This is a genomic window from Rhizobium sp. A37_96 (assembly GCF_053521765.1).
In genome coordinates, this window is record NZ_JBNWDS010000019.1 from 57,672 (window position 1) to 106,745 (window position 49,074).

General features: G+C 59.6%; 32 protein-coding genes and 1 pseudogene (1 of these 33 cut by a window edge). 18 read left to right on the forward strand and 15 right to left on the reverse strand.

Annotated elements, in window-relative coordinates:
• From ACQZ6J_RS30020 to ACQZ6J_RS30040, 5 genes are all read right to left on the reverse strand, one after another.
• Positions 1-2,325, reverse strand: the 5' portion of a protein-coding gene (locus ACQZ6J_RS30020) for a SpoIIE family protein phosphatase (protein WP_163991992.1). It extends 36 nt beyond the left edge of the window; the window shows 2,325 of its 2,361 coding nt (coding positions 1-2,325); its start codon is at positions 2,323-2,325; its stop codon lies beyond the left edge, outside the window.
• Positions 2,322-3,497 carry a class I SAM-dependent methyltransferase gene (locus tag ACQZ6J_RS30025; RefSeq protein WP_163991994.1) on the reverse strand — a complete coding sequence of 392 codons (1,176 nt, stop codon included), beginning with the start codon at positions 3,495-3,497 and terminating at the stop codon, positions 2,322-2,324. Before ACQZ6J_RS30025 ends, ACQZ6J_RS30020 begins: the two co-directional genes overlap by 4 nt.
• The gene (locus tag ACQZ6J_RS30030; RefSeq protein WP_449086730.1) at positions 3,494-4,000 is read right to left on the reverse strand and encodes a ubiquinone biosynthesis methyltransferase UbiE; all 507 of its coding nucleotides are present in this window, start codon (positions 3,998-4,000) and stop codon (positions 3,494-3,496) included. The genes ACQZ6J_RS30025 and ACQZ6J_RS30030 overlap by 4 nt, the downstream gene beginning before the upstream one ends.
• Before the next feature lie 45 nt (positions 4,001-4,045).
• Positions 4,046-5,737 carry a putative bifunctional diguanylate cyclase/phosphodiesterase gene (locus tag ACQZ6J_RS30035; RefSeq protein WP_449086708.1) on the reverse strand — a complete coding sequence of 564 codons (1,692 nt, stop codon included), beginning with the start codon at positions 5,735-5,737 and terminating at the stop codon, positions 4,046-4,048.
• Positions 5,738-6,228: 491 nt separating this feature from the next.
• A complete protein-coding gene (locus tag ACQZ6J_RS30040) occupies positions 6,229-7,425 on the reverse strand; it encodes a glycosyltransferase (RefSeq protein ID WP_449086709.1) in 1,197 nt (398 codons plus the stop codon).
• A gap of 408 nt (positions 7,426-7,833) precedes the next feature.
• On the opposite strand from ACQZ6J_RS30040, the gene ACQZ6J_RS30045 reads away from it, so the two are divergent.
• From ACQZ6J_RS30045 to ACQZ6J_RS30070, 6 genes are all read left to right on the forward strand, one after another.
• Positions 7,834-9,075, forward strand: a complete 1,242-nt coding sequence (locus tag ACQZ6J_RS30045; protein WP_449086710.1) for a polysaccharide biosynthesis/export family protein — start codon at positions 7,834-7,836, stop codon at positions 9,073-9,075.
• A gap of 30 nt (positions 9,076-9,105) precedes the next feature.
• A complete protein-coding gene (locus ACQZ6J_RS30050) occupies positions 9,106-12,363 on the forward strand; it encodes a nucleotide-binding protein (protein ID WP_449086711.1) in 3,258 nt (1,085 codons plus the stop codon).
• A 4-nt stretch (positions 12,364-12,367) separates the two neighbouring features.
• A complete protein-coding gene (locus tag ACQZ6J_RS30055) occupies positions 12,368-13,675 on the forward strand; it encodes a glycosyltransferase family 4 protein (RefSeq protein WP_449086712.1) in 1,308 nt (435 codons plus the stop codon).
• A gap of 133 nt (positions 13,676-13,808) precedes the next feature.
• Positions 13,809-14,501: a sugar transferase gene (locus tag ACQZ6J_RS30060; RefSeq protein ID WP_163992005.1), complete on the forward strand. Its 693-nt coding sequence runs from the start codon at positions 13,809-13,811 to the stop codon at positions 14,499-14,501.
• Between the two features lie 502 nt (positions 14,502-15,003).
• Positions 15,004-16,452, forward strand: coding sequence for an oligosaccharide flippase family protein (locus tag ACQZ6J_RS30065; RefSeq protein WP_449086713.1), 1,449 nt, complete (start codon positions 15,004-15,006; stop codon positions 16,450-16,452).
• A 37-nt stretch (positions 16,453-16,489) separates the two neighbouring features.
• Positions 16,490-17,326, forward strand: a complete 837-nt coding sequence (locus tag ACQZ6J_RS30070) for a methyltransferase, TIGR04325 family (RefSeq protein WP_449086714.1) — start codon at positions 16,490-16,492, stop codon at positions 17,324-17,326.
• Here the strand turns inward: ACQZ6J_RS30070 and ACQZ6J_RS30075 are convergent.
• Positions 17,323-19,038, reverse strand: a complete 1,716-nt coding sequence (locus ACQZ6J_RS30075; RefSeq protein WP_449086715.1) for a GMC oxidoreductase — start codon at positions 19,036-19,038, stop codon at positions 17,323-17,325. The two genes, ACQZ6J_RS30070 and ACQZ6J_RS30075, sit on opposite strands and share 4 nt — an antisense overlap.
• Before the next feature lie 212 nt (positions 19,039-19,250).
• Here ACQZ6J_RS30075 and ACQZ6J_RS30080 point away from each other — a divergent pair, with 212 nt between their 5' ends.
• Complete coding sequence (locus ACQZ6J_RS30080) at positions 19,251-20,435, forward strand: DegT/DnrJ/EryC1/StrS family aminotransferase (protein WP_163992013.1); 1,185 nt, start codon at positions 19,251-19,253, stop codon at positions 20,433-20,435.
• A gap of 1 nt (position 20,436) precedes the next feature.
• Entirely contained in the window at positions 20,437-21,174 is a 738-nt protein-coding gene (locus ACQZ6J_RS30085; RefSeq protein ID WP_449086716.1) for a 4'-phosphopantetheinyl transferase family protein, read from the forward strand.
• Here ACQZ6J_RS30085 and ACQZ6J_RS30090 read toward each other — a convergent pair.
• The 5 genes from ACQZ6J_RS30090 to ACQZ6J_RS30110 form a co-directional block, all read right to left on the reverse strand.
• The gene (locus tag ACQZ6J_RS30090; RefSeq protein ID WP_449086717.1) at positions 21,144-22,742 is read right to left on the reverse strand and encodes a glucosamine inositolphosphorylceramide transferase family protein; all 1,599 of its coding nucleotides are present in this window, start codon (positions 22,740-22,742) and stop codon (positions 21,144-21,146) included. The two genes, ACQZ6J_RS30085 and ACQZ6J_RS30090, sit on opposite strands and share 31 nt — an antisense overlap.
• A 43-nt stretch (positions 22,743-22,785) precedes the next feature.
• Entirely contained in the window at positions 22,786-25,269 is a 2,484-nt protein-coding gene (locus tag ACQZ6J_RS30095) for a condensation domain-containing protein (protein ID WP_449086718.1), read from the reverse strand.
• Positions 25,266-33,350, reverse strand: a complete 8,085-nt coding sequence (locus ACQZ6J_RS30100) for an amino acid adenylation domain-containing protein (protein WP_449086719.1) — start codon at positions 33,348-33,350, stop codon at positions 25,266-25,268. The genes ACQZ6J_RS30095 and ACQZ6J_RS30100 overlap by 4 nt, the downstream gene beginning before the upstream one ends.
• A complete protein-coding gene (locus ACQZ6J_RS30105; RefSeq protein ID WP_449086720.1) occupies positions 33,347-35,260 on the reverse strand; it encodes a non-ribosomal peptide synthetase in 1,914 nt (637 codons plus the stop codon). The genes ACQZ6J_RS30100 and ACQZ6J_RS30105 overlap by 4 nt, the downstream gene beginning before the upstream one ends.
• A 297-nt stretch (positions 35,261-35,557) precedes the next feature.
• Positions 35,558-36,505, reverse strand: a complete 948-nt coding sequence (locus tag ACQZ6J_RS30110) for a glycoside hydrolase family 16 protein (protein ID WP_449086721.1) — start codon at positions 36,503-36,505, stop codon at positions 35,558-35,560.
• Positions 36,506-36,550: 45 nt separating this feature from the next.
• On the opposite strand from ACQZ6J_RS30110, the gene ACQZ6J_RS30115 reads away from it, so the two are divergent.
• The 4 genes from ACQZ6J_RS30115 to ACQZ6J_RS30130 all read left to right on the forward strand — a co-directional run bounded on the left by ACQZ6J_RS30115 (position 36,551) and on the right by ACQZ6J_RS30130 (position 41,142).
• A complete protein-coding gene (locus ACQZ6J_RS30115; protein WP_449086722.1) occupies positions 36,551-37,972 on the forward strand; it encodes a hypothetical protein in 1,422 nt (473 codons plus the stop codon).
• Positions 37,969-39,189, forward strand: coding sequence for a polysaccharide pyruvyl transferase family protein (locus tag ACQZ6J_RS30120; protein ID WP_163992023.1), 1,221 nt, complete (start codon positions 37,969-37,971; stop codon positions 39,187-39,189). The genes ACQZ6J_RS30115 and ACQZ6J_RS30120 overlap by 4 nt, the downstream gene beginning before the upstream one ends.
• A gap of 255 nt (positions 39,190-39,444) precedes the next feature.
• Positions 39,445-40,116 carry a Crp/Fnr family transcriptional regulator gene (locus ACQZ6J_RS30125; protein WP_163992025.1) on the forward strand — a complete coding sequence of 224 codons (672 nt, stop codon included), beginning with the start codon at positions 39,445-39,447 and terminating at the stop codon, positions 40,114-40,116.
• Between the two features lie 513 nt (positions 40,117-40,629).
• Complete coding sequence (locus ACQZ6J_RS30130) at positions 40,630-41,142, forward strand: LuxR C-terminal-related transcriptional regulator (RefSeq protein WP_449086723.1); 513 nt, start codon at positions 40,630-40,632, stop codon at positions 41,140-41,142.
• A 456-nt stretch (positions 41,143-41,598) separates the two neighbouring features.
• Here ACQZ6J_RS30130 and ACQZ6J_RS30135 read toward each other — a convergent pair whose 3' ends face one another.
• Genes ACQZ6J_RS30135 through ACQZ6J_RS30145 form a run of 3 tightly spaced genes read right to left on the reverse strand, consistent with a single transcriptional unit; the run spans position 41,599 to position 42,906 of the window.
• Complete coding sequence (locus ACQZ6J_RS30135) at positions 41,599-42,024, reverse strand: DUF6941 family protein (RefSeq protein WP_163992028.1); 426 nt, start codon at positions 42,022-42,024, stop codon at positions 41,599-41,601.
• Positions 42,025-42,029: 5 nt separating this feature from the next.
• Positions 42,030-42,533 carry a helix-turn-helix domain-containing protein gene (locus ACQZ6J_RS30140; RefSeq protein WP_449086724.1) on the reverse strand — a complete coding sequence of 168 codons (504 nt, stop codon included), beginning with the start codon at positions 42,531-42,533 and terminating at the stop codon, positions 42,030-42,032.
• A complete protein-coding gene (locus tag ACQZ6J_RS30145) occupies positions 42,421-42,906 on the reverse strand; it encodes a hypothetical protein (protein ID WP_163992032.1) in 486 nt (161 codons plus the stop codon). Before ACQZ6J_RS30145 ends, ACQZ6J_RS30140 begins: the two co-directional genes overlap by 113 nt.
• A gap of 325 nt (positions 42,907-43,231) precedes the next feature.
• Between ACQZ6J_RS30145 and ACQZ6J_RS30150 the strand changes: the two genes are divergently transcribed.
• The 6 genes from ACQZ6J_RS30150 to ACQZ6J_RS30175 all read left to right on the forward strand — a co-directional run bounded on the left by ACQZ6J_RS30150 (position 43,232) and on the right by ACQZ6J_RS30175 (position 48,431).
• Positions 43,232-44,308 carry a hypothetical protein gene (locus tag ACQZ6J_RS30150; RefSeq protein WP_449086725.1) on the forward strand — a complete coding sequence of 359 codons (1,077 nt, stop codon included), beginning with the start codon at positions 43,232-43,234 and terminating at the stop codon, positions 44,306-44,308.
• Positions 44,309-44,332: 24 nt separating this feature from the next.
• Complete coding sequence (gene csgH / locus ACQZ6J_RS30155) at positions 44,333-44,761, forward strand: curli-like amyloid fiber formation chaperone CsgH (protein WP_449086726.1); 429 nt, start codon at positions 44,333-44,335, stop codon at positions 44,759-44,761.
• Positions 44,758-45,270: a hypothetical protein gene (locus ACQZ6J_RS30160; protein ID WP_163992038.1), complete on the forward strand. Its 513-nt coding sequence runs from the start codon at positions 44,758-44,760 to the stop codon at positions 45,268-45,270. The genes csgH and ACQZ6J_RS30160 overlap by 4 nt, the downstream gene beginning before the upstream one ends.
• Positions 45,271-45,307: 37 nt before the next feature.
• Positions 45,308-45,625, forward strand: coding sequence for a curli assembly protein CsgF (locus ACQZ6J_RS30165; protein ID WP_246726031.1), 318 nt, complete (start codon positions 45,308-45,310; stop codon positions 45,623-45,625).
• A gap of 163 nt (positions 45,626-45,788) precedes the next feature.
• Positions 45,789-46,661 (forward strand): CsgG/HfaB family protein, encoded by an 873-nt coding sequence (locus ACQZ6J_RS30170; protein WP_449086727.1) that lies wholly within the window; start codon positions 45,789-45,791, stop codon positions 46,659-46,661.
• 1,134 nt (positions 46,662-47,795) lie between these two features.
• Positions 47,796-48,431, forward strand: coding sequence for an invasion associated locus B family protein (locus ACQZ6J_RS30175; RefSeq protein ID WP_449086728.1), 636 nt, complete (start codon positions 47,796-47,798; stop codon positions 48,429-48,431).
• Positions 48,432-48,975: 544 nt separating this feature from the next.
• Here ACQZ6J_RS30175 and ACQZ6J_RS30180 read toward each other — a convergent pair.
• Positions 48,976-49,065 (reverse strand): annotated as a pseudogene (locus tag ACQZ6J_RS30180) (3-oxoacyl-ACP reductase); the annotation flags it as partial.
• Positions 49,066-49,074: the final 9 nt, after the last annotated feature.

Consider the following 49,074-nt stretch of genomic DNA (forward strand, 5'->3'; position numbering starts at 1 on the left):
ATGGATCTTCTGTGTACCGATATAGGCCATCAGGTCATCGAGGATGCCCTTGACCACTTCTTCCGCGGTTCCGCCGTGCAGCCGGCGCGCGTCTTCCAGAAGCCTTTCGAAGCCGAACAGCTCCCCCTTCGAATTCTCCGCCTCGGTCACGCCGTCCGTATGCAGGACGACCATGTCGCCCTTTTCGAAGGAGACTTCCCGCGTATCGATGAAGGGAGCTATATCGGGTTCCAGACCGACCGGCAGACCGAGATCTCCCGTGTCAATCCGCTCTACCTGGCCATCCTGGCGGATGATGATCATGTCTTCGTGCTGGCCGGATATCGTCAATCGCTTGCCGTCATAATCGAGAAACGACAGGGTCAGATGCTTGTCCGTCCTCGTCCGTTCGATGTTCTTGAAGATCGTGCGATTGAGATCGGTCAGGAATTTTGCAGGGTCCATTTCACCGGCTTCCTGCAACGCGCGCGCGATCGATTGCACCATCAGCATCAGCACGCCGCTTTCCAGCCCGTGTCCGGTCACGTCGCCGATGCCGATCTTCAGATTGTTTCCGTTCTGCAGCACATCGTAATAGTCGCCGCCCACTTCGTCGGCCGGCCGCATGTAGGCGGCGATTTCCAGATGCTTGATCGCCGTAAGCTCCTTGGCGCGCGGCAGGACCATGAGCTGGATTTGCCGAGCGACGTTGAGCTCGGCGCCCAGCCGCAGGTTTTCGCTCTTCAACTGGCCGTTGAGGGCGGAAATCTCCTCCTTGGCGTCTTCGATTTCCTTTGTCCGGTCCGAAACGAGTTTTTCGAGGTTCTCGGTGTGGAAGCTGATGTCTTCGGCCATCCTGTTGAAGGCGACGCCGGCTTCCCCGACCTCGTCCTTCGTCGGGATATCGACCCTGACGGAGTAGTCCTTCGCCTGTATGCGCTTGGCGGCGCTCGCCAGCGCGCTGATGCCGCTCGTCACGCGCTTGGAAGCAGCAAAGACCGCGGCCGTGACGATCATCAGCGAAACCAGAACCGCCATGATCTGATAGAGCAGGATGCGGTTGGTGGCGCGCGAAATCTCCTCCTTGGCGGCAATGAGCGACGCGTAGATCTCGCGTTCGGGCACCACTATTCCAAGCGACATGACTTCGCGCCGCACCGGGCCATCCACCCACAGATTGGTCGGGCGCAGTTGCTTGACGACCGCAAGATAGGGAACGTCTTCCCCCTGTTCGCTCAGCGATATGTGCTGGATCACGCCGTCCGCGTCGAGCGGCAGCGTCGTGATGGCCTTTTGCACGCTGTTGCGTAGCGATCGGTCAAGGCCGGTGACACCCTTGGCGGCAGCGTCGTTCGAGGCGCGCAGGCCAATGATGTTTTCGCCGACGGGATTGATCGCGACGACGTTTCCATTCGACATCGCCAGGAAACCGAAGCCGCTTTGGGCGACTTTCACGTTCTCGACGATCTCGGCGAGCTGGGTAAGGGTAATATCGGTTCCGGCCGCACCTGCGACGCCATGCCGGTCGGGCGTCCAGAGCGGGTGGAAGAAGCTGACGATCAGCTTCCCGGTGATCGCGTCGGTATAGGGGGCGGTCTGGGTGATGTAATCCGCAACCGGCCGGGACGAAGGGGTCGCGGCCCATTGCTGCCAGGACTCGTAGAGGCCGGGGAAGAAGAAGGTCCAGAAGTCGGAGCTGTTGTGGCCGGGGTAGAGCCGGTCGAATGTCTGGGCCTGCGTTGTGTAGGGCGCGGTCCGGAAGATCGGGCGCTCTCTCGGGCCGATATAGTACATCTGCAGCTTCGACGCGCCGTTGTGGAGCAACGAGGGAGCCACCAGATCCAGCACGGCACTCCATTCTATGTCGGCCTGCACCTGCGGCAGCGGACGGTGGTCCTTGTCCAGCAGATAGCCCCAGACGCTGACGACCGAGGGCGTTCCGGGTGGATTTTGCGCCCACTGGCCGGCCGGGTCGTAGGTTACCGTTACGGCGCCCGGCGAGGCCTTGGCCATGGCTTCCCCGACGTTTCCGTTCCGGGTGGGATTGTCGATCTGCCCCTGCAGCACGCCGGCGAGCGCCTTCACATCGGAATGGACCTGATCGATAAGGAGGCCAACCTGCGCGGCGGTGGAATCCGCATAGGAGCGGATATAGTCCTGGCTTGCCTTTTCCAGGCCCTGGCCGACCTCGGTCGTGGCGTTGCGCGACAGGCGCTGCACGTTCCACAGGGCAAGACCACCGCTGACCAGCAGGTCGAAAAGAACGGCGCCTCCGACAACGAGCAGAAATTTGGCGCGAAAGGAGCGCAGTCCGAGCCTTTTCCTGGCAATCGCTGTTTCCGTCATAGCGGTTTCTGCCCCGATGAGGCCCAGATCGGCCAGCCGGCATAGCCTCTCGGGTGGAGCGCCGCGAAAATATGATCGGCAAAGCCCTGCTTGAAGCGCTCTATGAATTCAGGCGGATCGCCTCTTCTGACCGCCATTTCATCGGCATAGACATTCTGCCATGCGGTGATGATATCGGCGAAATCCTGGGGATCGCCATCGAGATTGGTGACCATGAAGCTTTCCATTCTCACATCCGTGAAGCCGGCGTCGAGCAGCATGCGGCGACCCTTCGGCCCCATCTCGACATCCATATCGAAATGCGCGAACAATTTGGCTACCTCGGTGTAGGTCCATTGGATGCTGTCGGCCCTGGGCTCCCCGAGACAATGGGAGTTCTTCTCGTTGGTGATGTAGACCCTGCCGCCTGGCTTGCATATGCGATAGAGTTCCCGCAGCAGGACGTCCGGGCGGTCGAAGATCTGCAAAGAATGCCTGCAGGTCACGAAATCGAACTGATCGCTCTCGAACAGCATTTGAGAGGCGTCGCCATAGGTATATTCGATGTCCCGGACGTCGAAGTCGTCCGCGACCTTGCGGGCATAGTCCAGGCTCGGGATCGAGTGATCGAGCGCGACGATCCGCGCAGGCTTGAAATCCTTCCGCAACAGCATCGCAAAATCGCCGATGCCGCAGCAGATATCGGCGAGGTGCATTCCCTCGCGAAGTCCGTGGCGCGGCAATATCTCACGCTCGTGCCGCCACGTCATTTTCGTCTGCGTCCTGAGGATCGGTATGAAGCTCTGGTTCTCCACGAAGGTCTGGCCCGGATAAAAGGCGGAATCGTAGATATCGACGGTGATGTTGGGCGAGAGATCGCTCAAATGGCGAAACAGCCGGGATGCCCATGCAACGACGCTCGAAGCGACGACCGTCAGCTTGAGATCCGGCCGCGAGCGGGTAGCGTCGAGAAGGACATGGGTCAGAGCGCGGAACGCCGTGTTGTTCATGTGGGTGACGCGCTTCAGATTGATGTAGCAGATGCCGTTCACCGTTTCGATGCCGCTGCGCAGCAGCGCCAGGTCATCGGCAAGCTCTGAAACGGAATGTGGCCGGATCACCCCGGACAGGGAAAATTCCTGGTTGTTGACATCGAATTGCGCCGTGAAACGGTCGGACGAAGGGTCGCTCAATTGAGTAGCCTTTCGAGTGCAAGATCCACCACAAGAGTCAGCATTCCCGCCTCCTGTTCGTCCAGGGTTATGTCGGCGTCATAGTTGAGCGCCAGGCCGAGAAGGATCGCGTGCTCGGCACGAACGTCGTCGTTGGTGATGACATCCAGATAGTCCGCAAGTGCCCGGCCGCTTTTTATGTGATGAAGGATTGTCTCGTAGAAGACGCGCTGGTCTGCCGAGCAAGGGAAGATCAGTTCGATCCGCTCGGTCGGCCCTCTTCGATAGAAGCGGCACGTCAGCGCGCCGTTGCACTCTCTCGCATGGAACGACATCTCGAAGAGCTCGTTCAGGGCGGCCGAAAGCAGATTGGCATGGCGGATGGGATCGGGGCGGTCGTGGCTGACCATGCGGGCCACATACGCAGCGCATTGATCGCAATGCAGCCAATCCGCGACGAAGATCGCCATTTCCATCTTCAGCTCAAGCAATGGCTCCGAGGCCGCGTCCGCTTGCATTCCCATGGTATCCACTTGAGAAACTCCTGGATGAAACGCGTTTCAAGAAAGTCAGGGGCCGGCGCGAAATTCGTCAAAAGGTGCAGTCGATTGGATACGTGTGCCCTGCTTTATGAACTCCTCAAGTCTGTCGGCGCGAAGCGGCGCACTGATGCAAAAGCCCTGCAACCGGTCGCAGCCCTCTTGCTGGAGCCATGCCGCCTGCTGCGGTGTCTCGACACCCTCGGCGGTTACGCGCATATCCAGACCGTGGGCCAGGCTGATCACCGAGCGAACTATCGTTTGGCTCTTCGTATCCTGCAAGAGATCCTTGATAAAATAGCGGTCGATTTTGATGGTATCGAAGGGGAAGTTCTTGAGGTAGCTGAGGGAGGAATACTCGGTGCCGAAGTCGTCGAGCGAAATCTGTATGCCGAGCACGTTGAGGGTGTTCAGCGTATCCAGATTGTTGATGGTGCGCTCCAGCAGCACCCCTTCCGTGATTTCCAGTTCCAGACGCTCCGCCGGAAAGCCGACGACGTCGAGCGTTTGCGAGATACGATCGGTAAGACCCGGCGTCAGGAATTCGGCCGGCGAAAGATTGACGGCGAGCGTATAATGCGCCGGCCACGCAAGGGCTTCGCGGCAGGCTTCCTCGAGCATCCATTGGCCGATTTCACGCATGAGGCCATCGGCCTCCGCCATGGGAATGAAGGCTGCCGGCGGAATGATCCCCAGGGTGGGATGCCGCCAGCGCAGCAGCGCCTCGAAGCCCACCACGCTGGAGGGCGGCTTCACCAGAGGCTGATATTCGATGAAGAATTCATCGCGCTGGAGCGCCACGCGCAGGCTGCGCCGCAGCAATTCCCGCTGTTCGACCACGATGAGCATGCCGGGGTCGAAGGTTCGCGCCCGGCGTCGTCCCTCTTTCTTCGCTGCGTAAAGGGCGACGTCGGCAGCTTTCATCAACTGCTCTCCTTCGTTGCCGTCGCGCGGAGCAATCGCAATTCCCACGCTGACGCCGACGAAGAGGGAAATTCCATTGACCGTGAAAGGCTTCTTGAATTCGGCGATCAGCTCGTCTGCCAGTCTTTCGGGCTCGAAGGCTCTTTGCGATCCCACCTGGATGATGGCGAACTCGTCGCCGGCAAGCCGGTAGACCGTCCCGGCCCGGCCCAGCGTTTCCTTGATCCGGGCGGCGGCCAGCTGCAATACGACATCGCCAGCGCCGTGGCCGAGGGTATCGTTGACGGGCTTGAAGTCATCGAGATCGAGCTGCATGAGCGCAGGCCCCAGTTTCCCGTTGGCCGGGAGCAGTTGCGCCAGCGCTGCGCTGAACTGGCGGCGGTTGGGCAATCCGGTCAGGACGTCATGCGTCGCCTGATGGATGAGCCTTTCTCTTTCGCTGTCTTCTGACGACAGGCTCTCATCGGCTTTTCTCCTGCTCTCGACGATCAGGAGCCCTTTCTGAATGCGGGATAGCAGCAGGTCGCGATTTCCGGGCTTGCGCGCGGCGAGCGCGATCGTCCGGGGTTCACCGCTATCGATCACCTGCCGGACGAGCGCGGCAAGCGCCGGCTCCGCAAGCATGGGATAGGCCTCCCACAGTGCCACGTCTTTCCGAGACGCAATACCGATATGATCGTTAAATGCTTCGGAGGAATCGATCAGCTTGAGATCGAGGTTCCAAAGTGAGATCGCCGCCTCAAAGCCGTTGTCAGGTTCGGGAATTTTCTGCGACCGATCCACTCGGTTTTCGGGCATAAGGCCTGGTCCTCCCAACCCGGCTGCGCAATATCTGGCCGTGTTCAGTTTGAACTGGCCAGTTCGCATCGGACCCTGCGGATCGAAAGTCGCAGGTCTGATCGAGCGTGCAGGCGCAGGACATAACTTACCAGAACGTGGCAACCGCTATAAGCGAATATATTACTGGATCATGATTTAGCAATGATTGTCGGGACATATGCTGACTAAAAGACGCGTTCCGGTTACGACTTGTTTCGTTTCAGGCAAAGAGAAGTGGTGGGCGGCGGCCGGGTGAAAGCTGCGGTTGCCGATCGGTCATGCTTGGACGGGTGAAACGCGGGATATTTTGCGTCGACACAGGGAGAGATGCGGGCCGCCGATGCGAAGAGCGTTCCAGGTTGCTCCGCGGGAAAGTGATCGTTCCTCACGTTTCATGGCTCCAAGACGTCGCCCCGCTTTTTCCCGCGTGGCCATCGCCAGTGTGCTTTGGGTTCAGATGTCGGTCCGGCCTATTGGAGCGTGGTGCTGTGCGGCTTTGTGGCAAGCACGGGCAATTGCGTTTCGAGCCCGCGTTGCATGGCCGCGATGGGACGATGGGTGCGAGACCGGTCGGTCCTGCGGATCAGCAGCTCCTCGTTGATGATGGTCTGCATGCCCGCCGTGAACTTATGAAGACTGAATTGCTCCGCGTGTGCCTGCAGTTCGTCGGGATGGAAGCGATGTTCCGTGGCCTCGAAATCGAGCACGGCCTCGATGAGCGAGTCTACCGACTGCTTGCCGAAGAGGACCCCGCTCAGGTCCGGAATGACCGTCTCCAGTGCGCCGCCGCTGCCATAGGCGATGACCGGCCTGCCGCTTGCCATGGCTTCCACCGGAACGATGCCGAAATCTTCCTCGCCGGGAAATATCAGGGCGCGACAACGGGCCAGCTTCTCCTTGAGCACCGGAAACGGAACCCTGCCCAGGAAGGTGACGGTGGGGCCGGCTGCGCGCTTCAGCTCCTCCATTTGCTTGCCTTCGCCGATGACCAGCAATTTGCGATTCATCCGCGTAAAGGCCGCCACCGCCAAATCGACCCGCTTGTAGGGAACCAATTGGCCGGCGCAGAGGTAGAAGTCCTCGATCGACGTCGCCGGCGTGAAATCGTCGACATTGACCGGCGGATATAGGACGGTTGCGGAACGCCGGTAATATTTGCTTATCCGATCGCAAACATGATGCGAATTGGCCACGAAACGATCGACGCGCAGGCTCGTATTGACGTCCCAGGAGCGCAGCAGCGGCGCCAGCATCGGCATCATCAGCCGCGATGCCAGGCCCGCGTGGGAGCGGTAGACGTGGTAGTGATCCCAAAGATAGCGCATGGGCGAGTGACAGTAGCAGACATGCGTCGCCCGCGGCGACGGAATGATGCCTTTGGCCGGACCGGACTCACTGGAAATGATCAGATCGTAATCGCTGAGATCGAAGCTCTCCAGCGCAAACGGCATGAGCGGCAGAAGCGATTGATAGGATCTGACGGCACCGGGAATGCGCTGCAGAAAGGATGTGTAGATCTTGTGCTTGCGGATTTTTTCCGAGACGCGGTTTTCATCGTAGACAAGAGTGAAGATGTCGGCGTCCGGATACATGTCGCAGAGGGCCTCGACCACTTTTTCGCCGCCCCGCATCGACACCAGCCAGTAATGCACGATCGCTACCCGCATTGCTCTTCCCTCCATGGGTTCAAACAACATTGGGCAGGTGGCAACTTTTGCGACAGGGCCCACATCGGTTCACCACGGCATCCAAATGGTCGAAGGGAGTAACCAAAAGATTTAGCTGCCGATCGCGGCCTGCACACAAGGATATGCCCGCACGACCAAGAGATCGCAGGATCGCCTACCCCCCTCTCACAAATGATAATCCCTGTTGCTGCGGCAGGGGATTTACACGCTATGCGTTCAGCTGCTGATCTCGTCTGATGGCGTCTTCGCCAGTTTGATCGCGCAAGCGACACAGAAGCGAGAGTTTGGTTCATGTTGGGAGTTTCCGCTTTGCCTCACCATCCTGCCTCGAGGCCGTCTCGGCTTCTCGTGCCTTGCGTCCTGGCATTGCTGCTTGCCGGAACGGGTTTGTCCGGCAACGTCCATGCGGCAACGGGCGGCGTGTATCATGTCGTGCCTCAGACCCGGATCAAGGTCGCCATCGTCGAATGGATTGCCGCGACAGGCGAATACAAGGAATGGACCGCCCTGAACGGCGAATATGTCGTGTCGCAATCGGGCTCCATCTCGATCCCGATGATCGGGGAGATGCAGGTCGGCGACAAGACGGTCGACGATATCAGCGCCGATATCGGCGAAAAGCTGAAGCAGATTACCGGCCTGGCCGTGGCGCCGACGGCGTCGGTCGAAGTCGTCAAGTATCCGATGATCTATGTGTCCGGCGCGGTCGAGAAGCCGAGCGAGCTGGAATTCAAGCCCGGCCTGACCGTGAAGCAGGCGATCGCCATGGCCGGCGGGCGGGAGCGCCGCGCCAATCAGACGGGCGACTCTTCGGAGGCCCAGCAGATCAGCTACGCCGGCGAAGTCAGCCGCATGGAGCTGCAGCTGAAACAGCTCGGCGCCCGCAAGGCGCGTCTGATGGCCGAACTCAATGATCAGACGGCGATCGTCTTCCCGCCGGAGATCAAGGCCGCTCCCGAAGGATCGGCGGTGGCTTTGATCATGACGAGCGAGGTCGATCTGTTCAATGCGAGAGCAGCGGCATTGCGTCAGCAGCTTGACGCCGCCGGCGATCTTGAAACGCTGCTGCGCAACGAAATCAACATCCTCGATGAGAAGATGTCGTCGCAGGACGAGCAGGTGAAGATCGCGCAGGACGAATTGAGCGACATTTCCAAGCTGGTCGACACCAAGATCTTGACGACGTCGCGCAAGACCTCGCTGGAAAGGATCGTCGCCGAGATGCAGGCCGGCAAGCTGGACCTTGTCGTTGCATCGATGCAGGCAAAACAGAAGTTGAGCGAGACCGAGCGCGACGCTCTCAATCTCCAGGGGCAGCGCAAGACGGAGGCGGGGCAACAACTGCAGACCACCGAGGCGGAAATCGAAGATACGAAGCTGAAGCGAAACACGACGCTGCAACTGCTGCAGATTTCCGGAGCGTCACTTTCGCGGAGCCAAACCACGAAGGCGCTCGACCTTCAGCCGCTTGAATACTGGATTACCCGAAGCGGCAGCGAGGCCGACGCCATCAAGGCATCGGACGCGACCGAGCTGCAGCCGGGAGATGTTCTCGATGTGCGCTACGACATTTCCGGAAGTCTGGACGGTGCGACGCTCTCGTCAGCCGATGCCGGTCAATCCCAATAACGATAAGCGAGCAAGAGTGGGGCGACGAACATGGCAATTCACGAAATCGGCAATGGTTTGCGGGGCACTCCATCGGATAGCAAAGGCGCGGGGGACAGCGAATATATCTCGTTTCGCGATGTCTGGCGCTTCCTGCAGCGTCACTGGTTGATCTTCACCCTGTTCACCGGCGCAGGCATCGGCATCGGCGGCCTGTATATGGCGACAACGCAGCCGGTCTATCTGGCGACCACACGGCTCGTCATGGATCCCGACCAGGGGCGCATCGTCTCGCAGGATGCATTCACCGGCACGGTCATCATTGAAGCCGCCGAAATTGCAAGCCAGGTCGAAATCGTCAAATCCGAGGCGATAGCGCGCGCCGTCGTCGAGAAGCTCAACCTCACCGAAGATCCTGAAATCGTCGGGGGCGTGTCGTGGCAGGCCGCGTTGCACGACAAGCTGCGCGCGATCATCAGCCACTTCAAGCATGAAGAGAGCGATGGCGCCAAGGCCGAGGTCAGCGAGGACGACCTGATGCGCCGCACCATGGCCTCCTTCCTCTCCCGGGTTTCGGTCAACCGCGTCGGCCAATCCTATATCCTCGAGATCGGCTATAGTTCGGTCGATCCGTACAAGGCGGCGCAGGCAGCCAACGCGATTGCGGAAGCCTATATCAGCACAGGTCTCTCCGAGCGCGCCTCCGCAGCGCAGAGCGGCGCCAATTGGCTGGAAACGCGGCTGATCGAAGTCGGCCGGCAGGCTCGCGAGGCAGCCATGAACGTCGAAGCGTTCCGTGCCAAGAACGGCATCATGGAAATCAGCACGTCCTCGTCTCTCGATCAGCAGCAATTGTCGGAGATCAGCAGTCAGGCAGTTGCTGCAAAGGCGCAAACCGCGGCAGAGACAGCCAAGCTTGCCACCCTCAACCAGTTGATGGCAGGTGGCAAGGTCGAAGGCGATGTCGACGAGACGATGAACAACCCGCGCATCCAGAAGCTGCAGGAGGATCTCGGAGCCGCTACCATCAAGCTCAACAATCTTGCCGGCAGATATGATGCCGATAATCCCGCCATCGTCGCCGCGCAGCAGGAAATCGATCGGCTGAAGGGTGACATGCGCAAGGAATTCGACCGCATCCAGGCCGTCTACAAGTCAAATCTCGAGGTCGCGCAGACCCGCGAAAAACTTCTCGGGGATGAACTGTCCTCGTTGAAGGAAGCAGGAGCGGACAAGAATCTGGCACGGGTGGAGCTATCGGAGATGGAAAGCCGGGCAACCACCTATCGCCGGATGTATGAAAGCATACTGCAGCAGCTGATAGGGGCGCTGCAGAAGGAATCGTTCCCGCTCGGCAACGTCCGCGTCGTCACGGCCGCAGCGGTGCCGCTGGCAAAGACATGGCCGAAATCCTCGTTCGTAGTGCCGTTCACCGCCATGCTCGGCCTTGCCGCCGGGGTGATGGCCGCCCTTTTGAGGGATGGCCTGGATCGCCGCGTCAGTTCCAGCGAAAAGCTGCGGCGGGAACTGGGGATCACCTCGCTGGGTCATGTCCCCGTCTATTCCAGCCCGTCGTTCCTGCCTGGGAACATGGTGGTGGCAAATTCCACCTGGCGACGAACCATGCTGCCATTGAGATCCGTTCTCGACACGCCTTACTCGCAGTTTTCCGAGGCGTTGCGCGGCGTCAAGCATTCGATCGACTCCGCGTTCCCGCCGAACGCCCCCATGGTGGTCGGCATCACCTCGGTCGGCACCGGCGAGGGCAAGACGACGATCGCGACCAATCTCGCCCAGCTCTACCAGCACGAGGGCGCCTCGGTCGTGCTGGTCGATGCCGACTTTCTCAATGCAAGGCTGAGCTGCGTGGTGACGGAGTCCGGCACGGAATTCGGCATGGAGGCGCTGAGCATCAACGACGTGCCGCGCCGCTACGCCGTCGCTCATGAAGCCGGCCAGCTGGTCGCGAAGGCCGATCACGAGCCTTCGGCCGAGATCGGGCAGGCCCATGGTGGTGTTCCGGTCGTCACCGTCGACGAGACGGAAAAATCCGTTGCCGCTTTCCAGCGCTATGGGCATCTCCCTGCGCTGAAGGCCGAGATCGACCTGCTGAGGCGGCAATACAAGGTCGTCATCGTCGACATGTCGGCGTTCGAAGACTCGGCCGATACGCGTGTTATCTGTACCTATCTCGAAGGCATCGTCGTCGTCGTCGGGCAAACGAACAAGATGACCGTCGAGCGATTGTCGGACGCGCTTGCCAGCTTCGGCACGACGACCATCAACATCCTCGGCATCATTGCCAATCGCAGCCACGAGAAGCGCCAGCGCCAGCACGCCCGCTTTTTGCGACGCAGATCGGAAAATCGCCAGATACGGGCATCCGCAAGGCGCCTCACGGGCCATGCCGCGGGGCGTCGCCTGAAGGTCGTCGTCGGTGTCGCAAGCACCGGCCGGCGCGATATCCTGTCGTCCATGCTACCGCATATCGCCAGCCAGACCCGCAAGCCGGACGAGGTTATCGTCTGCCTTTCGTCGCCGGACGATATCGATCCAAGCTGCCTGCGAAATCTCGACTTTCCTGTCCGGGTGCTCATTTCCGAGCGTGGACTTTGCCGCCAGCGCAATCGGATCCTCGATAGCGTTCAGGATGCCGACGTCGTTCTTTTCCTCGATGACGACTTCCTGATGACGCCGACCTATGTCGAAGAGGCGGAGCGGCTGTTTCAGCTTCAGCCCGATGTCGCCATGTGCACCGGCACGATATTGGCCGATGGCATCACCGGGCCGGGTATCTCCGTTCGCGACGGCTTACGTTTGGTCAATGTCAAGCGAGGCCGCAGATCGGAGCATGCCATGCAGATTCGGCCGATCTACAATGCCTATGGCTGCAACATGGCGATCCGTATGGCAATCGTCAGGGCCGCCGCCTTGCGCTTCGACGAGAACCTGCCGTTCTACGGATGGCTCGAGGACGTCGATTTCAGCCGGCTGGTCGCCCATTACGGTCAGGTCGTCAGCGCCAGGCAGCTCGAGGGCGTTCACCTCGGGACCAAAGGCGGCCGATCGGGTGGTCTCCGCCTCGGCTACTCGCAGATTGCAAACCCGCTCTATCTCATGCGCAAACGGACCATGAGCGTGCCGCAGGCCACGATGCAGATCGTCCGCAATCTCGCGGCCAATCTCGTCAAGGTCTGGCGGCCGGAGCCATGGGTCGACCGCAAGGGGCGGCTCAAAGGCAACGTCATCGCGTTCCGCGATCTGCTGAAGGGCAGGCTGGCGCCGCAAAATATCGAAGCGTTGGAATAGTCCAGTGGCGCGCTCATCAGGTCTTGATCGTGTCGTCGTCATCAACGATCGTTCCGCGAGAATAGGCGGCGCATCGAATCTGGCCATCCTTTCGGCCGGCCTGCTGCAGGATGCGGGGATCGCCGTAACCTATTTTGCCGGCGATACCGCCGGCTCCGATCGGCCAGCGTCCGAAACCATCAATCTGGCAGCACAACCATTGATGCAGCAGAGCCGTCTGAATGCATTTGCCAACGGTCTCTACAATCGCCAAGCCTACACTTGCCTGAGCGATCTTATTTCGGAAGCCGATACGGAGGGCACCGTCTATCACGTCCATGGCTGGTCGAAGATCCTGTCCCCTTCGATCTTCCGCGCCCTATGGCCGGTGCGCGAACGGGTCGTCCTGCACGCCCACGACTATTTTCTCTCCTGTCCCAACGGGGGATTTGCCAATTATCGCAGGAACCAGGTCTGCCCCCTTACGCCAATGTCGATCGGTTGCCTGACGACGAATTGCGACAAACGCGGCTATCACGAGAAGCTTTGGCGTTCGGCGCGCCACCTGCTGCGGGAGCACTACTATCCCATCCGGCAGGTTGCGGCCAACATTGTGGTCGTACACCATCGCATGCTCGATTATTTCGCGCGAGGGCAGATCCAGCCGGCCAATATCGAAATCATCCGCAATCCGGTCGAACCTTTTCTCAGCCGTCCTTCCGATCCGTGGAAAAACCGCGATTTCTTCTTTGTCGGCCGGCTTGAACCAGAAAAGGGATTTGAAGATGCCGCGATGGCGGCGCGGCTTGCCGGCGTGAAGCTTTCCGTCATCGGCGACGGCGCCGGCCGGGCGCGCCTGGAGCGGGATTTTCCGGATGTCGCCATCCACGGATGGAAATCCAAGGAAGAGATGCGAAGCATACTTTGCCACGCGCGCGCCCTCGTCGTTTCATCGCGCGTGCCCGAACCGTTCGGGCTGGCGGCCCTCGAGGCCGTGACAAGCGGCATACCCGTGATTTTACCGGATACGGCGCTCCTGAGCGACGAGCTCGTGACTCTTGGATGCGGGCTGACGTTTCAAAGCGGCAAGGTGGAAACGCTGGCGAGCGGAATGCGCCGGCTTGCCGGCGACGATATGCTGCTGCGTATGATGAGCGTGAACTGTATCCGCCGGTCGGGTGACCTCGCACACACGCCGGCATCATGGCTGGACGCGTTGCTGGCGTTCTACGATGACGTTCTGGAACGCGCAAATGCGGGTAGCCTGGCCGCGAAGACAACGACAATCGGCGACTTTTCGGTCGTGGGTCGGCTGATCGATGAGAGGAGCTGACGCTTGTGGTTAGACGCCTGTTCGACCCCCTACGCCAATGGGACTAGCCCGATGCCCGCAGGGTCAATTGTCAAGGATGGGGGCAGCTGGCAGCCTCTTGGGAGAAGCATAAGAGTGGTGAGGGGTCTGAGATATGTTATCGACTTTTGACGACGTTGCCCACCGCGAGCGAACTCGCCGCGAAGTAAAAAGGGCGGAACGGTTCGGCCGCTCGAAACGCGTTGTCGACCTGCTTCTTTCCGGTGCAGGATTGTTGTTCATGGCGCCGGCGCTGCTTGTCATCGCGATCGCGTTGCTTCTGGTCGATGGCCGCCCCATCATCTACCGCCATACCCGCATCGGCCGTGACGGACGGCCGTTCGAATGCCTCAAGTTCCGCACGATGCGCAAGGATGCGGATCGGTATCTGGCGGAGCTGCTTGCCCGCGACGAGAAGCGAAAGCTGGAGTGGCTATCGACGCAGAAACTGACGAATGATCCACGCGTGCATTGGCTCGGAAAATATCTGCGCATGAGCAGTGCCGACGAGCTGCCGCAGCTGCTGAACGTCCAGCGCGGCGAGATGAGCCTTGTCGGGCCTCGTCCCGTCGTCGCCTCCGAACTCGAGCGCTACGGATCCAACCTCTATTGCTATCTGGGGCTACGGCCGGGCATCACGGGCCTCTGGCAGGTCAATCGTCGGGCCGACACCACCTATGAAGAGCGCATTCAATTCGACCTGGATTACTTCCACAGCCGTTCGATGCGTGCCGATCTTGCCATTCTCGTCAAAACCGTCGGTGTCGTGCTGCTCGCGCGCAATGAAAAAGAACGTCTTACCAAATGAAGAACGCGGCTACAGCGACCCATACGACAAGGCAAAAGATTACCAGCATCCATCGAAGGAGGTATTTCTGGGTCGACCTGCCCGTTTGTCCTGAGGCGATACGGTCATGGTTGTCGTCTTTCATAAGCGGCTCTGCGTGGTGTTTCATGACGATGGCCGGCAAGCTCCTCTTCTGTTGCCGAGAATTTCGATCGGACCCCGGTGTCCAAGGGAGAAGTCTTTGTGAAATGATATCGTATATTTCCAGCTTTTCCCGCTTACAGGCAGCGCTTCATTGCACGGAATCATGTCCTGAATGGGAACACTATACATTTTATCTGGTGCAAAGCTTGAAGCCATTGTCCAAGTTCACAGCATATTTCGCCTGGACTACCCGACCAGGCATCGTGAATTCTGGTTCTCGCCCACCTCAGCCTGTCGTGATGGTGCGCTGATGGACAGCCTCCCGCTTCATCCCAAAAGGACCGGTTGGGCCGCGCTGAGACATTGGCTTCGCTCCCGCATGCCATCGGTCGTCGGCGACGGAGCGTCGACGCTGGTTTCGAAAATCGTCTCGCAGGCCGTTCAGCTTCTGATATTCCTCGTTGCGGCCCGTGTGCTGGAATCGGCCGAATTCGGTCTTTATGCCTTCAGCTCCGCCATCGTGGTCATGCTGGTCGTGATTGCGGAAGGCGGGTGGGGCGAGTTCGTCATGAAGGCCGAATGCGGCGAGCGCGAGCTCGACCAGATCGGCACGATTTCGATCATTGCCGGCATGCTCGTGACCGTCGCGGGCCTGCTTGCAGCCGCCGTCGCCTGGCTCCATTTCGGCCGGTCGCACGAGGCGCTGCTTCTGGTTCTCTTCAGCTGCTGGTTCCTGCCATCGTCTCTTTATGCCGTCTATGACGGGCTATTGGTTGCCCGTGGCCTTCTGCGCAAGCAGGCCGCCATCCGCATAGCGAGCGAGGTGGCGGGACTTTGCGCGACCCTGCTGGGACTGTGGCTCGGGTGGAATGTGTTTTCGCTTGTGGCCGGCAGGCTCGTATCGCAGCTAGTCTGTCTGGGCGCTTCTGCAATCCTGCTCGGCTGGTTTCCCAATCCGTACCTGACCTGGCCCTTTGCACGCGAGGTTCTCGAATTCTCGCGTCATATCCTGTCGAACCGGCTGATCCTCTTTCTGCGTTCCTATTCGGGAACCTTGGCGATCGGCAGTTTTCTCGGTCTTACGGAGGCGGGGTATTATCGCGTCGCGGAACGCATCGTGGCGGCATTTTCCGAACTCATCGGCGAGCCGGCGCGCATGCTTGCCTGGACGCTGTTTCGCCGGTCGGCCATGGTGATCGGCGCCGACGGAAGGTCGGTTCGCGACGCCGGTTCATCCGCGACCGTCTTCATGACCGTCCTGATGGCGATTTCCGCGCCGATCTATCTCGGTCTGTCCCTGATATCGTCCGACCTGATCGGCATCGTGCTCGGTGAAAAATGGGCGCCTGCCGCGGCCCTTGTGGCTATCCTGTCCATGAAGCAGGTCCTTTTGACCCCGGGTTACGTCACCGAGGCGCTTCTGTCCCTGTCGGGCAATATCAGGCGCATGCCGCGAACCCTGTTGCTCAATGCGTTGGTTTCGGTGTCGCTCGTCCTGGTTACCGCGCCCTTCGGCGTCGCAGCTGCGGCCTGGGGCCAATGTGTCGCATCGCTGATCTCTTTCCTGACCTCGATGCATTTGCAGCAAAACTACGGTGGCCTCGGGTGGGGCCAGGTCATACGCAAGAGCGGCTATGTTGCGGTCGCCATCGCCTTGATGGCCATAGCCGTCTACGGGCTCGGCCATTTCGCCGAAACATTCAGCATGCAGCGCGTGCCGACGGTCCTGCTTCAGGTCGTCACAGGGGGAGCGATCTACATCTGCACGCTTCTCGCGCTGGAGAAGATGATTGGAGATACGGCCGCGGTCCTGTCGGTCAGGCACTGATGGCGGCCGCCGGCGTGCATGGATAAGGAGATGGAAGATGACAGCCTCGTTGTGGTCCGGTGCGCCATGGTCCAGTCATGCGCGTTCAGCTCTAAAGGGCGCGGTGCAAGCCGCCGCGCAGGGCTTCTCGCCTCTGCGTCTGGCCGGAGGACGGCTGAACTATCTTTCCCCGTTTCCGCGACGATTTACCGGTGCCTATGCCTCCTATGACGCCGCGATGGCGGCTGCCCGCAGGCGGACAATGGCCGGCTACGACCATGCGGAGATCGCAAGCGTCGCCTTCACCAAGATGTGCGAGGTGGCGCCGTGGGATTATTCCGTGCTTTTCTGGATGCGCAGCCTGCTGCCCGAGGTCGATGGCCTCGTCGATGCCGGTGGGCATATGGGAACGAAATATCGTGCCTTTCGTCCATTGTTGCAGTTGGACGATTCGTTTCGCTGGACCGTGTATGATCTATCGGCCATCGTCCGCGCCGGGCAAAGCCTTGCGGAAAAGGAAGGCTTGACGGGGCTGAGCTTCGTCGAACGGATCGAGGATGCCGGCGCGATGCCGCTCTTCCTTGGATCGGGGCTGATGCAATATCTCGATATGCCCCTGTCCGGTCTTCTGGCGCGCATGCCGCACCTGCCGCGACATCTGATCCTCAACAAGGTCGCTCTCCGCAAGGATGGCGCAATCGTCACGCTTGAACGTATCGGCAAGTCATATGTCCCATACCAGATGCGTAACGAGGCTGAGTTCATCGGCGATATTGCAAGGCTCGGCTACACGCAGGTCGATCGCTGGTCCATCCCGTCCCTGTCGCACGTCATCGACACTCACCCCGAACTGGGCCGCAGCGAGAGCGCCGGCTTCTATTTCCGGCTCGGCTAGCCTCGGTGAAGCAACAGGTCCGGTTCGCTCGCCTGTAGCGTGTGCGGGCGTGCGGTCGCGTGCCGCTGCTTGAGGTGGTCGGCGAGCCGGATCGACAAGGCAAGCAGCATCAATGTCGGATTGGCATGACCCGGCGTCGGAAATACGGAACTGCCGGCAACGAACAGCCCATCGATGCCATGAACCATGGCATCGGTATCGACGACGCTCGTTCGCGGATCTGTGCCCATGCGCGTGGTGCAGGACGGGTGAGCCATATCCATGAACGTGGCGCCGGCATTGTCGTCAGCGGCGATCCAATCCGGAAGTTGTGGTTTCGGCAGGCCGATGCGCGCGAACTCGTCGGCGATGGTCAGCGCAAGCCGTTTGACGCTGTCTGTTTCGCGCCTGCCGATCTTCCAGTTGATGCGCGGCAATGGCTGGCCGAACCTGTCGCGTCGATCCGTGAGCGTGACGCGGCTTTCGGAATCGAGTTGCTGTTCCGCCATCACGTCGAAACGCAGTTCGATCGAGCGGTGGGGAAGTCCTCGCTTACGGATGATGCGGTCATAAAGTCCTGACGTAACCATGTCCGTCGATTTCGCGACGGCCAGAAGGTCTTCCTTCACCGTCTTGCTCGCTCCCTTCGTCAAGCGCTTGAGCGCCGCCCAGGGGTCGTCCTGGGCATGGATCTGGACGGGATAGGCGGCGCAGTTCGTGAGGCTTTCCCATGCCTGGATCTCCGGGCTCAGGGACAGTCCTCGAAGATAGAAATGCGTCCGTCCGCCATGGTTCACGCCATAGAAGTTGAAGTGTTTTGCAACGGCATCGATATCGCGACCGGTAAAGCGGCAGAGCGAGGTGCGCGGATGGTCGCAGAGGTAGCGCCCCACGATGTCATGACCGTTGCCGAGACCTGCCGGCTGCACGGAATTCGATGCAAGCAGAAGGCGTGCATTTTCGATGCCGCCGCCGCAAAGAACGACCGTGTTTGCGTGGACGCTTGCGCTGCGGCCGTCCGGCCCCTTGAGTTCCAGCGAGGTTACCCTCCGGCCATCTCCGTCGACATTGATCCGGGTCACCGTGGCATGGGTCAGAAAGTCTATGTTCCCGGCCGTGATATCGCGCGCGAGGCGGCTGAACCGTGTCGGTTCGGCACGCGGATGACGCATGTGACTGAACTGCCAGAAGAACGGCTGCAGGAGCCGCTTGTTCAAACCGAGATCCTCCGGCGGCGAATGCAAGAGTGTAAAGAGGCTTTCGTCGTAAAGATTAGGCCCGAGGTTGAGCAGTTTGCCAGCGCGATCAATGGCCGGCATCAGCTGGCTACGCTCGATCGGCCAACCGGAAAGCGGCAGCCACGGCCGGCTCAGAAAATCGATTTCGGCAAAGGCGGCGCATTTGCCGATCCAGGTATGGCTGCTGCCGCCCAGCATGCGATTTCGCAGCTCGAATGCCGGGATATCGTTCAGCCATGCCAAGGCGCCGGTATAGCCCCGCCCTTCGGGCGTAGCTGCTGTCGAGACGAAAGGTTGCCCGATGCTTTCGACGGAATTCAATGCCTGAATCTCGGCCTCGTAATCGCTGCCGCCGCTTTCGATGACCAGAACGCGCATCTGCGTACCGGCGAGTTCGCGCGCAATCGCAATTCCTGCGGGGCCACCCCCGATGATGGCAATATCGGGATGCATTTCAATGGCTTCCGGCATTGATCTCAAGTCGTGGTTCATCATGGTCGTTTTCCATCCGCTTTTCCGCATTTTTACCAGCATCGCGTGCGCGCGGATAACTGTTCGATTGGCATAGGCGGGCCCGATATCTACCGATTTCGGATAGGTGTTGTGATCGTTCCGATATTGTTTTCAGTCGGATGGCCATGCTGAAAATCGCGTGTCCACACGTTAGGCTCCTACGCAAATGCCGCATTTCCTGGGGAGCAAAGAGTATGGCCAAAGTGGGGTTACGGGAGTGGTTGGCGCTCGCGCCGGTGTTTGCCTCTGGAAAGCTGGCGCGATACAGCGACGAGACCGGCGGCCCGCTGGGGCGTTTCGAGGCCGATTTCTGTGCTAAGTTCGGCGTCAGGCACGCGCTTACCATGAGTAGCGGAACAGGCGCCCTGGTTTCGGCACTGGTCGCCGCTGGGGTCGGGCCGGGCGATGAAGTGCTGGTGCCGGCCTACACCTGGATCGCGACCGCCGCCGCGCCTCTGGCGGCCGGCGCCGTACCGGTTCTCGTCGATATAGACGATACGCTCACCATGGATCCGCAGGACATACTGCGCAAGATCACCCCGCAGACGAGGGCAATCATTCCCGTCCATATGTCGAACATGGTGTGCGACATGGATAGTATCATGCGCATCGCCCGCGAGAACAATCTGGTGGTCATCGAGGACGCCTGTCAGGCCGTCGGATTGCGCTACAAGACCAAGCGGGTCGGCACGATCGGCGATTTCGGGGCGTTCAGCTTCAACCAGTTCAAGAACATAAATTGCGGCGAAGGCGGCGCGATCGCGACCAACGATGCGCGGCTTTTCGCGCGCGCCCGCATGTATCACGATATCGGCTCCATGTTTCGCGGTCACCTCGACAATGCCAACGAGCCGCCCATGCTGGGAGTGAACTTCAAGGCGAACCAGATCCAGGGCGCAATGCTGAACGTCCAGTTGAAGAAGCTGGACCCGATGATTGCCCGCATGCGCGAACGCTACGATGTGATAAGCGAGATCTTCTCCAAGAACGGCCGGCTCATGGTGGGTCCTCACAACGATGTCGCCAATGCCGCCGGCCTTCACGTCATTTTCGAGACGTCGGAAGAGGCCAAGAGATTTGCCGAGGAAAACAGGCGTGGCGTCTACCGGCTCTTCGATTCCAGCCGCCATGTCTATACCAACTGGCAGCCGATACTGCAGCAGCGCACCGGCCATCCGGCGATGAATCCGTTTCACTGGACGGATCGCAAGATCGAATACACGCCGGAACTCTGCGCGCAAACGCTGGACATCCTGAAGCGCACCTGCCGCATCAGCCTTGGCGAGAACTATCCCGTCGCGCTGGTTGCTCATATCGCCCGGAAAATGTCACGGCAGGCCAAATCCAAGCCCACCGGCCTCTTCTACGCCACGATCTAGCATGGAGACGATCGGCCCTGACGTCATCGATGTCTGGAGCTGGAAGCTCGATATGCCGCCGCCGGATCTCGGCGCCTCCACGGAATTTCTGTCCGCCGACGAACGCACCCGGGCAAGCCGCTTCGTTTACGACCGGGACCGGTATCGCTTTGTCGCCGCAAGGAGCGGGTTGCGCCTGATCCTGGCAGGCTATCTCGGGCTGTCACCGCAATCGATCTCTTTCGATTATGGCGCCAACGGAAAACCATTCATAGCGGCATGCGGAGCCTGTTCGATCCGCTTCAATCTCAGCCACAGCGCCGATCTTGCCGTGCTTGCCATTTCCGATCGCTACGAACTCGGCATCGATATAGAGGAAATACGCTTCCTGAAGGAAGATATTGCAAAATGGTTCTTCTCGCGCAGGGAATATGAAACGCTGCGATCCCTGCCGGCCGATTGCTATCTGGATGGCTTCTATCGTTGCTGGACACGCAAGGAGGCGTTCATCAAGGCGCACGGGGCGGGGCTGTCGCTACCGCTGGACAGCTTCGACGTCGCCTTCGACAAGGCGGGCGAATCGCGATTGGAGCGCCTGGAGGGAGATCCTGACCCATCCGGGCACTGGATCGTTCTGGATCTTGCGACGCCGGTCAACTTCGCCGGCGCGGTCGTTGCCGCGACCGGAGGGCACGATGTACGCCTGCGCTATCGCGACGACGACTTCGGTCAGATGGTCAGCCTGGCATCCACGATATAGCGCCCGTCCGTGGCGTCGAAATGGTGGCAACCGCGAAGCCCCGCCTTGAAGGAGGGTGTTATCGTTCGGATGCAGCGCTCGCGATAATCGTCGTGCGTCAGCGTCTCGATCTCCATGATGTTGAGTCCGTAACCATAGACGCCGTGGGAATTGTGCTGCGAGGGCCGCAGGAGCCGCCCTCCTTGCGCGAAGATGCGTCCGGCGCCTCTGGCCCCTGTGCTGCCGATGACAACCGGATTTCGCTTGTGCGGCTTGATCCCGGTCAGCGCCGGACCATCGACCTCGAACAGATAGAGCTCGCTGCAGTGATCTTCGTAAGCGTGGAAATCCGAAAGGTTGGTGAACAGCCACCATCTGCCGTCATGACGGATCAGAATGCTGTCGGCGGGCGACTGACCCTCGAAGGCCGTGGCATGAAGTTCCCATTTCAGCGGAAACTCGCGGCAGCGCCAGATCTCCAATCGCCGGGCCTGATGCGTTTCCGGTATCATGAAGATCTGGTCGCCGTCGCGAAACACGAATGGATAGGACAGATGATAGGGGCGCTCCAGCGCCACCCCCACAGGCTGGAGCGCATCGCCGTCAAAACAGCCGACGGCGATATGCGCCTTGCGGTCGCCACGGGCATAGGCCTCGTAGAACAGATAGCATTTGCCGTCGTGCTGGAAGAGAAACGGATCGGCCTTGATGCTGCTGCTGGAAGGAGGGATCTCAGTCGCCTCGCTCGGATCGAAGTCGTCGATCTCGCCGTGTCCCGTATAAAGGGTCCATATGGCGGAATCGGCGTGGAGCCTCGACTTGATCGCCTTGAGCGCTACGGCCGAAACCGAGCCCGCGACAATGCAGCCGTAGCGCAGAAGCTCGCCGAACGACGGCGCGTGCCCATGTGCGGCATCGGCGCTGGCGGGCAGGTCGAACCGCCGCGTGTCCGCCAGTCGCGCCAGTTCACGCATCAGAAGCGTAACGCTTCGTTCCCGCACGAAAGCGCTCAATCTCGTTGCGCTTGGCTTGATATTGAAAGCCGCTCTTGCGATCTCCACCCGGCCCGTGCCGCCGCATTTCGCGTAGAGGACCAGATCGGCGGTCGGAGCGTGAGCAAGCACCTCCGCATATCCGAACCAGTCCGCCTCGGCCGAGCGCTGGTCGGAGAAATTGAAAGCCCATTCTCCAAAAGGCAATGCGGCGATCGCATCGTCCGCTATGCCCTTCGGCGTCGTGCGGATGACGAGATCGAGCTTCAGGCGGCTCAGGAATGATCCGGTGATGCTGTCGGCGGTGGACGAGGCGTCCGCCTCGATATCATAGCAGTCGATGAAATGGCGGTGGCTGTTGAAATACTTCGGCGAATAGGCGGGTTGACGGGCAAGTGCCCGGGCCTCCAGCCGCGAGCTCCAGGACAACAGCCTCGAGGTCCTGTCTTCCTCGAACGGATGGGGATGGGTGAAGACCGCGGCGAGCTCCAGCCAGGGAGCCGCCAGAATCCGGTCCAGGATCATAAGTTCCCAATTCTCGAGCGCGCGTCCGCGAGCGACGAGAATGCCGACCCTCAATGGCTTGGTCTCGTTCATGACTGCTTCCCCTTATGGCTTGGTCACAGGCCATTGCATCGATCTAGCCGCCGGCAAGTTTTCCGGAGAGGGCCGACGCCAGGTCACGGATACCGGTGCTGGTGAGCGAATCCTCATGCCAGCCATCGATATCGACCACCGGGCAGTCGTCGCCGATCGCATCGCCCCAGCCGAACCGCAACTGGCGCGCGCGCGCATGCGTTGCGCTGCTTCGAAGCAGGACGACGCTGGGATCCTTTGTTTGCGGCGGCTTGTAGTGACGTGCTGCCGCGACCAGCAGCTTGGTCACGGCTTCGTTCGCCTCCTCCTCAGGCGAATACTGCCCGGCCTTGACGCCGAATATCCGCAGAAGCGACAGCGAAACCTCGAACTCCTTGAGATAGTCGATCAGCCGGATGCGGCGGGACAGGAGCTTTCTGGTGAAATAGGCAAGGCGCTTGCGCCGCCGCTCCCGGTTCCACTGCCTCTGCTCACGCTTCGGCAGGGAGGCGAAATATCCCGGAGCCCATGCATCGATGATTGCCGTAACGCCGACGTCCGTGCCTCTTTCCCGCAATTGCCGGCTGACCTCCATCGCAAGGACGCCATTGACGCAGAGCCCGACGATGGCGACACGCCCAACGGTCTTGCCGATCTGCATGGCATCTATCGCCTGGCTGGCGATATCCTCGATGCGCAGCCGATCCAGCCCCTTTGCCAGATCCGCGTGGAACATATTGACGTTGTGTACCGAAACCTCGTCCGGCATCGCATTGGCTAGGCGGTAATACAGAAACGGATGGTTGAGCGTATAGACCGCGCCGATCCCCGTGCCATGCTTGCAGGCGATCAGCTCCCACGGATTTACCGCTTTCGCCGGGGGTGCCGACGCTTCACCGACATCAAAGATCGCAGCTGCAAAGCCTGCAAACGTCGGCTGCTTGAATAGAAGCTGCAATGTCGGTGCAGCATCGAATCTTGCGCGTATTTCCGATAGGAGCCGTAGCGCGAGAAGCGAGTGGCCGCCGAGTGCGAAGAAATCATCATCCGGGCGTATTTGCGGAACCTGTAGGACCTCTTTCCAAAGCCCAGCAAGCGCGTCCATTCGCGTATCGACCGGCGTCGCGCTTGCGATGGCGCCATCCATCGGCGCAGCCTTGGCGGAAGCCGGCGTCCCCCGTTCCGGCGCAACGAGCGAAGAAAGCGGCGCCTCAGGGTGTTCGAGAGCGATTTCATAAGCGTCCTTCCATAGCTGCAGGAGGCTTTCGATCGTGGCGGCTTCGAACAGGTCGGCATTGTACTCGATCGACATGCGCCAGCCGGTCGGCCGGCCGATCATGATGAAGCTCAGATCGTAGATGACGCCGGGAGACTGCGAAGGCGAGCTGATCAGCTCGAAACCGCCATAGCGGCGATCCTCGAGAAAGGCCTTCTGCAGGTTGAAGTTGACGGAGATCAGCGGGTTGCGAGCCGGATCGCGCACCGGGTTGATGAGTTCGACGAGCTTGTTGAACGGCATGCGCTGATGGTTCAGCGCGCCTTCGATCGTGGTGCTGACGCGACGAATATGGTCGGCAAAGCTGACGTCGGAACTGAAATCGAAACGCAGGACCAGATTGTTGATGAAGACGCCGATCATGTCTTCCAGATCGCTATGTTCGCGCCCGGCGATCTGCGAACCGAACAGGACCGTCGGGGCCTGCGTCAGCCGATGGAGGGCTGCGCTCAAAACGGCCGCTCCGAAGCTGTATTGCGAGACGCGGTGCGCGCGCGCGGCCGCGTCCATGCGATCCGTGAATGCCGGCGGCTGCGCGATGGAAAGAATGTCGCCGCGATTGGTTTTGATCTGCCCGCGCGGCAGATCGGGTGCGACTTCGAAATAGGGGGCACCCAGCAGCGTCTCGCGCCAGAAGGTCTTCTCCGTCTCGAAGCCGTAGCTCTGCAGGTATTCCTGCTGCCAGAGGGCGTAATCGCCATACTGCAACGGTAGCTCGGGCAGGACCGGCGGCCGCCCTGCGTCGATCGCCGCCGCTATTTCACCGACTTCGCGCCCGAGAACGCGGATGGACCAGCCGTCGAAGCAGCTTTGATGCGCGGTAATCAGCAGAAAGCCGCGCTCGTTTTCAGCCATCAGCAGGGTCACGCGCAATAGGCCCGGTATGGAAAGGTCGAAGGGCGCTTGCGCCGTCTCCTCGCCAATCGACAGGATTCTTGCCTGGCGCTGTTCCGGCGGCATGCCGCGGAGATCGATCACCGACATCTTGAAGTTGACGTCGCTGATAGCCTGCTGGAAGGGCTGGCCGCCCTTTTCGATGAACCGCGTTCTCAGTATTTCGTGGCGTTGAATGACCTTTCGGAAGGCCGCTTCAAGCGTCGCAACCTTGAAGGAGCCGCGGATCTCCCACCGAACCGCGACATTCAGCGCCGGATTGCCGGGATTGAGCTGATCGAGGATCCAGCAGCGCAACTGCGTCTGCGTGCACGGAAATTCACCGATGATGCTTGGTGCGGCAACCGAACCGCTTGGACTATTGTCAACCGTACTCATAGAGCTGCCCCCAGGCCGCGGCGTGCGCCGTTACGAAAATCACGCAAGGATGGTGTGTGTAGCTGGACGGGATCGGACGGAACCTCCCCCTGGCTGTCGGCGAAGGCTGCCAGCGCGGCAACCGTCGGATGGCGCAGCAGATGTTTTGCTTCCAGCGGCAAGCCGTTGTCGCGCATGCGGGCGGCGATGCGGAAGATGGTCAGCGAATCCGCACCGAGCGCATAGAGATTGTCGTCGATGCCGATATCGCTGAGGTTCAGAACATCCTGCCATATCGTCAGCAGCCGCTGTTCCATCTCGGTTTTCGCCTGGACCTTGACCGGTGCCGCCTCACGCTGCGGTATGCCGCGTTGCTGCAAGGTTTTGCGATCGAGCTTTCCGTTGGCGGTATGCGGCAGCTCTTCTTCCATCACCCAGAAGCTCGGCACCATATGCGCCGGCAGGTTGGCTTTGGCGTGGGTCGCGATATTGGCCGCGGACGTCTCGTTGCCATTTGCGTTCGGCACGATGTAGCAGACCAGAGAGCGATCGCCCTTGGCGTTTTCGGCGACCACGACGGCGCATTGGCGTACACCTTCGGCCTTGGAAATGACGGCCTCTATGTCGCCGAGTTCGATGCGGAAGCCGCGCAACTTGATCTGCTGGTCGCGGCGCCCGAGCAATTGCAACGAACCATCCGCAAGCCGCCGCCCGACGTCGCCGGTCTTGTAGAGGCGCATCGGCCTGCCGACGGCAAAGCAATGCGGGATGAAGGCCTTTTCGGTCAGATCGAGGCGATCGAAATAGCCTTCCGCCAGCCCGTCGCCGCCGATGTGCAGCTCGCCGATGACGCCGATGGGCGCGATATTCTCGCTCTGATCGAGGATGTAGAGCTGCGTGTTGGCTATCGGATGGCCGATCGTGATCGGCTGATCGGCATCCGTGACGCGTTGCAACGACGACCAGATCGTCGTTTCCGTCGGCCCGTACATGTTCCAGAGCTCGCCGCCGATCGCCAGCAGGGAGCGCGCCAGTTCCTTGGGCAGGGGCTCCCCGCCGCACAGCATCTTCAGCGTCCGCCGCTCCTTCAGGCCGGCCTCGACCAGCATCTGCCATAGCGTCGGCGTAGCCTGCAGCACCGTGGCTTCGTGTTCGCCAATGAGCTTGACCAGAGCAAACCCGTCCTGAACCTGGCTACGGCTGGCGATGACGACTTTCCCGCCCGTGATCAGCGGCAGGTAAAGTTCCAGGCCGGCGATATCGAAGGAAATGGTCGTGACCGCCACGAGCGTGTCGCTCGCATCGAATCCAGGCTCCCTGGCCATGGAGAGAAGGAAGTTCGTCAGGGACCGATGCGAGACCTCGACGCCTTTCGGCATGCCGGTCGAACCCGAGGTGAAGATGATATAGGCGGATGCCGTCGTATCCACCGGCAAGGTCTTCAGGGGAAGGCCGGTCATCGAGCTGATCGCCTTGGCGTCCTTGTCGAGCCGGATGACGGGAGTCTGCGCGGCGGCGAGCCGGGCCATGTCGTCGCTGTCGCAAAGCAGGCCGCCAATGCGCGCGACATCCAGCGTCTGCCGCAGGCGTGGCTCCGGATGAGCCGGATCCATCGGCACATAGGTATGCCCTGCCTTCATGACCGCGAGGAGCGCGACGATCATGTTCAGCGAGCGTTCGACCAGTATGGCGATGCGCTGACCAGGATCGGGAATTGCCATCTGGAGGTAGAGGGCGAGCTGGTTTGAGCGCATTTCCAGCTCACCGTAGCTGATCGTCTCGCCATCATGCTGCGCAGCGACGGCATTCGGATGTTCGGCCGCCCGCTTGGTGAAGAGCGAGAAGACGAACTGATCGTGATCGTAAGGCGCGGCTGTCCGATTGAGATCGTCGATCAGCCATGACTTCTCCTGCGCGGACAGCAACGGCAGTTCGCCGACCTTGCGCTCCATGTCGTTTGCCAGTGCGGCGGCCAGCGTCGAGAAGTGGCCGATCCATCGTTCGACCGTCGCGCGATCGAAGACATCGGCGTTGTAGTCGACGTCGATGCGGATATGGTCGGACGCCTCGATCATGTTGAAGAAGAGATCGAAGTTGGAGAAGGCTTTCGCGTTCGGCTCCATCGTCGATTTCAGGTCGCCGAACGTCGAGCCGCCGGCCACGCGCTCGAGGTTGAACTGGATTTCGGTGAGCGGCAACCGCCTTGGATCGCGTTTTGTATCCAGCTTGCGCACCAGGGTGCCGTATGTGTAGTCCTGATGCTCGAAGGCCTGGAAGACCAGTTGCTGCGTTGCCTTCAGATGGGCGGCGAACGCCTCTGCCCGCAATACCGATTGACGCAGCGGCAGCAGATTGACGCAATGCCCGACCAGGGTCCGGCCATCCAGCAGGCTTTGTCCGGCCGATGGAATGGCGATGACGATATCGTCCTGACCGGACAAGCGCGATATCATTACCTGCAGCGTGGCCAGCAGGGTCGAAAACAGCGTGGCCCCCGATTTGGCGCCTTTCTTCTTCAGAGCCTTGTAGACGTCGGCGTCGATATAGCCGGTGCAGGTTCCGCCTGCGAAGCTGCGATATTCCGGACGCGGGCGGTCGAGCGGCAGGTCTGGCAGGTCCGGAACGGTCTTGAACTGATCCAGCCAGAACTGCTCGGTTGCCTGGGATTTTTCCGGCCTGGGAGAAAGATCCGTCGAATAGGTGGCGAAGGAGAGCGCCGGCTCAAAGTGCGGAGCATTGCCCGCCTTGAAGGCTTCATAAGCCGCCGACAGCTCTTCGACGAACGTGTTGATCGACCAGCCGTCGCAGATGATGTGATGGGCCGTGAAGACCAGCACATGTTTTTCAGGCGCCAGTTTGACGATGCTCGCGCGAACAAGCGGGCCGTTGATGAGATCGAATGGCGTATGGGCCTCGTCGTCCACGAAGTCGGCCAGGTCCTTCATGTCGAAGCCTTCGAGGATCGGCAGATCGAGCTTGAAGTCCGGAATGAACTGGAAATGCTCGCCGCCGCGGTCGAAACGAATATGAAAGGCGTCGTGGCGCGCAATGACCGTGTCGAAGGCGCTCTTGATGGCCGCCTCGTTCAGGATCCCTTCCAGCGTCAGCGAGAAGGACTCGTTGAATGAGCAGGACGCCTCGTCACCCGCCTGCGCCGCAAGCCATATTTCCGTCTGGGCTTCCGTCAACGGCGCGGACAGAGGCTTTGCAACGGATGCCGACGCCTGCTTCGGAGGGGCGGATAGCTCCTCTCTTGCCGTGAATATCCCCACGGCCTGCATGGCATCGAGGCTGTCGCGGAAGGCTTTCGCAATGAAGTCGAAGTCATCCTCGCTGTGGGCCGTCGTCAGGAAGCAGGGATAACCGTCCTGGATATGGACCCCATTCAGCCGCATCTGGGCGTAGAACAGGGCTCCGAGCGGATCCTGGCTGGAAAAGTCGGTCGCGAACCAGCTCTTGTAGCCGTGAACGACATCGGCAATGCCGCGCCGGGCAAGATCGGCCTTGATCTCGGCAACCATCGCCTGCGTCCGCTCGGCGACACGGTCGTAGAGAGCGGCTCCCTCTCCCTTGATGTGGTGCAGCACGGCGTTTGCGGCGGCAAGCGTCAGCGGATGGCGGACAAAGGTGCCGGCAAAGAATGTCGGGGCCGTCATCGGAACGGAACTGTCGCCATAGGCCCAGTGGCCGCCGTCGAGCGCGTCCATGAAGCGCGGGCTGCCGACAAGCACGCCGATCGGCATTCCGCCGCCGACGACCTTGCCATAGGTCGCCATGTCGCCCTTGATGCCCCAGATCGCCTGCATGCCGCCCGGATCGACGCGGAAGCCGGTGACGACCTCGTCGAAGACCAGCGCGAATTCGGATCTGGTGGCGATGTCACGCAGTTCCAGCACGAAGTCTCGCGGCTGCAGTTCCGGATGCCGGCTCTGGATCGGCTCGATGATGACCGCGGCGATATCTTCGGCGTTGGTGCGGATGAAATCGAGACTTTCCGGAGCGCCGTAGCGCAACACCGTCATGTTGGACACGGATGCCATCGGGATGCCGGATGCGACCGGAAGCGCGATCGGCTTGTCGGCGCGGTTGCGGCCCTTGACCAGAACCTCGTCGAACTGGCCATGATAGTCGTTGGCAAAGACCACGACGCGGTCGCGGCCGGTGACTGCGCGGGCAAGCCGCATCGCCGCCATGACAGCCTCCGAGCCGGTATTGCAGAAGGTGACGCGCTCATGACCGGTGATTTCGGCGATCATCCTTGCAACGTCGCCGGCAAGCGGCGTCTGCGGGCCGATGGCAAATCCACGGTCGGCCTGAGCCTTGACGGCGTCGATGACGAAATCGGGTGCGTGACCGAAGGCGGTCTGCCCGAAGCCATTGACCAGATCGACATATTTATTGCCGTCGACATCCCAGATATAGGCGCCCTTGGAATGGTCGCAGACGATCGGGAAGACCATCTCCTTCCAATCCGCCCGGAAGCCCGACGCGGAACGGGGGTCGGCCAGATGCCCGCGATGCTCCTGTGTAAAGCTCTTGGACTTGGCGTTCTTGGTTTCATAGGCCTTGGTGAGGCTGGCTATGAAATCCTGCTTGGCTGCGGAAATCTCCGATGCCACGCTCTTCGCATTCGGGCGGTATAGCTTGATGCGTTCGGTGCCGAAATCGCTTTCGGCGGCTGCAACGGGAGCCGGTGCGCTTGCCGCAGCCTGCGGCGGCGGCACAGTGGCCGCGATCGGCGTCGCGCCCGGGGCCATCGGGGCCAGCGCAGCCTGGGGGTTGCCCTGCATGGTCTGCAGCATCACCAGCTGTTGGGCAAACAGGGCTTGCGCCATCTGGATCTGGGATTGCATCACGGTGGCGAGATCCGATGCCGCAGCCGGCATCGATGCGACCTGGGCGGCCGGCGGCATGGTTGCGGGCGCTATCTGCATGGGCATGGCCGGCATCGGCGCGGCAGCGACTGGAGGGGCGGCCGGCACGGGCTCAACCGCCTTGACCGCTTCGGGTGGCATTTGCCGATCGAGATAAACAGCCAGATCGGCAACGGAAGGGATGTCGCTCAGCAGTTCCCGGAAGGAGATCTTGACCTTGAAGTCCTTCTCGATGCGCTGCGCAAACTGACCGACGAAAAGCGAGTCGAAGCCAAGTTCCAGGAATGTCGCCGTCCGCTCGTCCGGTCCCAGCGTTTCGCCCGACATGTCGCTCAGCAAGGTCAGAAGGGCGGTTTCCAACTGCGGCAGGCGGCTGGATATGAGAATTGGTGCTGCAACGTTCATCGCTCGATTCTCCTCGGTGAGGTTGACGTCAGAGACTAGGGAATCGCTTGCCGGGCGACTCTCCGCGTTGATGCCGCCGTTCCGCGTCGATGCGCGACGTGCGGAAGGGGGGGCATCGATCCAGTGGCGTTGTCTCTGGAATGGATAGGTCGGCAGGGACAATCGCTGCCGGGCTGCGGCCGGGAGAGCCGGCCAACCAAGCCGGCAGCTCGTCATCCACAGCTTGCCGTGGGCTTCCGCCAGAGTTTCGGCGGCAGCGGAGGCCCGGTCGTGTTCGGGCAGGGATTGTATGACGGCCGCAAGATTGTCGCGGGCGATGGTTTGAGCGGCGAAGACCGACAAGGTGCGCCCCGGCCCGACTTCCAGAAGAACGGGTTTGCGATCGCGGCACAGCGTTGCGAGCCCATCGGCAAAACGGACGGTATCGCGGCAATGCATGGCCCAATAGCCGGGAGAGGTGGCCAGTTCGTTGGTCTGCCAATCGCCGGTGACGCTCGAGATGAAGGGTATGGTAGCCGTGCCGTAGGTGACTTTCTCCGTCTCCTGGCGCAGCGCCAGAGCGGCATCCGTCATCATCGCGGAATGGAAGGCGTGTGACGTATGCAGCCGGCTGAAGGCGATATCGGCAGCGGACAGCGCCGCGCAAACCTTGTCGATGTCGCCAAACGGGCCGGAGATGACGCAGAGCTTCGGGGCGTTGATCGCGGCAATCTCGACCTGGCCTTGCAGATAGGAAGCCGTCGTGCTCGCGTCGGCGCGTACCGATACCATCGCGCCCTGTGGCTGATGCTGCATCAGTCGCCCGCGATTGGCGACGAGACGCAGGCCGTCTTCGAATGAAATGACATTGGCGAGCGTGGCGGCAACAAACTCGCCGACGCTATGACCGATCATGGCATATGGCTTCACGCCGCGGCTGAGCCAGAGCCGGGCAAGCGCATATTCGACCAGGTAGAGACAGGGCTGGGCAATCCGGGTTTCGCGCTGCTCATCGGCAATGGCCTGCGTGGCGGAGCCGGTGTGGCAGATGTAGTCACGCAGATCGAGCCCAAGGGTCATTTTCAGGAGCTCGGCGCCACGGTCGATCCAGCGGGCAAATTCCGGTTCGGAGCTGTAGAGGCCGGCGCCCATGCCGACATATTGCGCGCCCTGGCCGGGAAACATGAACGCGATGGGTGGCTGATCGGCGGCGGCGAACGGCTGATAGCTGTCCGTCGTCAGCTTGACGACCGCCTCATCGAGGCTTCCCGCGGCAACTGCCAGCCGATGGCCGAATTCGCGTCGTCCCGTTTGAAGCGTATGGGCGAGCTCGGCGACCGAGAGCTTCGGGTTCCGGGTGAGATAATCACTCAGATTGACCCGCATCCTCTCAAGGGCGGGCCTGCTGCGCGCCGAAAGGGGGAGGATGTAATGACCTTTTACTTCTTTCGACGTAGTCGAGGGATGAGGAGGTTCCTCCAAAACGATATGAACGTTCGTGCCGCCTACGCCGAAAGCGCTGACACCGGCTCTTCGTGGTGCCGGGCCCTTCGGCCAGTCGATCGTTGTTGTCGGGATGTAGAAGGGACTGCCTTCGAGCACGATGTGTGGATTGGGTTGCCGATAGTTCGGCATCGGCGGAATCTTTGCGCTACTCAGCGCCAGCGCCGTCTTGATGAGACCTGTGACGCCGGCGGCGCAGTCGGTATGGCCGATGGTGCCCTTGACCGATCCAAGCGCACAGCTTGCCGTTCCCGGTGCATCATGTGCGAATGCTCTCGTCAGTCCGTTGAACTCAATGGGATCGCCGAGCGGCGTGGCGGTGCCGTGGCATTCGATATAGCCGATCGACGAAGGGTCGATGTCGGCATTGGCAATCGCCGCCGCAATCGCTTCCGCCTGCCCCTCCACGCTCGGCGCGGTGAAGCCCACCTTGTCGCTGCCGTCGTTGTTGATGCCGTAGCCGCGAATGATCGCGTATATGTGATCGCCATCCTGAAGCGCATCCTCATAGCGCTTCAGGAGAACGACACCGGCTCCGCTGGCAAAGACCGTCCCCGCGGCATCGGCGTCGAACGGCCGGCAGGCGCCATCGGGCGATGCCATTCCGCCTTCCTGATAGAGGTAGCCCCTCTTTTGCGGGATCGTGATCGAGACGCCGCCCGCGAGAGCCATATCGCAGCTGTAGGTGAGCAGGTTCTGACATGCTTGCGAAACGGCCAGGAGGGAAGTTGAGCATGCCGACTGCAGCGTAAAGGCGGGGCCGCTCAGGTTGAACTTATAGGCGACGCGCGTGGACAGCGTGTCGTTGAGCGCGCCGACGAGTTCATGGAAGCTTCCGATCTGGTAGTTCGAGGTGAACTCCTCCGCCTTTGCGCGGTCGTGCAGGACGTTGTTGATCAGGTACGTCGGCATCGAGGAGCCGGCGAAGACCCCGATCGGGCCGGCATAGCGTTGCGGATCGTAACCGCCGTCCTCGAGCGCCTCCCAGCATATTTCCAGGAAGATCCGATGTTGCGGATCGGTGATGGCAGCCTCGCGCGGAAACATGCCGAAAAACTCGGCGTCGAACATATCGGCGCCTTCGAGATGCGGCCTTGCGGCGACGTAGTTGGGCTGCGCCCGCTCTTCGTCGGTGAAGGCGTCTTCGATCTCATCCGGCGAGAACCGCGAAAAGGCGTTCTTCCCCTCAAGGATCAGTTGCCACAGCTCACCCACCGAGGGGGCGCCTGGAAAGCGGCCGGACATGCCGATAATGGCGATATGACCGGAATTCTGCTCGCTCTGATCTTCATTGTCCTCGAAATCACGCTCTTCGTCATTCTCCGGGTGATTCCGTTTCATAAGGAGCTCCTGCGGATGTGAGAGATTGCCTTTTTCTGCAACGCCGCACGCTGAGCGGCGGCGGCGATGCGTGTCGGGCCAGGCGCCCGGCCGTCGAGATAAAGCGCCAGTTCCCGGATCGTCGTGTGACGCAGCAATGCAACCACATCGATCGGCCGACCGAGCGCGTCTTCGAGACCGGCATGAATTTCCATCAGTTGAAGGGAGGTGCCGCCGAGGTCGAAGAAATTCCTGTCGAGATCGATGCTGGCCAGTCCCAACGCCTCTTGCCACAGACCCGTCAGCAGCTCTTCGGTCCGGCTCCTCGGGTCGGACGGCCTTGCCTGTGCTTCGATCGGCGGCGGCGGCAGCTTCGAACGGTCGACCTTGCCGGCCGCCGTCAGCGGCAGGGCATCGACGATCACGGCGGCGCTCGGGATCATGTAGGTCGGAAGGGTTTCGCGCAGCGTGGCGATGACGCCCTGCACCAGATCGGCGCCCGCTCCGATATGACTTTCCTTCGGGCAGAGATAGGCGACGATGCGCTTCAGGTTTTCGCCCTGTATGTGGCAAAGGACGATGCCGTCGGCAAGGCGCGGATCACGCCTGAGCGCGGCTTCGATCTCGTCGAGCTCGATGCGCTTGCCATTGATCTTGACCTGTCTGTCGCGCCGTCCCTTGAAGGTGACGGTGCCATCGGGCTTCAGGCAGGCCACATCGCCTGTCAGGTAGAAGCGCGTCCGGCCGTCTTTCGTGTCTATGGTCACGAATTTCTGATCCGTCAGCTCCGGACGCTTGAAATAGCCGATGGCGAGGCCGTCGCCCGATATCGCCAGCTGGCCCTCGATCCCCGCAGGAAGGATGCGCAGTTCCTCGTCCAGTATGGCGATGCCTGTATGAGCGATGGCCTTGCCGATCGGCAGTTCGCCGCCCGAAAAACTCGGCAGGACCTGGAAAGCCGTAGCAAAGACCGTCGTCTCGGTCGGGCCGTAGGCATTGGTCAGCTTGCAGCCGGGATGATGTTCCAGAAAGCGTCGGGCATGAACGGCCGACCCCACGTCCCCCCCAAAAAGAATATGGCGAAGCCTCGGCAGGGATGCTCGGGCACGATCGGCAAAAAGGTTGAACAATCCCGTCGTGAGGAAGGAAATGCTGACATCCGTCGCCCGCATGAAGTCGCACAGGCGCGAGATGGAGAAATCGGTGTCAGGCATGATTGCCAATGTGCAACCATTGAGAAGTGCGCCCCAGATTTCGAGGGTCGATGCATCGAAGGAGATGGTGGCGGTATGAAGAACGACGTCGTCCCGGCGAAAATCGATATAGGTCTGATCAAGGACGACACGGGCGATGCTGCGATGGCAGATCATCGTTCCTTTGGGGCGGCCGGTCGAACCGGATGTATACATGATATAGGCGAGATCGCCGCCATTCACGGCGATGGCCGGTGCGGCCATCCGTGGTTTGCCCGCCATTTCGGTTATGATGGCATTGGCCTCGATGACCTTGCCGTTCATGCTCGGGATGCGGCTGAGCTTGTCGCCATCGTCCGTATCGACGAAAATGACCTTCGGTGCACATTCGCCGATGACAAAATCGAGGTGCTCGATCGGAAGGGCAGGGTCAAGCGGAAGGTAGGCACCTCCGGCTTTCAGGATGGCCAGGGTGCAGATGATCGCATCAACGCTTCGAGGCAGGAAGAGACCGACAATATCGGCCTTGTGGACGCCGATGCGTATCAGGTGCAACGCAAGCGCATCCGATATGCGATCGAGATCGCAGTAGTTGATGCGGGTGTCGCCATAGACGAGAGCTGTTGCCTGTGGCGCAGCCCGAGCCTGGACGCGCAGCATTTCATGAAGGCAAAGGTTGCAATCGTAATGCATAATGGCTGCGTCATTTGCTTCTGCTTGAGCATCACGGTCAATCATCATCGCTCTCCGGGTTGTCCTGCGACTTGCGACGACGCGAAATGCTTCATCGCCCGTTGCAGAATTTCATGCTGGGGCAAAAGCACCAGTTGATCATTGGGATAACTATTCTCACCATCGAAAGTCGTAGGTTGTAGCGGGCCGTAGCCATTTTGCCGGAAAGGCCGGATACGGCCGCAACAACTCGGCCGAAAGCATTATGCGTGGCAGCGACGGCACCGGCATGAGACATGCCAAGCGCAGTATCCGCATGAGCAGAGATTGAGATGAAGTGCTGCACAGGCTGGAGGCAGGCAGCTAACGGAACTGATAGGCTCTGACGTAATCGACGAACATGAAGGATGGATCGGCTGCAGCCATCTTCGTTACACCATCGACGATACCGAGGTCGATGAGAACATACATCGGCTGGCGATGCTCCGGTAAGGCCTTGGTTTTCCAGACGAGGTTTCCATCGAAATACATGCGTATGAAGTCGGAATCGATCTTCACCCCATAACGATGCATATCGGTAGGACTTGCGGTAGCAAATACGTTGATGCGGGAGTAGGCGGAATCGTGCTTCCCATCGCGATGCCAGACATGCACCGTCGATGAGTAGCCACCCGGCTTGTCGCCGTAATATTCGATGACATCTATCTCGGCGGTCGCCTTTGACCGGTCTTTGCCGATCAACCAGAAAGCTGGCCAGACACCAGGCCCGTCCGGTAACCGCGCCTGCATCTCGAAGTAACCAAATTGTTGGGAGAATCCATTTCCCTTCGGGTCGACGGAGGCAATCAGGCCGGAACGCCACATGCCGACTTCATCGCGCGCGGCGGTAATGCGCAGCATGCCGTCCTGTATCGCAAAGGGGAAATCGCCGCTTGGATTGGAGAAGCGGGCGCCGCCGAAGTCACCATTCCATGGAGTATGGGAAATCCAACGTGTGCCAGGCCCCCAGGCCGAGATACTCAGCTCGTCGAAGGGATCCTCGAAGGTCAGTGTCATGCTGTTCAGATCAAGTGCATCCCCGGTATCACCTGCGCGTGCAATCCTTATGTCGCAGATCGCAACCAACGCCATGGCAGCCGACGCGCGAAGGAAGGCGCGACGGTTGTTCATGCGTTTGCTGCAATGTAGTGGCGAGAAATGATCCATGCTCGGAAGCATGAACGCAGTAGTAAGCACGGTATAGAACGTATTTTGGCCAATAGGTCCCCCAAAAGGATTAGAGATGGCGGAAATACAGCTATAGGGCAGCATGGTAGCTTGCGGCGGTCATGAGGCGGAACTGCTGGACTCCCACACATGTATGTCATGGGGCTTGTAACATTGATCGTTGGCATCGCGACGCTCACTGCGCCTGTTCGATGGTCGTTCATCATAATGACGCTATCGACGGTGTTTGGAGCTGCCGCCGCGTTCACAGTCCCCGGCCTTGGCGGCGCATCGGTGCTCGTGCCGAGCCTCTTTCTATTGTTCTTCGCCGCGCGCCTGTTCGCGGCCTATGGGGAAGGGCCCTTCCTCGCCGCTCTGGCTCCGTGGCAGCCCGGCTTTTTCCTGCTGGTCCTGACGGCCTTCGGTGTCTTCACCGCGATCTTCTTCCCAAGGTTGTTTCAGGGCGTGACGCAGACAATGACGGTGGAGCGCTCGATCGGTACACACAGCCTCATCGCTCTGGTGCCGCTGCGTTTTTCCTCCAATAACATTACCCAGACGGTCTATGCCGTCGGCGGCCTCATCTGCTTCATTGCCACCTTTGCGTTCTTCCGGCGGAACAATATTCCCGCGACTTTTATCAACGGCGTGCTGGTCGTCGCGAGCATCAATCTCGGCTTTGCGCTTGCCGATATCGTCACTTACTTCACGCATACGGATTTTTTGCTCAGTTTTGTGCGCACGGCCAATTATGCGCTCCTGACCAATGCCGAAAAGGGCGGGCTGAAACGCATCTCGGGGACATTTCCCGAAGCCTCGGCCTTCGCCGATTTTACCCTCGTGCTCTTCTCGATCGTTACCAGCCTGTGGCTCGGCGGCATTCGTTCAGCCGTGACGGGCACTATCGCCGGCCTGCTTTTGGTGGCGCTGATCCTGTCGACATCGGCGACGGCGCTCGTCGGCCTTGCCGTCGTCCTGCCGATCCTCTGCCTGCAGTCATTTCTGGCCGCGCGCCATGAGCCCGGCGCGGGACGACCCGTTCTGATCGTATCCATTCTTGCCAGCATGCCGCTCGTCATCTTCTTCGTTCTCATTGCCATGCCGGATCTCGCGCACAATCTGCGCGATTTTCTCGACGAGATGCTCTTTTCCAAGGCCGACAGCCAGTCAGGACGCGAGCGCTTCATGTGGAATGCCATGGCCTACCAGGCGTTCGTCGACACGAGCGGCTTCGGAGCAGGCCTTGGAAGCGCCCGCGCCTCGAGCTTCGGCCTTGTCCTTCTATCCAATATCGGCATCTTCGGAACGTTGCTCTTCGCCGTATTTGTCGGCCGGCTTCTGATGTTCGACACGCGGCCGGCATATCTGCCGTCACAGCAGGCTGCCGTCGTGCGCGCTGCGAAGGCCGGCCTCATCACCGTGCTCGTCTCCGCGGCCACCTCGGGGACGGTCTATGACCTTGGATTGATGTTTTACATCCTCGCAGGCAGCGTTTCTGCGCTTGGCGCCAGCACGCAGCGGGTGCGGGCCGGCTACCGCCCGGGATTGAGCGCCGCCGGAGAATTGAGATGAAGATCGTCGTCTTCAACGTCAAATACAGTGAAAATCTCGGAGATGGGCTGCTGGCGGAATGCGTCGAAGCCGCGCTGGCGAATGGTGCTGGCGAGATCGAAGTGGAGACGATCGATCTTGCGGGGCGCGAGGCTTTCGCGGCCGGTCATGGCGGGCGTCGGCGCTTGGTCCTCGCGCTGCTCCATCGATCACCCGCCATCGTCCGGCGACGGCTTGTCCGCCTTGGGCTTGAGCGCAGGTTGCGCAGGCTTCGCAGCCGATGGAACGACAAGATTGCGGCTGCAGACGCCGTCGTGATCGGCGGCGGCAACCTGTTTCAGGACGACGACCTCAACTTCCCGCTGAAGGTCGGCATGGTGCTCGATTGCGTCTGCCGGCACGATCGGCCCCTGGCGATTTATGCGGTGGGTGTGAGCAAGCACTGGTCGGAGCCGGCATACGACCTCTTTGCGCGTCTGAAAGGGGCTCGGCTCGTTCATCTTTCCGTGAGGGACGGCTTTGCCCAGGATAATTGGCGCGAGCACTTTCCGGATGGACCGGACGCGAAAATCGTGCGGGATCCTGGATTGCTGATCGACGGCTCGCCATTGATCGAGAAACCTGCCGCATCCGCCAAGCGTCAGCTGACCATCGGCTTGTGCGTGACCGATCCCCTCATCCTGCATAGGCACAGCAACGCGCCGGCCTCCGCCATTCCCTTTTCCAGCGTCGACGCCTACCGGGACTTGATCGGGCTGCTCCTGGACGACGGGCAGCGCGTGCTGCTGTTTTGCAACGGGGCCAGGGAAGACCAGGCTTTCGCCGAGCGCATCCGCCATTCGGTCGCCACGCACCGGGCTGTGGAGCCCGGTGCGCTGGATATTGCCGGGCGTCCGCGGGTTCCGATTGACCTGATCCGGACGATTCAGCCGCTGGATGTGATCCTAGCCCATCGGCTGCATGCCTGCATCGCTGCCTATGCGCTCAGAGTCCCGCATGTCGGCTTGGGCTGGGACGGGAAGGTCGAAGGCTTCTTCAATTCCGTGGGGCGTGAGAATTACTTCGTGAAGGATGTATCGCAACCGCCGGGACGCATCGCGTTGCTGTTGAAAGCGGCGGAGAAGGAGGGGATAGAGGCACTTCGACATCACGTCATAATTGCGGAAGCCCGGGCTGGAATCTCGAACATGCGCCGCCATTTGGTTGGACCCGACCAGTGCGCCATGTCGGGTATATAGTCCTTACGTCGCAGGAAATACCGCGAAGGCATAATGTATGTCGAATATAAGTAGCTGAGTTGCTGCTCCTTATACATAAAGCTTATATCAACTCTCCATTGAATTCGATAAAACTCCGACAAACGGCGGTTATCGATTTGTATCGAAGACATTGCCGAATTTTTATGGTATTGAATACTTAGAACTCACGAAAAATCTTATTTTTGAATGGCCCTTTGACCATCGAGATATGCTTTTGGGTTGAGGGGTGTCGGCATGGCAGCGCATATTTCGATCGAACATATTCGAAGCCTGGGCGGTGTAGCGCGGACCTTTGGCGCCGGTAGCGCCATCTGCGACTATGACAGCAATGCACCCCGCCTTCTCTTTATTTTGGAGGGGTGGGCGGCACGCAGCAAGATGTTGCCGAACGGGACACGTTTCGTAACGGAATTCGTCCTGCGTGGCGATATGATCTCGACCTCGCTGACGGCGCTGTCACGAGAGACCGTGCAGGCGATAACCAACGTGACGGTGATGGTCTTCCCGGACTTTACGTCTCTGCCGAAGATCGACACGCCGGCCTTGTTCTATCGTATTGTTATTGCTGAATTGCTTCGATATCAGGCGCGTATGTCTGAGCGTTTTGCCAACATAGGCAGGCGCGATGCTCTGGAGAAAACCGGTTACCTGTTGCTTGAGCTCGGGTCACGCATCGGCACCTCGAGAGACTATGCAAATGCGGAATATTTCGATTGTCCCCTGACGCAGGCGGATATCGGTGATGCCGTTGGGCTGTCCACGGTTCACATAAACCGCGTTCTCAGGGATATGCGCGAGGCGGGTCTCCTGTCCTTCCGCAATGGCATCGTTGCTTTTCTCGATCGGCCGCGTCTTATGGACATTGTCGACTTCGACCAATCCTACTTTGATACAACTATGATTTGAACAATGCATAAACTCCATTTCGGATAGAGTTTAGAAGAATTCCCGCAATCAATATTTCAATTTACCATTAACATAGGTTAATGCGTAGAAAAGAAAAATAAGCAATTACTATGGTAAGATAAACCTAACACGAGGGGACTGATATGAAAATGAAAGAAAATCTTAGCGTTACGCGAATGTCATGCTCTTTGAATAGAGTAAATACTCAAATAATTACAAGAAATACAAAGGCCATTTTAAGAGTTGGGGGTACCGGCCATGAATGGACAATCGCTCGTAAGTGAAAAATTTACCTCGGAAGCAGGGGCACGCATTATTTCGGTTCGGACGTCCGATACCCTGAGGCCTTTCATCGCATCCGGCATGCCTGGCGTCGATGAATGGGAAGACTATGTCCTTCTTATAGATTCCCGCGCCCTGGATCGCGAGTGCCTGTCGAAAAGCCTCACCGAATGCGACGGTGCCATGCACATCGTCACGGTCGGCTCGCTCGACGAATGGCAGATGCGGAACATGCAGGTCATGCCGTCGGCAATTCTTTTCATGATCGGCGGTCGCAAGGTTTCGGACGCAGACGTCAGCGCGAAGATTTGCGCGCTGGTCGAAAGATTTCAGACAAGCCCGGTGATCGTCGGTGCGGACGGCGATGAGCTTGCGCAGCTGCTGCATGCGCTGGAATGCGGCGCCCGCGGTTACATCCCGACGAGCGTCGGAATCAAGGTTGCCGCTGAAGCTGTCGCACTTGCTCGCGCAGGCGGCGTCTTTGTGCCGGCAAGCAGCCTTTTGGCCGCCAAGGAGGCAATTACTCCCGTGGCCAGCCGAAACTGCTGCCTCGACAGCCTTTTCACCCCGCGTGAAGTCGTGGTTGCGGAAGCGCTGAGGCGGGGAAAGGCAAACAAGATCATCGCCTATGAGATGGATCTTTGCGAAAGCACCGTCAAAGTTCATATTCGCAATATTATGAAGAAGTTAAACGCGACGAACCGGACAGAAGTCGCCTATAAAATCCGGGAACTCGTCCGCTAGCCGTTCCATATAGAACGGTTGTCGAATGCGGGAATAGGACTGGCAGGAGCCCGCATCGCCATATTTTAGCGTTGCCAGCCCCGGGGGAAGTACCGGGGCGGACCAGCCATATAGAAATCAGCGGAACCACTGATGCTATAGCGACCGATCGCTCGGCAGCTGAAGGCTGATTTTGCCGATTGCGGAGATGCAAAGCGCGCTTGCCCTCCGAAAGATCGCCACGAACCCGTTGAAAATCCTGGGATTCAGATCGCCATGCGATAATCCGCTCAATTTCGCCGACATGGCCATGCCATGCGCTCGGCTTGCGTGCGCACTCGCGACGCATCCGAAGGGGATGAGGCTATCGCCTGAAGCAGCTGCTTGACGGTGTTTGCGGGAACGATGGCGCCCCCGACGGATTCCAGATCATCCGCGATATCGAACCTCACCGGCAAACGGCCTTCATGGGCCGGATCAGCGCTGGGCTATCCGGAGGGATGCGATCTCCGCCGGCTTGTCGTCGATGATCGCGCTGACGGTCAGCAGGCCCGGACGGCGCAATATCAATGGCGAAAATACAAGACTGGCACCAACCACGACATTGATGGGGATATCGCTCGTCTCCGCGCTATCCGTCAGATCCTTCTGCTCGTTGAGCTGGTCCGGATCCAGCCGCTCTTCAAGGAGCGGTTGGCGGTCTCCTGGCGCGACGCAGCGCAGAACGATCGAGCGATACGGCTCCGTCGCCAGAGTGATGAGATTTACGTGCACACAGAATTTGGGCAGGGAGAAGGGGAATTCGGGTAACATCAGCACGCCGCTATAGACGCCGATGAAGCTCAGCTTTTCGCCGATTTCGGTGCGAACATCGTCGCAGAAGATGCAATATCCATAACGCATGTGCTTCAATCATCCCGTTCAGTGTTGGCGCGGGCAACAATGGTGCGGATAGCGCGCGAAGAGCTCCAGGAAACGACCCCGCCGGAGCAAACGGGATGAACGGCCGCCCGGGTCTCGAATTCGGAGACACGGTTGCCGTTCGTCAACATTGTGGGATCGCGGAGCTCGATATGGATCTCTTTGTCGAGTGCCCAGGCCAGGTCCGCGATCGAGCGAAGCGGAAGCTCCCTTTGTCCGCAGAGGTAGCGGTTCAGGTCCTTCCGGCTGACGCCGACCAATTCTGCCAGCCGCTGCTGCGAAAATCCTTTCTCCGACCGCCTTTCGAGAATGGCGGCAACAAGATCGCTGCGAATGTTTGCGATAAAGCGGCTCGCCGCACGCGCCCGCGCGCCTATCTCAAACCGAAATGACATCGTCCGGGTTGACTCCCTCAACGCACAACGCATCACCCACGCCAAGCTCACGACGTAGCCGGCGAACTTCCAGCCGATAGCCGCGGTAAAGATCATAATCCTTCACATGGTCGGCCCAGTCCCCGAAAACCGCGACAAAGCAGTCGCGCTTGGCAAACCAGCCGAATATGCGCAGATCCACGGTCTTCAGTTCCCAGACTGCATTTCGTTCGGGGCGGATTGCCCGGAATTGTCTGGAATGAATGAGCGGCTTACCCGAGACAAACGTGAAAAAGAGAAAGTCTAGCTGTTCGATGGGGCTGAGGACCGCACCGAGCGACGATGGTTCGTTTCTGCTTACGCGTTCACCCAACCAATCTGCAAAGCTTGGGGTAGCGAAAAGCAGCCGCTTAGGCAGCTGCCGTCCATCAAGCTGAATCTCAACTTTAACGATTGCTTCGGATGAGACGAGACTGTCAAACGTAGTCATGCCTGTCAACTAATCCATTATAATGTGGCGCTCTCTCATTGAACCTCTCCGAGGGTAGTATGAATTGCCGCACACTTGGATTGTATTTATCTGGCTCCCTGATGGCTTAGTGCCCTTAAGCAAAGAAGAGTATAACCGATACGCCCGACCGATACATGTTTCATCTGCTACTCATTTTGAGGTAGGTCTTTTATATTTCATATTATCCCTGGTTACCGTCCTAGTACGAACGGTTCTCTTGTTCGGCTCTCCTCCAGCGGCTTATTAAAAAGGTCGAGGGCGGTGAATGGTCGCTTGCCCCGTTTTGGAGAACAGGGAGGATCACATGAGGACGTTTGGAGCTCTCGCGATTTTGCTGGCAAGTACGTCTTTGACGCTTGCCGGTCCATATCCACCGCCACCGGTCGAAAATGACTCGTTCATCGGCCAGGTGGGCGCCTTCAACGGCGCTTTCGTCAGCCAGAATAGCGGCAACAACCAGGCGCTGACCTTCCAGGACGGTGTTGGCAACTTTGCAATTACCAACCAGAATACCGCAAAGTCCAATACCTCCGATATCTTGCAATTTGGCTCCGGCAACTTCGCGGTGGCTGATCAGAAGGGCAAGACCAACGACCAGAGCACCCTCCAGGTCGGCACCCTGAATTTTGCTTCGACCCTGCAACGGGATGGCGGCGACAACAATTCGACGATCGGCCAGTTCGGTTTCGGCAATTCCGCTTTCGCCGATCAATCCAAGGGCGATAATACCCAGAATACGCTGCAGGTCGGCGGACTGAACTTCGCCTCCACCGACCAGACCGACGGCAAGCATGGCGGCAACACGTCAAGCACCATGCAGTTCGGCTGGGGCAATGGCGCCATTGTGGGCCAGGATGGCGGCAACAACGACCAGACGACGCTGCAGGTGGGTGCCGGAAACTTTGCCGCCACCTCCCAATGGGGCGTTATCGGGCCTAACGGCAATTCCTCGTACACGGCGCAGTTCGGCTGGGGCAACATATCCTTTGCCGATCAGTCGGGCGGGAACAACTCGCAAGACACGTTCCAGGCCGGAGGGCACAACTTCGCCGTCACGGGCCAATCGTCGTTCTTTGGCGTGAACAAGTCGGCCACTGCCCAGTTCGGCGTCGGCAACACCGCCTTGACATCCCAGATCGCCAACCCGCTGGGCTCGAACAACTCGCTCATCGTACAGGCCGGTTATCGCAACACGGCGATAGCATCTCAGTCCGGCGTGCAGAGCGCGTTCCCGTTCGGAGGTTCCAACTTGCAGGGAACCATCCAGATCGGTTCGGGAAACTATGCGATCACCTCTCAGACCAGCTCGAGCGCACTGACCAATACCTCGGTTACGGCGCAGTTCGGCTATCGGAACGTCGCCGTTACGAGCCAACACTGAACAGGCAGGAGGAGGCGAATGCGAATGTCCGCCTCCTCCTTCCAAGCGGTTGAGCCATCCGTATGCATTGGGCTCAACCGTTGGCGATCAGCATGCAACCTCCTTGCGAAGCTTTTCTGCCTTTCTGCTCTGTCGTTCACATGCGCCGCTCCCGCTTTTTCGCAAGCGGGGGTCGCGTGCCTGATCGCGGCAAACAGGAAGGATGCGTTTCTTGTCGTGCAGGCGATCGTAAAGTCGGCAACGGCGGTATCCGGTACCTACAGGCTGGTTCTCATCAAGCGCAATGCGTCGGGCACGAGCCAAAGCATTCAGCAAGGCAATTTTGAGTTGCAGCCAGGTTCGGACGGGCTTCTCGCCACCACGGTGGTCGGTGCACCGGCGAATACCGAACTGAGTGCAAAGCTATTGGTCGAAACCGATCGAGGTGTCTCACAATGCGGATTACCACAATGAAACCTCCGAACGGCAGGAAATTGATGTTGGGTGTCGCCGCGGCATTGACTGTGCTGATGGGGCAGGCGGCAACGGTATGTCGGGCGGAATCGGCCTATGTGGTTCAGATACCGGTCAACGTAAAGACGACCGTGACGTTCAATAGCGCACCGCCGCAACAGCAGGCGGAGCAATATCGGCCTTCGTTTAATTTCCAGGCGCCGGGGGGCGTGGGAGTACCGGAGGCTTCAGTTGCGGGGCATGGCAACAACATAGCTCAAACGCTGGAAATAGGTATCCGCAACAGCGTGTATCATCTTCAATCCGGAGCAAACAACATCTCAACGGCCGGCGTGATCGGCAGTTACAACAATGTAAACGTGCTGCAGGCCGGAAATAATCTTCGCTCCAACGTCGTATTGCTGAATGGAGCAGGCCTGAATGTGAGTGTTCTTCAGCCTGCCGGTTCCGCGCCCGTCAATGTACTGATCGCGCGGTTGCCAGGCGGTGGATTGCTTATCAAGCGTTGAATGGACGCCGCAGCGTCCGGAAGCAAGAGAGAGGGGAATGGCAATGATGATGCGTATGACGATGATCGCAGTAGGCCTGGCTGCAACAGCGGCAATGCCGGCGTTCTCGGGGCAACTGGTCTATCAGCCGACCAACCCGACATTCGGCGGAAATCCTTTGAATGGCTCATTTCTTCTATCGACGGCACAGACACAGGGCGCCGGCGTCAAATCCGGCCAGCAACAGTCACCGGATCTGTCCGGTCTCAACAGCGCCCTGGGCAACCTCGGGAACATAAACGAAGGGGCGGGTTCCGGCGGGTCGTCTCCGGTTATCGTGATCGAGAGCGGCAGCCAGGTGCCTACCAATCCCTAAGCCGAACTGATTGCCTGAATGTTCAATTCTTTGGGGGCGATTCATTCGTTAAGCGATGTCACATGTCAATTTTCCCCTTGCCGCCATTCTATGCGGACTAGGCCTGAGCGGCTGCGCTGCTGCAGGCAGTAATCTTGATCCGATGAGTACCCCGGCGACGCTCATGCCGGCTACCAAGACGGGCGTGGCGCTGGAAAGTCTGCCGCAGCCGAAGCAAGCGCTCGACGTCGCCGTCTATTCGTTTCCCGATCTTACGGGGCAAAACAAGCCCAACGAGAACTTCGCCGAGTTTTCCCGCGCCCTCACGCAAGGCGGCGCGCAGCTGCTGACCGACGTCCTGACCAAGGCCGGCAACGGCAACTGGTTCAATGTCGTCGAGCGCACCGACCTTCAATCGCTATTGCAGGAGCGGCAGATCATCCAGAACACGCGGTCGGCGGTCTATGGCGCCAAGGCCGGCGGCATACCGCCGCTTCGGTTTGCCGGCGTGCTGCTTGACGGCGGCATTGTCGGTTATGACTCGAACGAGACGACCGGCGGCCTGGGCGCCAACTATCTGGGGATCGGCGGAAACACGCAGTACCGCAAGGATATCGTGACCGTGTCGCTACGAGCCGTGAGCGTGAGCACCGGGCGCGTGCTGGCCTCCGTAAGCACCACGAAAACCGTCTACTCCGTTCAGCTTCAGGGTTCGGCCTTCCGCTTCGTCGGCGTCGACCAGTTGCTTCAGATCGAGGGCGGCATTACGCGAAATGCGCCGACCACCTTGGGGGTCCAGGAGGGGATAGAGCTTGCCGTCTATTCCCTGATCTTCGAAGGCGTGAAAAACGGGCTCTGGCAATTCAAGGATCCCGCAGCCGGAGCAGCATTCATGCGGTATCTCGACGAGCATCAAAGGGCGATGACCTACAAGGTGGACGGAAACGGCAGGCCGATCGGGCCGGCCGTCGATCCCCAGCAAGTGAGTGCTACCCAGCCAGCCGTCGAAGCCGCATCGAAGCCGCCCGTGATCGTCAGCAAGCCGAAAAGCTCATGAGGGCTAACGGTGTTGGATCGCTTTCCGGCAAATGTCGGATTGGGCGTTTTCAGGCCCGCAGCTCACGGTTTCGTTTTGTGTGCTGCCGCTCGAATCCGATTTGTTCAAGGACTTGGCGGCCGCTCCCTTTTCGAGATTGTTGCTCTTCCTGATCGGGACGCGTCCCTTCACCTGGGGTATACGGGTCTCCGAAAATCCGGAATGGCGGATGATGGATTGGTCGACGGCAAAGGCATCTGCCGGACCAAGCACACCGGCAAGTATGACGAATGTGGCCGCAATGACTCTATGGGAGTGTGTCATTTCGATGTTGCTCCTGGACCGTAACAATGGGCCGACTTTGCGCTATCGGCTGCGGAAATTCCGCCAGCGAAACTCTCGAGTGGTTCAGCTTTTCAAAGAATATCCGAACCGCTCCATCTCTGTACTTCCACGCAATTCCGCACGAAAGGCCGCCGTGCCCTTTTCCTGGAATTGCTCCAACCGCAAGGCCACCGCCCCAGTTCCATGTTCGTTGGCGGTCGCCAGCCGCTATGCAATCACTATCCGATATTCATGGGCTGATTGGCGAAGTGATGACAGGCACCCGTGCATTCCGGCAGGCCACTTGTGACTATTTCAGTGTCCCACCGTTCCGGCGCCCACCGTTGGCAGGCGATTGTCCAGAGGACCTGGCGCCGCCCGCTCGGTGACCCCGCTGCCGACACTGGGAAAAACGCTGCTTGCCAATAGGGCTTGCGGCCGCGCATGGGGCGGTCGCTTCGGCCTATGCGACGGAGTTCGGCTATTGGCGGGTGGTGGCTGGAGCGCAGGTACGATTGACGTCTCCGGAAGCTGCTCGACAAAGGCAGGATTCTCGTTCACGGCAGGAGCCTGCTGTAGATAGCTTTCGCCAAATACCACACTCTCGCTTAGTGCGAGTACGGTGATCAGAGAATAGCCTGCAATGATGATCGGCGCCATCTGAATTTATTCCTTGCGGGTTACAAATATAAAACTCCGCCGTTTTCCGATTAAAACAGAAAACTGAAATGTGATCTAAATTTTATTCTATAAAATGCGCTTTAACTCGCGTTTCGTTCGACATTATTGCTCATATATTATAAAATTGCAAACCAAATCGTGGAGGGGATCATGCGCCTATATTGGCAGACGACTATGTGTTGTGTCGTTTTCTTGTTTACGCACGCGGTTGCATCCGTGGCATTCGGTGCCGACAATAGCGGGGTGACGCCGCAGCCCGATCCTCAGAAAGGGGCGGCCGAGCCCGGCAATAGCAACAGCAACCCGGCGCCGGCGGCATCCTCAAGCCCGCCGGTGGCTCAGCCCGGCGGTCCGCAGATCACCGAACAGAAATTCGAAGCGTGGACACTGCAGTGCAGCACCGACAAGTCGATGAAGCCGCCCTGCCAGATCGTGTACAGGTTGACCTCGCCGGATCAAAAGCAGGTATTCATGGTAATCAGCATGGCGCGTTCCGCGGAAAACAAGATCGGTATGCAGATGGCTCTTCCACTCGGCTTTTCCGTTCAGGCCGGCGTCAAGATCGCGTTCGGCGGCAAGTATTCGACAATGGCAAAAGTGTCGCGATGCACGACGCAAGGATGTCTGGTGGAAGGCCTGTGCCCTCCCGGGATGCTCGATGCGCTGATGAAGGAAAAATCAGGGAAGGTTTCCATCCGGATGATGCAGGGAAATATGGCGGAGCTTCCCATATCCCTGGGTGGTTTCAACGCAGCCTACAGTGCGATGATCGCGAACAACGGGTGATGAACGCGCCGATCGGTAGTTAAATAAGGTCGCATCCTTCAAATGATAACCAATCGGTAGTCGGCATCGCTTCTTTTTTGGCAGATGGATTGGTGTTGAGTGACCAAGTTTGGAAGCCATTGCTTATCAAGCGTGAAGACAACGTTGAGCTGAAATTCGTCAGGTTGCCTTGAAATCGATTTGTCTGTTCAGATCTGCAAGCTTGACCTCTATTAATGAGGATAGTTCCTCGTAGATATCCCATTCGTTAATGATCTTTCTATCACTTGTAGTGCCTGTGTCTTATGCCCATTACCTAAAATCTTGATTTATTTGTCTCGCTCAATTCCCGTAATATGCCATACAAGAGATGGCCATATAGTTACGTCGTTCCGCTAGGAGAACATGCGTTTCCGCTTCATTCCATGGATGCTTCATCGCTGAACCTGTTACCTCAATTTCTTTCGATCTTGTTTTCTTGCTCCTGTCGGCGATGTCTATGGGTGACACGAGAGGGTCCCAACTGTTCAGGATGAACCCTTTCGTGCCGTCAGTGCGCGCTTTTGCCCAATCCGATGCCCGAGGAAGCACCGGTGACGAGTGCGGTCTTGCCGTCCAATCGGAAGGAGGGTGTCCTGGGGAGCGGTGTGGTCATGGCGTGGGT

What these genes read in the sequence shown, in the direction of transcription:
- ACQZ6J_RS30030 (WP_449086730.1), bottom strand. Translation starts at nt 4,000, where the DNA reads ATGGGAATGCAAGCGGACGCGGCCTCGGAGCCATTGCTTGAGCTGAAG.
- ACQZ6J_RS30130 (WP_449086723.1), top strand. Translation starts at nt 40,630, where the DNA reads ATGCAGGTCATGCCGTCGGCAATTCTTTTCATGATCGGCGGTCGCAAG.
- ACQZ6J_RS30115 (WP_449086722.1), top strand. Translation starts at nt 36,551, where the DNA reads ATGTATGTCATGGGGCTTGTAACATTGATCGTTGGCATCGCGACGCTC.
- ACQZ6J_RS30035 (WP_449086708.1), bottom strand. Translation starts at nt 5,737, where the DNA reads ATGCCCGAAAACCGAGTGGATCGGTCGCAGAAAATTCCCGAACCTGAC.
- ACQZ6J_RS30080 (WP_163992013.1), top strand. Translation starts at nt 19,251, where the DNA reads ATGGCCAAAGTGGGGTTACGGGAGTGGTTGGCGCTCGCGCCGGTGTTT.
- ACQZ6J_RS30090 (WP_449086717.1), bottom strand. Translation starts at nt 22,742, where the DNA reads ATGAACGAGACCAAGCCATTGAGGGTCGGCATTCTCGTCGCTCGCGGA.
- ACQZ6J_RS30060 (WP_163992005.1), top strand. Translation starts at nt 13,809, where the DNA reads ATGTTATCGACTTTTGACGACGTTGCCCACCGCGAGCGAACTCGCCGC.
- ACQZ6J_RS30075 (WP_449086715.1), bottom strand. Translation starts at nt 19,038, where the DNA reads ATGATGAACCACGACTTGAGATCAATGCCGGAAGCCATTGAAATGCAT.
- ACQZ6J_RS30150 (WP_449086725.1), top strand. Translation starts at nt 43,232, where the DNA reads ATGAGGACGTTTGGAGCTCTCGCGATTTTGCTGGCAAGTACGTCTTTG.
- ACQZ6J_RS30175 (WP_449086728.1), top strand. Translation starts at nt 47,796, where the DNA reads ATGCGCCTATATTGGCAGACGACTATGTGTTGTGTCGTTTTCTTGTTT.
- ACQZ6J_RS30120 (WP_163992023.1), top strand. Translation starts at nt 37,969, where the DNA reads ATGAAGATCGTCGTCTTCAACGTCAAATACAGTGAAAATCTCGGAGAT.
- ACQZ6J_RS30140 (WP_449086724.1), bottom strand. Translation starts at nt 42,533, where the DNA reads ATGATCTTTACCGCGGCTATCGGCTGGAAGTTCGCCGGCTACGTCGTG.
- ACQZ6J_RS30085 (WP_449086716.1), top strand. Translation starts at nt 20,437, where the DNA reads ATGGAGACGATCGGCCCTGACGTCATCGATGTCTGGAGCTGGAAGCTC.
- ACQZ6J_RS30135 (WP_163992028.1), bottom strand. Translation starts at nt 42,024, where the DNA reads ATGCGTTATGGATATTGCATCTTCTGCGACGATGTTCGCACCGAAATC.
- ACQZ6J_RS30070 (WP_449086714.1), top strand. Translation starts at nt 16,490, where the DNA reads ATGACAGCCTCGTTGTGGTCCGGTGCGCCATGGTCCAGTCATGCGCGT.
- ACQZ6J_RS30105 (WP_449086720.1), bottom strand. Translation starts at nt 35,260, where the DNA reads ATGATTGACCGTGATGCTCAAGCAGAAGCAAATGACGCAGCCATTATG.
- ACQZ6J_RS30095 (WP_449086718.1), bottom strand. Translation starts at nt 25,269, where the DNA reads ATGAGTACGGTTGACAATAGTCCAAGCGGTTCGGTTGCCGCACCAAGC.
- ACQZ6J_RS30040 (WP_449086709.1), bottom strand. Translation starts at nt 7,425, where the DNA reads ATGCGGGTAGCGATCGTGCATTACTGGCTGGTGTCGATGCGGGGCGGC.
- ACQZ6J_RS30170 (WP_449086727.1), top strand. Translation starts at nt 45,789, where the DNA reads ATGCCGGCTACCAAGACGGGCGTGGCGCTGGAAAGTCTGCCGCAGCCG.
- ACQZ6J_RS30050 (WP_449086711.1), top strand. Translation starts at nt 9,106, where the DNA reads ATGGCAATTCACGAAATCGGCAATGGTTTGCGGGGCACTCCATCGGAT.
- ACQZ6J_RS30100 (WP_449086719.1), bottom strand. Translation starts at nt 33,350, where the DNA reads ATGAAACGGAATCACCCGGAGAATGACGAAGAGCGTGATTTCGAGGAC.
- ACQZ6J_RS30065 (WP_449086713.1), top strand. Translation starts at nt 15,004, where the DNA reads ATGCCATCGGTCGTCGGCGACGGAGCGTCGACGCTGGTTTCGAAAATC.
- ACQZ6J_RS30165 (WP_246726031.1), top strand. Translation starts at nt 45,308, where the DNA reads ATGGCAATGATGATGCGTATGACGATGATCGCAGTAGGCCTGGCTGCA.
- csgH (WP_449086726.1), top strand. Translation starts at nt 44,333, where the DNA reads ATGTCCGCCTCCTCCTTCCAAGCGGTTGAGCCATCCGTATGCATTGGG.
- ACQZ6J_RS30145 (WP_163992032.1), bottom strand. Translation starts at nt 42,906, where the DNA reads ATGACTACGTTTGACAGTCTCGTCTCATCCGAAGCAATCGTTAAAGTT.
- ACQZ6J_RS30125 (WP_163992025.1), top strand. Translation starts at nt 39,445, where the DNA reads ATGGCAGCGCATATTTCGATCGAACATATTCGAAGCCTGGGCGGTGTA.
- ACQZ6J_RS30110 (WP_449086721.1), bottom strand. Translation starts at nt 36,505, where the DNA reads ATGCTGCCCTATAGCTGTATTTCCGCCATCTCTAATCCTTTTGGGGGA.
- ACQZ6J_RS30160 (WP_163992038.1), top strand. Translation starts at nt 44,758, where the DNA reads ATGAAACCTCCGAACGGCAGGAAATTGATGTTGGGTGTCGCCGCGGCA.